The organism is Kluyvera sp. Awk 3 (genome assembly GCF_028069715.1).
GTDB lineage: Bacteria > Pseudomonadota > Gammaproteobacteria > Enterobacterales > Enterobacteriaceae > Kluyvera > Kluyvera georgiana_A.
Genome location: NZ_JANEWH010000019.1, coordinates 1 through 49539, shown reverse-complemented (window position 1 = coordinate 49539; position 49539 = coordinate 1). Strand labels below are relative to the sequence as shown.

45 protein-coding genes are annotated in these 49539 nt (G+C 57.2%); 19 read left to right on the top strand and 26 right to left on the bottom strand.

The genetic code is table 11. The annotated features are described in order from the left end of the window. Positions 1-288: 288 nt before the first annotated feature. The 7 genes from NNN71_RS06530 to bglB all read left to right on the top strand — a co-directional run bounded on the left by NNN71_RS06530 (position 289) and on the right by bglB (position 8790). Positions 289-627: a YebF family protein gene (locus tag NNN71_RS06530; protein WP_167576977.1), complete on the top strand. Its 339-nt coding sequence runs from the start codon at positions 289-291 to the stop codon at positions 625-627. A 95-nt stretch (positions 628-722) separates the two neighbouring features. Beyond that, positions 723-1190: a MarR family transcriptional regulator gene (locus NNN71_RS06525; RefSeq protein ID WP_163448860.1), complete on the top strand. Its 468-nt coding sequence runs from the start codon at positions 723-725 to the stop codon at positions 1188-1190. 4 nt (positions 1191-1194) lie between these two features. Further along, positions 1195-2262, top strand: coding sequence for an HlyD family secretion protein (locus tag NNN71_RS06520; RefSeq protein ID WP_064547065.1), 1068 nt, complete (start codon positions 1195-1197; stop codon positions 2260-2262). Beyond that, the gene (locus NNN71_RS06515; RefSeq protein ID WP_167576976.1) at positions 2252-3313 is read left to right on the top strand and encodes a DUF2955 domain-containing protein; all 1062 of its coding nucleotides are present in this window, start codon (positions 2252-2254) and stop codon (positions 3311-3313) included. Before NNN71_RS06520 ends, NNN71_RS06515 begins: the two co-directional genes overlap by 11 nt. An 80-nt stretch (positions 3314-3393) precedes the next feature. Beyond that, positions 3394-5064 carry a hypothetical protein gene (locus NNN71_RS06510; protein WP_271458132.1) on the top strand — a complete coding sequence of 557 codons (1671 nt, stop codon included), beginning with the start codon at positions 3394-3396 and terminating at the stop codon, positions 5062-5064. A gap of 238 nt (positions 5065-5302) precedes the next feature. Beyond that, on the top strand, positions 5303-7714 hold the full coding sequence (locus tag NNN71_RS06505; protein ID WP_271458131.1) for a hypothetical protein: 2412 nt from the start codon (positions 5303-5305) through the stop codon (positions 7712-7714). Beyond that, the gene (gene bglB / locus NNN71_RS06500) at positions 7711-8790 is read left to right on the top strand and encodes a beta-galactosidase BglB (RefSeq protein WP_271458130.1); all 1080 of its coding nucleotides are present in this window, start codon (positions 7711-7713) and stop codon (positions 8788-8790) included. Before NNN71_RS06505 ends, bglB begins: the two co-directional genes overlap by 4 nt. Positions 8791-8888: 98 nt before the next feature. On the opposite strand, the gene NNN71_RS06495 is transcribed toward bglB, so the two are convergent. The 4 genes from NNN71_RS06495 to NNN71_RS06480 all read right to left on the bottom strand — a co-directional run bounded on the left by NNN71_RS06495 (position 8889) and on the right by NNN71_RS06480 (position 11408). Then, positions 8889-9158: a DUF3343 domain-containing protein gene (locus tag NNN71_RS06495; RefSeq protein WP_271458129.1), complete on the bottom strand. Its 270-nt coding sequence runs from the start codon at positions 9156-9158 to the stop codon at positions 8889-8891. Beyond that, positions 9155-9916, bottom strand: a complete 762-nt coding sequence (yjiL, locus tag NNN71_RS06490; RefSeq protein WP_271458128.1) for a putative 2-hydroxyacyl-CoA dehydratase activator YjiL — start codon at positions 9914-9916, stop codon at positions 9155-9157. The genes NNN71_RS06495 and yjiL overlap by 4 nt, the downstream gene beginning before the upstream one ends. 8 nt (positions 9917-9924) lie before the next feature. After that, complete coding sequence (locus tag NNN71_RS06485; protein ID WP_271458127.1) at positions 9925-11076, bottom strand: double-cubane-cluster-containing anaerobic reductase; 1152 nt, start codon at positions 11074-11076, stop codon at positions 9925-9927. Positions 11077-11165: 89 nt separating this feature from the next. Next, entirely contained in the window at positions 11166-11408 is a 243-nt protein-coding gene (locus NNN71_RS06480) for a DUF2164 domain-containing protein (protein WP_064547081.1), read from the bottom strand. A 112-nt stretch (positions 11409-11520) separates the two neighbouring features. On the opposite strand from NNN71_RS06480, the gene NNN71_RS06475 reads away from it, so the two are divergent. After that, entirely contained in the window at positions 11521-12465 is a 945-nt protein-coding gene (locus tag NNN71_RS06475; protein ID WP_223803399.1) for a TauD/TfdA dioxygenase family protein, read from the top strand. A gap of 2 nt (positions 12466-12467) precedes the next feature. Here NNN71_RS06475 and NNN71_RS06470 read toward each other — a convergent pair whose 3' ends face one another. Next, a complete protein-coding gene (locus NNN71_RS06470; protein WP_163448851.1) occupies positions 12468-13904 on the bottom strand; it encodes an aminotransferase-like domain-containing protein in 1437 nt (478 codons plus the stop codon). A 178-nt stretch (positions 13905-14082) separates the two neighbouring features. Between NNN71_RS06470 and NNN71_RS06465 the strand changes: the two genes are divergently transcribed. Continuing rightward, on the top strand, positions 14083-14247 hold the full coding sequence (locus NNN71_RS06465) for a DUF1127 domain-containing protein (protein ID WP_163448850.1): 165 nt from the start codon (positions 14083-14085) through the stop codon (positions 14245-14247). Between the two features lie 40 nt (positions 14248-14287). Here NNN71_RS06465 and NNN71_RS06460 read toward each other — a convergent pair whose 3' ends face one another. Further along, on the bottom strand, positions 14288-14929 hold the full coding sequence (locus tag NNN71_RS06460; RefSeq protein WP_271458126.1) for a LysE family translocator: 642 nt from the start codon (positions 14927-14929) through the stop codon (positions 14288-14290). 47 nt (positions 14930-14976) lie between these two features. Then, on the bottom strand, positions 14977-15720 hold the full coding sequence (locus NNN71_RS06455; RefSeq protein WP_271458125.1) for an AraC family transcriptional regulator: 744 nt from the start codon (positions 15718-15720) through the stop codon (positions 14977-14979). A 222-nt stretch (positions 15721-15942) separates the two neighbouring features. Here NNN71_RS06455 and NNN71_RS06450 point away from each other — a divergent pair, with 222 nt between their 5' ends. Both NNN71_RS06450 and NNN71_RS06445 read left to right on the top strand, forming a co-directional pair. Then, complete coding sequence (locus NNN71_RS06450) at positions 15943-18483, top strand: penicillin G acylase (RefSeq protein WP_271458124.1); 2541 nt, start codon at positions 15943-15945, stop codon at positions 18481-18483. Between the two features lie 137 nt (positions 18484-18620). Then, positions 18621-19991 carry an NAD-dependent succinate-semialdehyde dehydrogenase gene (locus tag NNN71_RS06445; protein ID WP_271458123.1) on the top strand — a complete coding sequence of 457 codons (1371 nt, stop codon included), beginning with the start codon at positions 18621-18623 and terminating at the stop codon, positions 19989-19991. A gap of 46 nt (positions 19992-20037) precedes the next feature. On the opposite strand, the gene yjiA is transcribed toward NNN71_RS06445, so the two are convergent. From yjiA to btsT, 3 genes are all read right to left on the bottom strand, one after another. After that, entirely contained in the window at positions 20038-20991 is a 954-nt protein-coding gene (yjiA, locus tag NNN71_RS06440) for a GTPase (RefSeq protein ID WP_271458122.1), read from the bottom strand. Positions 20992-21002: 11 nt separating this feature from the next. Further along, a complete protein-coding gene (locus NNN71_RS06435; protein WP_035893372.1) occupies positions 21003-21206 on the bottom strand; it encodes a YbdD/YjiX family protein in 204 nt (67 codons plus the stop codon). 108 nt (positions 21207-21314) lie between these two features. After that, complete coding sequence (gene btsT, locus NNN71_RS06430; protein WP_065357081.1) at positions 21315-23465, bottom strand: pyruvate/proton symporter BtsT; 2151 nt, start codon at positions 23463-23465, stop codon at positions 21315-21317. 510 nt (positions 23466-23975) lie between these two features. Between btsT and NNN71_RS06425 the strand changes: the two genes are divergently transcribed. Genes NNN71_RS06425 through NNN71_RS06415 form a run of 3 tightly spaced genes read left to right on the top strand, consistent with a single transcriptional unit; the run spans position 23976 to position 28447 of the window. Next, the gene (locus tag NNN71_RS06425; protein ID WP_271458121.1) at positions 23976-25175 is read left to right on the top strand and encodes an ABC transporter substrate-binding protein; all 1200 of its coding nucleotides are present in this window, start codon (positions 23976-23978) and stop codon (positions 25173-25175) included. Positions 25176-25186: 11 nt separating this feature from the next. Next, positions 25187-26269: a glycoside hydrolase family 88/105 protein gene (locus NNN71_RS06420; protein ID WP_271458120.1), complete on the top strand. Its 1083-nt coding sequence runs from the start codon at positions 25187-25189 to the stop codon at positions 26267-26269. Between the two features lie 15 nt (positions 26270-26284). Continuing rightward, entirely contained in the window at positions 26285-28447 is a 2163-nt protein-coding gene (locus tag NNN71_RS06415; RefSeq protein ID WP_271458119.1) for a glycosyl hydrolase family 28 protein, read from the top strand. Positions 28448-28452: 5 nt separating this feature from the next. On the opposite strand, the gene NNN71_RS06410 is transcribed toward NNN71_RS06415, so the two are convergent. Beyond that, complete coding sequence (locus NNN71_RS06410; protein ID WP_163448841.1) at positions 28453-29361, bottom strand: GntR family transcriptional regulator; 909 nt, start codon at positions 29359-29361, stop codon at positions 28453-28455. Between the two features lie 146 nt (positions 29362-29507). Between NNN71_RS06410 and NNN71_RS06405 the strand changes: the two genes are divergently transcribed. From NNN71_RS06405 to tsr, 3 genes are all read left to right on the top strand, one after another. Continuing rightward, positions 29508-30551 (top strand): zinc-binding alcohol dehydrogenase family protein, encoded by a 1044-nt coding sequence (locus tag NNN71_RS06405; protein WP_271458133.1) that lies wholly within the window; start codon positions 29508-29510, stop codon positions 30549-30551. 86 nt (positions 30552-30637) lie between these two features. Beyond that, complete coding sequence (locus NNN71_RS06400) at positions 30638-31648, top strand: Ldh family oxidoreductase (RefSeq protein WP_163448839.1); 1011 nt, start codon at positions 30638-30640, stop codon at positions 31646-31648. A 238-nt stretch (positions 31649-31886) separates the two neighbouring features. Continuing rightward, entirely contained in the window at positions 31887-33554 is a 1668-nt protein-coding gene (gene tsr / locus NNN71_RS06395) for a methyl-accepting chemotaxis protein (RefSeq protein WP_223803389.1), read from the top strand. A gap of 26 nt (positions 33555-33580) precedes the next feature. Here the strand turns inward: tsr and NNN71_RS06390 are convergent, their stop codons facing one another. From NNN71_RS06390 to NNN71_RS06320, 15 genes are all read right to left on the bottom strand, one after another. Then, a complete protein-coding gene (locus tag NNN71_RS06390; protein WP_271458118.1) occupies positions 33581-34096 on the bottom strand; it encodes a GNAT family N-acetyltransferase in 516 nt (171 codons plus the stop codon). 39 nt (positions 34097-34135) lie between these two features. Further along, positions 34136-34612, bottom strand: coding sequence for a hypothetical protein (locus NNN71_RS06385; RefSeq protein WP_223803387.1), 477 nt, complete (start codon positions 34610-34612; stop codon positions 34136-34138). 3 nt (positions 34613-34615) lie between these two features. Then, positions 34616-35356: a winged helix-turn-helix domain-containing protein gene (locus NNN71_RS06380; RefSeq protein ID WP_249022375.1), complete on the bottom strand. Its 741-nt coding sequence runs from the start codon at positions 35354-35356 to the stop codon at positions 34616-34618. Between the two features lie 109 nt (positions 35357-35465). Then, positions 35466-36434, bottom strand: a complete 969-nt coding sequence (locus NNN71_RS06375) for a Csu type fimbrial protein (protein ID WP_271458117.1) — start codon at positions 36432-36434, stop codon at positions 35466-35468. Next, the gene (locus NNN71_RS06370) at positions 36425-38644 is read right to left on the bottom strand and encodes a fimbria/pilus outer membrane usher protein (protein WP_271458116.1); all 2220 of its coding nucleotides are present in this window, start codon (positions 38642-38644) and stop codon (positions 36425-36427) included. The genes NNN71_RS06375 and NNN71_RS06370 overlap by 10 nt, the downstream gene beginning before the upstream one ends. Beyond that, entirely contained in the window at positions 38628-39383 is a 756-nt protein-coding gene (locus NNN71_RS06365; protein WP_271458115.1) for a fimbrial biogenesis chaperone, read from the bottom strand. Before NNN71_RS06365 ends, NNN71_RS06370 begins: the two co-directional genes overlap by 17 nt. A 1-nt stretch (position 39384) precedes the next feature. Further along, the gene (locus tag NNN71_RS06360) at positions 39385-39879 is read right to left on the bottom strand and encodes a Csu type fimbrial protein (RefSeq protein WP_167576952.1); all 495 of its coding nucleotides are present in this window, start codon (positions 39877-39879) and stop codon (positions 39385-39387) included. A 231-nt stretch (positions 39880-40110) separates the two neighbouring features. Beyond that, a complete protein-coding gene (locus tag NNN71_RS06355; protein WP_271458114.1) occupies positions 40111-40644 on the bottom strand; it encodes a helix-turn-helix transcriptional regulator in 534 nt (177 codons plus the stop codon). A 5-nt stretch (positions 40645-40649) separates the two neighbouring features. After that, entirely contained in the window at positions 40650-41318 is a 669-nt protein-coding gene (locus NNN71_RS06350; RefSeq protein WP_271458113.1) for an EAL domain-containing protein, read from the bottom strand. A 161-nt stretch (positions 41319-41479) separates the two neighbouring features. Further along, positions 41480-43774, bottom strand: a complete 2295-nt coding sequence (opgB, locus tag NNN71_RS06345) for a phosphatidylglycerol--membrane-oligosaccharide glycerophosphotransferase (protein WP_271458112.1) — start codon at positions 43772-43774, stop codon at positions 41480-41482. 186 nt (positions 43775-43960) lie between these two features. After that, the gene (locus NNN71_RS06340; protein ID WP_271458111.1) at positions 43961-44452 is read right to left on the bottom strand and encodes a DUF2501 domain-containing protein; all 492 of its coding nucleotides are present in this window, start codon (positions 44450-44452) and stop codon (positions 43961-43963) included. A gap of 69 nt (positions 44453-44521) precedes the next feature. Beyond that, positions 44522-45259, bottom strand: a complete 738-nt coding sequence (gene dnaC / locus NNN71_RS06335; RefSeq protein ID WP_163448828.1) for a DNA replication protein DnaC — start codon at positions 45257-45259, stop codon at positions 44522-44524. 2 nt (positions 45260-45261) lie between these two features. Beyond that, positions 45262-45801, bottom strand: coding sequence for a primosomal protein DnaT (gene dnaT, locus NNN71_RS06330; RefSeq protein ID WP_271458110.1), 540 nt, complete (start codon positions 45799-45801; stop codon positions 45262-45264). 115 nt (positions 45802-45916) lie between these two features. Then, positions 45917-46390, bottom strand: coding sequence for a threonine/serine exporter (locus NNN71_RS06325; protein WP_163448826.1), 474 nt, complete (start codon positions 46388-46390; stop codon positions 45917-45919). Then, positions 46381-47157, bottom strand: coding sequence for a threonine/serine ThrE exporter family protein (locus NNN71_RS06320; RefSeq protein WP_163448825.1), 777 nt, complete (start codon positions 47155-47157; stop codon positions 46381-46383). The genes NNN71_RS06325 and NNN71_RS06320 overlap by 10 nt, the downstream gene beginning before the upstream one ends. Before the next feature lie 279 nt (positions 47158-47436). Between NNN71_RS06320 and pobA the strand changes: the two genes are divergently transcribed. After that, entirely contained in the window at positions 47437-48621 is a 1185-nt protein-coding gene (gene pobA, locus NNN71_RS06315) for a 4-hydroxybenzoate 3-monooxygenase (RefSeq protein ID WP_163448824.1), read from the top strand. 3 nt (positions 48622-48624) lie between these two features. Beyond that, positions 48625-49515 (top strand): helix-turn-helix domain-containing protein, encoded by an 891-nt coding sequence (locus tag NNN71_RS06310; RefSeq protein WP_271458109.1) that lies wholly within the window; start codon positions 48625-48627, stop codon positions 49513-49515. Positions 49516-49539: the final 24 nt, after the last annotated feature.

Genomic DNA, 49539 nt, shown 5'->3' with positions numbered 1-49539 from the left:
GCGAAAATAGCGAATTGTGTAGCATTATTTATTAGATCTAAACTACTGCGCCGTTGCAGCAAATAAGCCGTTACTTCGTTGTTGTATAACAAAATAAACACCATGCATTAACAATGAAGTACTCGTAATGGAGGAGGTTTAATCCTTTTTATTGAGTTGTTTGTTCGATATTTACGAAACAATACCAATGCATTGCTTTACATGTTTTTATTTATTTTTAGAATAATCTCAGATGCCATAATTATTTAACTCAACATACCTACCTTCAGCATGAGAAAGACATTATTAGTGACCGCACTATTTTGTAGCCTGCTGACTGCGGGCATCGCCACCATATTTGTTGTTCATGAGATGTATCCTGATACCACCTCTGTGTGTCGTATTGATTTTTCCCGTAAAGCGCTGCTGCGCGTCAAAGATGATTATCTACGCGGCCGCTTCCCCCACTGGTATCGCGAAAAGCGCACGTTAGGCACCCTGACGCCAGAACTCACCTTCGGTGAAGTCTCGATTGAAGAAGATGAGTATCGCGTGCCGTTCGTGGCGAAAGGGCCATCGGCCAGGCTCGCACGTATTGGCTTTGTTGATTGCGAAACCATGGACGTTGAATACATCGCCGGTCAGTAGGGCCATTTTACAATCCATGCTGTTTAGGCAGTTCGTTCCTTGATAGTTATCATGGTAAGTATTATCGTAATCGTACGACACGATCGGAGATTGCCATGACTGAAGATGAACTGTTTGCCCGTCGCCCGATGGGGATGCGTATGGCCATGGTCGTGCGCCAATGGCGTTCTATCATCGATCATGCGATTACCGACACCGGCTTGACCCAGTCCAGCTGGACGGTGCTGATGCAGCTGCATCAGCTGGGTGATAACGTCTCAGTCAGCGAGCTGGCGGAAATGCAGGGGATCGAACTGCCGCCGCTCATGCGTACGCTCACCCTGCTTGAACAGCAGGGCTACCTGCTGCGTACGGTATCGCCGTACGATAAACGAATTCGCCTGCTGACGCTGACCGACGAAGGTCGGGCGGTGCTCCAGACGCTAAACCAGGTGATTGAAGCCTTACAGGCGCGCGTATCCACCGGCATTCCCGCCGCTGACATGGCGAAGTTTAGCGACACCCTGAATCAAATAGCCTGCAATCTGCGGAATATCCGCGAAGAAAATAATAAAACCGAATAACACCATGATGACGCCAGAACAGAAATTTGCCCGCTGGGTAAGGGTGAGTATTGCCTCTTTCCTGCTGATGTTTGCCTATTTTATCGTTGCCGATATCTGGATCCCGCTCACGCCGGACTCCACGGTGATGCGCGTGGTGACGCCGATTTCGTCCCGCGTTTCCGGCTACGTCTCGCAGGTATACGTGCACAACAACAGCACGGTGAAAAAGGGGGACCTGCTGTATGAGCTGGACCCAACGCCGTTCCAGAATAAGGTCGATGCTGCGACGCTGGCGCTGGCCCAGGCAAAGCTGAGCAATCAACAGCTGGACGCGCAGATTGCCGCCGCCGAGGCCAACCTCAAAACTGCCCAGCTTACCGCGCGTAACGATCGCGTGACCTACGATCGCTATCAAAGCCTGAGCCGGATGCAAAACGTCTCGCAGGCCGATCTCGATAAGGTGCGCACCACCTGGCAGACCAGCGAGCAGTCGGTGAGTGCATTGCGCGCCTCGATTCACAATCTGCAAATTCAGCGCGGCGAGCGCGATGACCGTCGCAACGTCACGCTCCAGCAGTATCAGACCACATTGCGAGAAGCGCAGCTCAATCTCGAGTGGACGAAAATTCGCGCTGAAGCTGACGGCACCGTCAGTAATTTGCAGCTGAGTCCCGGCCTGTACGCCTCGGCGGGCAGCCCGGTGATGGCAGTGGTTAATCAGCAGACCGACATCGTCGCCGATTTCCGCGAAAAAAGCCTGCGCCACACGCGTCAGGGAACCGACGCGGCGGTGGTATTTGATGCTATGCCGGGTAAAGTCTTCGCCGCGCGAGTGACCAGCAGCGACGCTGGGATCCTTGCCGGTCAGGAAGAGGTGAATGGCGAGCTATCGCAGCCGGAGCAGTCCACCCGTTGGGTACGCGACGCGCAGCGTATGCGCATTCACGTGGCGCTGGACGAACCGCTGGAGAAAACCTTGCCGACCGGCGCACGTGCTACCGTTCAGCTGTATAACAGCGAAGGCGCGTTTGCCCGCTTCTTCTCCGGTCTGCAAATCCACCTGATAAGCTGGTTGCACTATGTCTATTAACACCCTCGCGCAGGTCTTTACCCCTCACGGCAATATCGTCTACACGGCGAACGATTTCCGTCAGACCCTGCGCATCTCTTTTGCCGGTATGCTGGCGTTGAGTATTTCGAGCTTTTTCGATACCCAGTACGGCGTTTTCTACGTGGTTTACCCGCTGCTGCTCACCGCGCTGGTGCCGGTGTTTAATCGCCATGTGGCGAAACAGTTTATCTTTAGCGCCTCGCTAAACTGCCTGGAAATGGTGCTGATCATCGGCTATTTGAGCCAATGGCCGGTGATGATGACGGTAGTGGTATTCGCGCTGTACGTCATGCGTTTTCGCTTTATGAGCAAAGGGCCGCTGTTCCTGTTTGGCTCGATGGGCGTGGTGTGCCAGAGCGTGATGCTCAACTTTATGAGCTACCCGACGGCCAACTGGCATACGCTGCTGTTTTCAAATATCGAAGCCAGCGTTCTGGCGGTGGCGCTCAGCGCGCTGATGCACTACCTGATTCCGGACGCTGAGCCGCGCAAGCCGCCGCCGCTGATTGAAAAAGACGCTGCCCGCGTGCGCCATGAATCGCTGCTCTCCGGCAGCGTAGCGACGATTATCTTTATCGTCTTTCAGATTAGCGATCTTAGTGACTCGCTGTCGGCGCTGATGGCGGGGATCCTGATCCTGTTCCCCATGCACTACCGTGGCGCGGTGATCAGCTCCATCTGGCGCGTCGCTGGCGTGGTGCTGGCCTGCTTGTACATCCTGGTGGTGCAACTGATCCTCTACGATCACAGCAGTCACATGCTGTTGATGATGCCGTTAATTGGCCTGGGGCTGGCCTTTAGCGCGCGGCTGCATGTGATGGAAAAAGTGGGGGCGGGCGTTGGCTTTGCCAGCATCACCACCATCGGCATTATGTTCGGCCAGAATCTGCAGCCGGACGGCGACCTGGTGTTCAGCGATCTCTACCGCGCCACCTCGGTCACGATTTCGCTGCTGGCCACGCTGACGATGGTGTTTATTCTGCACCGCCTGCTCAACTGCTTTGCGCCAACGCGCTTTATTGTGAAGTAGCGCACTTCAGGACGCTGATTGTTCTCTACCATCTGTGTTTACAATAGCCGCTCGCCGCGGTGGCGTGATGGAGAGAGACAATGTGGAAGACGCGTGCGCTGGAACTGAATAACCAGGAGTTCTGGAACTGGGACAAAGCCTGCCAGCTGGTGCAGTGGGCGGCCCGCCATGAGTTTACGACCGTGGTGGTGGGGCAAACGGACCTGTTTGATAAGCTCGTTTCGCCGAAAGGCTACACCCCGCATCAGTACAACGATCGCCTCTCCAGCCAGCAGCGCGCGCGCTGCGTGTACCTCAACCGGCTGGCCGGTTACTGCCAGCAGCATGGGCTGAAATTTTATCTTCAGGCCAAAGAGCTCAGTTTTCCCGCAGACCTGCTGGCGGCGCACCCGCAGCTGATTGATAAAGACGGCAGCATCCGCTTCGACGTCGAATTCTGGTGTCAGTATCTGGCGGATAAACTCACCTTACTATGCCAGCAGATCCCGGCGATCAGCGGTCTGCTGGTGGCGCTTTCCAATACCGACGGCCTGCTGCCGATCTCCCGCCCCAACTGGGAGCTGACCGGCCAGGACGACCCGTCGCCGCATATCGATCCCCGCAGTCTCTCCCGCTATACCCAGTGCTTCAGCGCTATGGCTCGCGCAGTGATGCGTGAAAATAAGCACCTGGTGCTGCGCGCTTTTCCGGCGGGTAACCACGATATCAGCAACGTGATGGAGGCCATCCGCACGTTGCCGGAATGCGTTTCGGTGTCCATTAAGCTGACGCCGGAGCGCTTCTGGCCAACCTTCCCCAACAACCCGGCGCTGCTGGATGTCGAGGACCGCGACGTATGGGTGGAGCTGGATCTGGTGGGCGAAGAGGTGGGCTGGGGCGTGTTCCCCTTCCCGCGTATCGATGAGCTTCAGGGCCGCTTGCTGTGGTGCCGGGGCAACCCCACGATTACCGGCGCGGTGTGCAAAACCAGCTGGGAAGGGGTCGATAACCACTGGGTGATGGGCACGCTGAGCGAATGCAACCTGGTGGCCTGCAGCCAGATTCTGGCGCGGGAAAACGAGCATCTGACCCGCGCGGCGCTGCTGACCCACTGGCTGGATGAGTGCTACGGCTGGCGTCCCGATGAGGCGACCTTCGACGAGTTTCAGTCGCTGATGGGCCAGGCCGGGCAGGTGCTGTATCAGGCTATCTACGTGCGCGACCACGTCTTCCATCGCCACAGCCAGGTGCCTGCGAGCTATGGTCAGGCGGTGTGGAGTCTGTACGGTCAGCTTAACCGCAACCACTGGCTACCCGGCTCGGAGCGCGATATTTTCTTTAGCGCCAGCGACGTCGAGAGCTCCGCGCGTAACCTGTCGCTGATTGCGGAAGAGAAAGACAGCGCCTGGCAGGCGGCGGTAACCCTACGTGAACAGGCGCTGGCCTTTGCCGACCGCGCGGCGTTTCCCTTCTCGTTGCTCCTGCGCTGGCAGGAAGAGTGGCAGGGATTTGATCTCTACTGTCTGCTGTTCCGTCACGCGCAAAAAGCCTTTTTCACGCTGCACTTCGCGCGGCTGGTCGAGAACAGCTGGAGCATGCGCGAGATTTGCCAGGTGAATATTCAGGAGCTCTACCGCTGCGCGGCGGAAATGGACAGCTTCTGCGCCCGGCATACCGAGGCCTCTCCGGGGCTGCATGTGATGTTCGATCCCACCCGTGTGCGCATGCTGGCCGATAGTCTGAGTCATGAACTGACCCAGCTGAAGGGGTAAAATGTGATTTATCTCACGAATCATTAAGTGTATTTCGCCGGGGAACGTGAGTTTTCCCGGCATTCATCGTCACACAGACTCTGCTGGTGTGACTCTTATCACGTTTTATCCTTCCGGCGGCAAGAGATTGTGAATGACTAGGCAGTTCCGCGAAGGCGCGCGCTCCTGCGCGTAGCATGCTTCCCATCCTTTCCAGAAAATAGCGCTTAATTATTTAGCGGTTATTGAGGAAACAACGATGAGGCTGATTGCGGGCGAGGCGCTGACGCGCTTTACGGTGTCACTGCCGCACAATGAACGGTTTGCCGAATTCTTTACCGGTGAATCGGTAGATGAGCCGATGGACTATCAGTTCGCCAACGGCAAAGGCCCGGCGCAGGAATCATTCTGCCGACGCATCTTCCGTCGCGACACGGCCTTGCGCACGGTGTCGCCAGCGCGTGCCTTACCGGCGGCTGCTGTCACCTGGACCGGGGCCAGCAATACCGTCACCTTCTCCGGCGTACAAAACGTAGCCACCCACTGCCAGCGCTGGCTGCGCGTCACGCTGCATGCGCCGCAGGCAGGCGATTATCCCTTCGAGATTGCCACCTGCGGCGGCGTGCGTATCTGGCGTGATGACCAACAGGCCGTGTGCTTTACGCCGTTCACCCGCAACACGCTGCAAACGCAGGTTGTTGATATTGCGCTTCAGCAGGGGGAAAACGCGCTGCTGATTCATCTCGATGAGCTATTTGAGCGCGACACGATCTTTGCTTTGCGCATGATCTACCTGGGCGACACGCCGCTGGACGCGACGCTCCCGGGCGTGAATAACACTGACGTCGACACGCTTCAGGCCGTGCTGGACTCGCTGCCCGCCACGGTGACCGCGCAGCATCAGCAGTTGAATCTGCCCTGCCAGGCAGAGCGTGCGCTGCGTCTGCGTGGCGCTATCCATAGCCTGGGTAACGACGTCATTGCGACCAGTCCGCTGGATTTCGGCTCGGTCATGACTGGCCAAACGGGGCTAACGCTACCCCTCCCGGCAAGCGTTGAAATGGGGCACTACCGTCTTGAACTGACCGCCCGTTTGGGCGACGTCACCATGAGCCGCAACCTGAGTCTCACCGTACTGACCGACGACGTCCTGCCCGGCGGTGAAGGCGTGCTGGAGACCCGCAAGCGCGTGGCGCTAAGCTATATCGCCGAACACGGCGTGCCGCGCACCGGCCGCCTGCTGGCAATGCTGCACGTTGGCGACAGCGGCCCGCTGGCGCAGGAACTGCTGATTAGCACGCTCCAGCGCATCAGCGCTCGCCAGGACTGCTCGGATTTCTCCATGGTGCCGCTGCTGTGGATCTGGCATGACTTCCACGGCGAACACTTCCCGGCGGTGCTCTGGAAACGCGTGCGTTCCGCCATTGTCGGCTATCGCTACTGGTATGACGAACTGGGCAACGACGTGATGTGGTACTGGAGCGAGAATCACGCGCTCTGTTTCCACACCGCTCAGTACCTCGCCGGGCAGATGTTCCCTGATGATCTGTTTACCGCTTCGGGGCGTCGCGGTCGCGAACAGCAAGCGATCGCCACCCAGCGTCTGCATGCCTGGTTTGATGCGGTTGAGCAGCAGGGTTTTGTTGAGTGGAATTCGGCCCCGTATTACCCGGTAGACTACATCGGCCTGTTTGCGCTCTATCAGTTGGCCGATGATGCCACGCTGCGCCAGCGCGCGCGCCATCTGATTGACCGTCTGATGATGACCAGCGCGCTGCACTACCAGTCCGGCATTGCCGCGGGCACCATGGGGCGTGTCTATGAGAAAGAGCTGCTGGCAAGCCAGATGAGCGAGCTTTCTGCCTTTGGTCACGTCGCCTGGGGCGGCGGCCGCGTCAACCGTAAGTGCGCCTCGCTGCCGTTCTTTTGTCTGAGCGACTATGTGCCGCCCCTGGAATCTGCCCGCTATGCGCGTCTGAATCACGGCACGCTGAGCGCCCACTACCAGTGCGGCGGCGGCAATATTGTGGCGTGGAAGCAGCCGGCGGTGAGCCTCTCCAGCTGTGTCGATCATCATACCGGTGCGCGTGGGCATCAGCAGCATCTGGTTGATGTGCAGTTTGCTACGCGACCGGACGCTCGCCTGTGGATTAACCACCCCGGCGACGTTGCGCCGGGCAGCGAAGCGCGTCCTTCCTTCTGGGCCGGTAACAGCGTGCTGCCGCGACTGATGCAGGTAGAAAACCGGGCGCTGATGTTGTGGCAGTTCGACGAACATGACGTGCTGGGTTGGACGCATCTCCACCTGTGCAGCGAAGCCTATGACGAGGTTCGCCCGCTGACGCAAGGCTACGCGGTGCGCGCGGGGCAGGCTTTTGCCGCCGCGCTCTGTTCGCAACTGCTGACGGTTAACGGTGACGAAGTTCGCGCTGAAGGCCGCCGCGTTGCGTGGTGGCTGGAAGTGGGCGAGGGCGATTTTGAAGCCTTCTGCCAGCGTGTTCAGGGGCTACGCATTGTGCTGCAGGATAAGAGCGCGCGCGTCCACGACGACCGACAAACGCTGATGCAACTGAGCTGGCAGGGTGAATGCCAGCACAACGGCGCAACCGCCGCGTTCCCGACGCTGGTGGGCAATGAACTTCAGATTACGCTGTCAGGAGACGCGCAATGAACAATGCAACATTAAGCCGTCTGCTGGAGCAGGTGGTTCAGGGCTTCTGCCGCCTGAAAAACATGGGTGAAGTTGACACCAGCGGCGGCGAGGGGTTTGCCATCCACTTTGAAGAGTGGGAATGGGAAGTGGGCGTTGGTCTGTACGGTTTCTGGCAGTACGCCCGCCAGCAGAACGATGCCAACCTGCAACAGTCGATCCTCACCTGGTATGAAGATCAGCTGACGAAGGGGCTGCCGGAGATCCAGATCAACACCACCGCGCCGATGATCACGCTCGCACTGGTGGCCGGGCATACCGGACGTGACGATCTGCTGAAAGTGGTTAACGACTGGGCCGATTCCCTGCTGCGCACGCTGCCAAAAACCGAAGAGGGCGGGTTCCAGCACGTGGTGAAAGAGCAGCCGAACACCGGCCATCTGTGGGACGACACGCTGTTTATGACCTGCCTGTTCCTCGGTACGGCGGGCGTGGTGCTCAAGCGTAAAGATCTGATCGATGAAGCGTCTTATCAGTTCCTGCTGCACACCCGCTACCTGTGCGAACCGGCGAGCGGCCTGTGGTATCACGGCTGGACGTTTGTCGGCAAACACCACTTCTCCGAAGCCTTCTGGGCGCGCGGCAACGCGTGGATCACCGTGGCAATCCCGGAGTTTATCGCCCTGCTTGGCGACAGCCTCGACGCCAGCGTGAAGCGCTATCTCTCGGTGGTGGTGGCGCGGCAGGTCAATACGCTGTGCGAACTACAGGCTGAGAATGGGATGTGGCATACGTTGCTCGACGATCCGCTGTCGCCGCAGGAATCCTCCGCCACCGCCGGGATCGCCTACGGCATGCTGCGCGGCGTGCGCATGGGGATCCTCGACGAGAAAGTGGCGGAACATGCGATGCGAGCCTGGCACGCGCTGCACGACAGGATCGACGAAGGCGGGATCGTGCTGGAAGCCTCAAAAGGGACGATGGTTGGCCCGGATCTGCAATACTACTGCGATATCGCTATGGCCCCGGTGCCATATGCCCAGGCGCTGATGATGCTGCTGCTGCTGGAGTTGCAGCAGGAGAAGTGGAGCCATTAAGCTGCGGGGCGTGCCGGATGGCGCTGCGCTTATCCGGCCTACGGGCGATTCTGTAGGCCGGGTAAGGCGAAGCCGCCACCCGGCAAAACCGTGGGCGGTTATGCTTCGCCCGGGTTGTGTGATGGTGCAGGGAATGTGTGCAACAGTTGAAAACCCTCGTCGCAGCGGTAAATACTCTCCGTCGCGCCGGGGATCACCCAGCGCAGTTCGTCACCCTGCGGGCAATGCAGATAAATGCACAGCCCGCAGCCGCCGCGCAGCTGGCGCGGAATATCCGCCACCCGAAAGGTGATGCCCGCCGCCTGTAGCGCTTTGCGGGTTTGCACCACCCCGAGCGTGGAGTGAAACAAAAACAGATACTCCGTCATTTTTTCACCCGTTGCCCGATTATCGCCGCGCCGATCGCCCCGGCAAACTGCGCGTCCGGGTGCGTCTGCACCGGCATATTCACATGCGCCGACAGCATTCTGCTAAATGCCGCGCAGTGGCTGACACCGCCGGTAAACAGCAACGGCCCCTGCGCCGACAGCCTGCCGATAAAGTTGGCGCTGCGCCGCGCCATAGCGTTGACGACGCCCGCCAGAATCGCCTCTGGCGGCACGCCCGCCGAGCGCAGACTGATCACTTCGGACTCGGCAAACACCGTGCACATGCTGGTAATGGCGTGGGGTTCAACGCCTTCCGTCAGCGCATCCAGTTGCTCGACGCTGGCGCCCAGCGTGCGGGAAATCACTTCCAGAAAGCGCCCGGTGCCCGCCGCGCATTTGTCATTCATCAGGAAATCGGTGAGATTGCCCTCTTCATCCAACTGAATCACCTTGCTGTCCTGGCCGCCAATATCAATCACCGTGCGGGTTTCAGGTAGCAGCAGCCGCGCGCCGCGCCCGTGGCAGGAGATCTCCGTCACCTGCTTGTCGGCAAAATCTACCAGCTGGCGGCCATAGCCGGTGAGCGTCAGGAATGGCCGCGCTTCCAGCCCGGCGCGCAGCGTCTCCCACGCCTCAACGATCGCGTCAGCGGGGCGAAACGGCGTAGGGGTGAGGAAACGACGGCGGATAACGCCGTCTTCCAGCAGGATGCCTTTGGTGGCGGTTGACCCTGAATCAATGCCTATTGATAACGTCACGCGCGCTCCTACAGCATTTCAATAAAGGCCGCGACGCGGGTGCTAAGCTGGCCGATATCGGCGGTGGAGTAGTCGGTTTCAATGGCAATGTAGGGAAGGTTATGTCGCTGGCGCACGTGGCGCTTAATCGCCATTGATTCAACGGCATAGGTATGGCAGGCCTGCAAAATCACGTCGACCACACCATCGGCCTGATACTCGTCCACCATCTGGCTGAGCAACGTTAAGCGCTGGTCGTTCGGTGAGATGCACGAGCAGCCGATGGCGAGGTACTTGTCGGTGAGCGCGTCGTACACGTCGCCGTCCTCGTCAACGCAGCGCTCGGTGGCTTTAGCGCCGGTGCAGTTTTCAAAACCGACCACCCAGCCGCCGTTATCCTCAATGGCTTTCACCACTTTCTCCGCCGCACCGCCGATCGGGCAGCCGGTAATCAGAATGCGCGGGCGGGCGTCCAGCCGCTTGCCGTTTTCCCACTCCTGACGCACGCGCTCGGCCATGCCGTTCAGCTCGTCAATCAGCGTCTCTTTATCGAAGCGGAAGGTTGCGCCGTACACCACTTTCAAAATGTCGCTGCCGCTGAGCGCCGGAGGATTGAGCTGCCCGACGCGGTAGAAGTTAGCCAGCGCCCGGCGCTCGCGGTTTTTGAGGGCGATGGCCTCGCGCAGGGAGGCTTCGGTAATCGCCGTGCCGAAGCGTTTTTCAACCGCCTGCTGGAGGCGCAGAATCTCCGCTTTCCACAGCGCGCGGGAGGCGGCATCGGCGGCGCTGTTCGGCAACTGCATCACGTGTACCGGCTTAAACTCGGCCATGTACTCGTACATCTTCTTCTTGCCATCGCAGGTGGTTTCACCGACCACCAGATCGGAGAAATAAAAGTAGGGGCATTTATCGGTTTTGCCGAAGCCGTAGCTGCTTTTGATCAGCGGACAGAGGTTGCGTGGCAGGTCTTTCTCCGCCTCTTCAATGGTTTCATCAGAGGTGGAGCACAGCGAGACCACCACCGCGCCCGCCGCCATCGGAATTTCCTGCGGCATAAAGGTGCAGTAGGTGCCGACCAGCGGCGTGCCTTGCTCTTTGAGATCCATCACGGTAAGAAAGCCATTCTGGCGGGCTTCGGAGAACTGATCGAAAATGGCGGGTAGATCGGTGATAAGCGACATGATTTTCCTTCCCCGTAACACGGGAGACGATAAAATGAGCCGCTATTATAGCCATAGATAATTTATGGTTATATTGATCCGCGATCCGCTTAGAGAATTTTCTTCAGATCCATCTCTTCCTGAATGCGTTCGCTCCACGCGAAGTGGGTACGAATCGCTTCATCAATCCCGGCGTTATAAAAGGCTGGCCCCAGCTTCTCGATAATAAAATCGATAAAGAACTCGGCGTCGAACTGCTCCAGCTCGAGGTCGAACTGTTTTTCGCAGTAGTCGGTCAACTGGTCGCGCAGCTTCTCGCGTTCGGCAGGGGTAAGGGTGATTTCCGTGGTCATAGTGGCTCCTGTGTATTGCCGTCTGGCAGCTATCAATATCACAAACTCGACTTTGTCACCCGCCTGGATATTTCTATATTCGGGTTTCTGACGATTTTAAAGGGGCGCAATCATGACTGCTGTGAATACTGCTGATACCGATTTTCCTTTATTAAATTTACGCCGCGTGGCGGGCAATATCGGCGCGGAGATCCGCGATATCCGTCTTTCCGCCGAGCTGGATGCTGAGACTTTCGCCCAGCTCGACGCGGCGCTGGTCAAATACAAAGTGCTGTTCTTCCGCCAGCAAAGCCATCTTACCGATGCCGAACATCAGGCCTTCGGCGCGCGTTTTGGCAAAGTTGTCGCCCACCCGACGGTCCCTTCCCCGGAAGGCACCAAACTGTTTGAACTCGACGCCTCCAAAGGCGGCGGCCGCGCCGACTCGTGGCACACCGACGTCACCTTCGTTGACGCCTTCCCGAAAATCTCCATCCTGCGCGGCGTCACCATCCCGGAATACGGCGGCGACACCGTGTGGGCCAACACCGCCCGTGCCTACGAACAATTGCCGGAGACGCTCAAGCGCTTCGTCGACACCCTGCACGCGGTGCACAGCAACGACTATGACTACGGTGCCGAGCGCACCATCGTCGAAGCGCACCGCCTGGCGCATCACCAGAAGGTATTTGTCTCATCGCTGTGGGAAGCCGAGCACCCGGTGGTGCATGTCCACCCGGTCAGCGGCGAACGTGCGCTGTTACTCGGCCATTTCGTGAAGCGTCTGGTGGGCTTTAGCTCGCGGGAATCCGCGCAGCTGTTCGAATTGCTGCAAAACCGCATCACCCGCCTCGACAACACCGTGCGCTGGCAGTGGCAGCAGGACGACGTGGTGATTTGGGATAACCGCAGCACCCAGCACTACGCGGTCAACGACTACGGCACCCAGCCGCGCGTGGTGCGCCGGGTGACGGTGGAAGGGGAGATTGCGATTGGGGTGGATGGGAGCCGCAGCCGCACGGTTTCAAAACCGCAGGATGCGGCGAATGGGGAAAGTGCGGTGAGTGCGGCGTCGTAATACTAGCGTTGGGCGGTGGATTCATCCCACTCCATCGCCACCTTCACCGCCATCCCCAACTGCACCATCACCTCCCGATGCTTCTCAATCGGCGGCAGGGCGCAGTTGATCCTTAAGCAGTTCCGGTATTTCCCCGACGCCGAAAACAGCGATCCCGGCGCGACCTGGATCTTCATCCGGCACAGTTGCTGAGCGACGCACACCATATCGACCTGCTCCGGCAGCTCTACCCACAGCATAAAGCCGCCGGTCGGGCGGGTCACGCAGATCCCGCAGGGGAAAAACTCGCGCAGCCAGCAGGTGTAGATCTCCAGGTTGCGCTGGTAGATCTGGCGCATGCGGCGCACATGGCGGTGGTAGTGACCTTCGCGGATAAAGTTGGACGCCGCCAGCTGCGTGGAGGGGACGTTGGTGCCGCTGGCGGCATACTTCATCTGCAACAGCTTATCGTAATAGCGACCGGGGGCTATCCAGCCGATGCGCAGGCCAGGCGCGATGGTTTTGGTAAACGAGCTACACAGCATCACCCGGCCGTCGATATCCCACGAGTGGATGGTGCGCGGGCGCGGGTAGTCGGTGGCCAGTTCGCCGTAGATGTCATCCTCGAAAATCACAATATCGTAGCGCTGCGCCAGGTTTAGCACCGCGCGTTTGCGGGCGTCGGGCATGATAAAGCCCTGCGGGTTGTTGCAGTTGGGGACGAGGATCACTCCTTTGATCGGCCACTGATCGAGCGCCAACTCCAGCGCTTCGACGCTGATCCCGGTATTGGGATCGGTCGGGATCTCGATCGCCTTCAGGCCCAAACCGCGCAGTAGCTGCATGGTGCCGTAATAGGTGGGGGATTCCACGGCGATAATATCGCCCGGCTGGCATACCGACAGCAGCGCCAGCGACAGCGCGTTGTGGCAGCCGCTGGTGATAACCAGATCGTCGGCGTTGACGACCGAGCCGCCGTCAAGCATCAGGCGAGCGATCTGTTCGCGTAGCTCACGACGTCCGGCCAGCTCATCGTAGTTCAGCACTTCACTGATATTATGCTGCACCACGCGGCTCATCTCGCGCCATAGCGGTTTGAGGGTGGACTGGGTGACGTCCGGCGAGCCGCCGCCGAAGGGAATGATGGATTTATCGCTGCGAGCCTCCAGCATATTTAGTACCTGATCCCACTGGGTGATCTCCACCGGACGCTGCACCGGGCGCGACATATGAGGCACCGGCGGCTGTGCCTTCTGCGGCGCGACGAAGTAGCCGGAGCGCGGCTGCGGCGTAATGAGCTGGCGCTGCTCCAGCATCTGATAGGCCTGCTGCACGGTGCTGATACTCACGCCGTGTTCCTGGCTCAGGCTGCGTACGGAGGGAAGCTTTTCGCCGTGGCGATACAGCCCTTGTTCAATTCGCTCGGCCAGCAGGTTGGCCAGATGTTGGTAACGCGTCATTGCTGTATCCCCGTTTGTCGCCATACAGATGAAAAAACCAGTACAGTCAGGCGAAAAAAACCGCACGCAGGTATCGTTTTAGCGAATCTGTATGTTAAAGAAAAGTGTTTTTTGAATCTGTATTGCAACAGCAGAAATCCGCGAAGATAAAGCCTCTGGCAAGGTGAGGAGGCGAAGTATGGAATTTCATGAGAACAGGGCAAGACAGCCATTTATCGGCTTTGTACTGGTGTGGCGTTTTATCAAAACATGGTGGCGCGTGCAGCAAACGCGCCGCATATTGCAGCGAATGAGCGACGAACAGCTGAGAGATGTGGGCTTACGGCGAGATGAACTGCGTTAATATTTGGGCGGCGTCGCCGAACACGCCGCCCATTCTCGTTTTAGCCCAGGATAAATTGCCACAGGATCCAGCCGCCAAAGCCGATCAGGATACCGCCCGCGGTGCGCTCGATTTTCCAGATCAGATTTCCCAGACGCCGCTGAACCTGCGGCAGCGCGAGCAGTATCACCAGCAGTAAATCCCACAGCAGCACCACGCTGGTCATCCAGATACCGCAGGCCGCCTGTTGCGCCACGGTGACGTTCGGCCCAAGCAGCGCGGTCATCAGCGCCAGATAAAACAGCGCGTTTTTCGGGTTCAGTAGCGAAGAGCCGAGCCCTAAAAGCAGCTGTTTCGCGAGCGAGGGGCAGATTTGTGCGCAATGGCGCCATTCGAGCGGTGCGGCGCGGCTTTTCAGCAACGCGTAGCCTATCCACAGCAGATAGGCGGCGCCCAGTAGCTCAATGATGTCAAAGAGCAGCGGCGCCTGGCGCAGCAGCCCGGAGCCAATTACCACCAGCAGGATATACAACCCGTTGCCCGCCGCGATGCCCAGGCACAGCCCGACGCTGCCGCGCAGGCGATAACGGACGGCATAGCCCACCAGTAAAAAGAAATCCGGCCCGGGGCTGAGCAGCGCCATAAAATGCGCCAGCGCCAGCGCGGGAAACGCCGGGGGAAGTAACGTTGTGACCTGTTCCATAGCGACCTCAGTGAAAATACTGAAGGCAGCTTATGTCGGCTTACGCGCTAATTATTGTCGGATATTGATCGGCCAAGCGCGTACTGACGCGGCGTGGCGGCGGTGTAGCTGACGAAGGTTTTATGGAAATGACTCTGGTCGGCAAAGCCGCTTTGGTAGGCGACATCGGCGATATCGTCCCCGGCGCGCAGCCTCGCTTTGGCGTACTCCACGCGGGAATTATTGAGAAAGCTGCCGGGGGTCAGGCCCGTATCCTGCTTGAACGTCCGGATTAGGGTCTCTTTGCGCAGCGAAAAGCGCGTGGCGAACTCATCAAGAGAGGGCGGAGAGACGGGGTTAGCCAACAGCGCCTGCTGCAATTGCTGGCTGGTGGCGCGCAGCGTTTCTTCACTGTTCGCGCTCAGTGAAAGGGCGGATAACAGCGCGGTCAGCGCGTCGGTGGACATCTGCTCGACCACGTTGAGATACAGACGGAACAGCGCGCCGTGGCGAATCACCTGTCGGGCTAATGGCAGTGGCGTGTCGATGTAGAGCATATGGTAGCTGCGCGGTTTCCCCTGTATCGGGTTGCAGCTATGCGGAGCGTGGGCGGGGATAACGATAAGGTCACCGGGGGATAAAAGGTACTCCAGCCCGTCACAGACGCAGCGCGTGCCGCCTTCGAGAATCGCCCCTATCGAGAGCTGCGGGTGGCTGTGGCGCTTGTAGGCCTGCGTGCTCTGCCAGGTGCTGCGCCGCTCAAGCCCAGGCAGTCGGGTGAAGGTCTGATGAATATCGCGTGGTGTGGTCATTCGTTCGTCCCGGCGGTTTTTTATTTTTATACCACATCAGGAAAAAGCGGGCAGGGGTGTGTGAAAATTAAACGATTCGCTTTAGATCACATTAACAGATTTAATGTATCAAATAACTGCTATCAGACTCACAGTTCGCGCTGAAACTATTCGCCTCATATAGATAAGTGCTGCTTCGCAGCTAGTATCAACTCGCTAATCATACACCTGCAAGAGGATACAATGAAAAATACAAATCGTATGATCGTGAACTGTGTTGCTGCTTCGCTGATGTGTTCCTGGAGCCTTACCGCCCTGGCGGCAGGTACCCAGACCGAGGTCAAGATTGTTCGCGATGAATACGGCATGCCGCATATTTACGCTGATGATACCTATCGGCTGTTTTACGGCTATGGCTACGTGGTGGCGCAGGATCGCCTGTTCCAGATGGAGATGGCGCGACGCAGCACGCAGGGCACGGTCTCTGAAGTGCTTGGTAAGTCGTTTGTGCGTTTTGATAAGGACATTCGTCAGAACTATTGGCCGGACTCTATTCGCGCGCAGATAGCCGCGCTTTCTGCGGAAGATAAATCTATCCTGCAAGGCTATGCCGACGGTATGAACGCCTGGATTGATAAGGTGAACGCCAACCCCGGCAAGCTGCTGCCAAAACAGTTTGCCACCTTCGGTTTCGCCCCGCAGCACTGGCAGCCTTTTGATGTAGCGATGGTTTTTGTCGGCACCATGGCGAACCGCTTTTCTGACAGCACCAGCGAAATTGATAACCTGGCGCTGCTGACCGCTCTCAAAGACAAGTACGGCAAACAGCAGGGGATGGCGGTCTTTAACCAGCTGAAATGGTTGGTTAACCCGTCCGCGCCGACCACCATTTCCCCTGAGGAGAGCCACTACCCGCTCACCTTCGACCTTCAGAACACGCAAACGGCAGCGCTGCTGCCGCGCTATGATCGCCCGGCACCGATGCTCGACCGGCCAGCAAAAGGCGCCGATGGCGCACTGCTGGCGCTGACGGCGGCACAAAACCGGGAAATCATCGCCGCGCAGTTTGCGCAGAGCGGGGCCAACGGGCTGGCGGGCTACCCGACAACCAGCAACATGTGGGTGATTGGCAAAAGCAAAGCGCAGAATGCGAAGGCCATTATGGTCAACGGCCCGCAGTTTGGCTGGTACGCGCCTGCGTATACCTACGGCATTGGCCTGCACGGCGCGGGCTATGATGTCACCGGGAATACGCCGTTCGCTTATCCAGGGCTGGTGTTTGGTCACAACGGTACGATTTCATGGGGATCTACCGCCGGTTTCGGCGATGATGTCGACATTTTTGCCGAAAAATTATCGAAGGATAAACCAGGCTATTACCAACATAACGGCCAGTGGGTGAAGATGCTGAGCCGCGAAGAGACCATTAAGGTCAAAGACGGCCAGCCGGAGACCTTTACCGTCTGGCGCACTCTGCACGGCAACGTGATTCAAACCGACCCCGCAACCGAAACGGCCTACGCCAAAGCGCGCGCGTGGGACGGCAAAGAGGTGGCCTCGCTGCTGGCGTGGACTCATCAGATGAAGGCCAAAAACTGGCAGGCGTGGACGCAGCAGGCGGCAAAACAGGCGCTGACCATCAACTGGTACTACGCCGACGTTAACGGCAATATCGGCTACGTGCATACTGGCGCGTACCCTGACCGCCAGCCGGGCCACGACCCGCGCCTGCCGGTGCCCGGCACCGGCAAGTGGGACTGGAAAGGGCTACTCTCGTTCGATTTGAACCCGAAAGTGTATAACCCGCAGTCGGGCTATATCGCCAACTGGAACAACTCACCGCAAAAAGATTACCCGGCGTCCGATCTGTTTGCCTTCCTGTGGGGCGGCGCGGATCGCGTGACCGAGATTGACCGCATTCTTGATAAGCAGCCGCGCTTTACCGCCGATGAGGCCTGGGACGTGATCCGCAAAACCAGCCGTCAGGACCTGAACCTGCGGCTGTTCCTGCCCACGCTGAAAGACGCGACGGCTAGCCTTCCGGTGAGCGACCCGCGTCGTCAACTGGTGGATACGCTGGCGGTCTGGGATGGCAGCAACCTGCTGAATGAAGGCGGTAAAACCTATCAGCAGCCGGGTTCGGCGATTCTGAATGCGTGGCTGACTAGCATGCTGAAGCGAACGGTGGTCGCGGCGGTGCCGGAGCCGTTCGGCGACTGGTACAGCGCCAGCGGCTATGAGACGACGCAGGACGGGCCCACCGGCTCGCTGAACATCAGCGTGGGGGCGAAGATCCTTTATGAGGCGCTGCAGGGGGAGAAGTCGCCAGTTCCACAGGCGGTCGATCTGTTTGGCGGAAAACCGCAGCAAGAGGTGGTGCTGGCGGCGCTGGACGATGCCTGGCGGACGCTGTCAACACGCTACGGTAATGACCTGAACGGCTGGAAAACCCCGGCGATGGCGCTGACCTTCCGGGCCAACAACTTCTTCGGCGTGCCGCAGGCGGCAGCGGAAGAGGCGCGTCATCAGGCGGAATACCAGAACCGTGGCACGGAAAACGACATGATCGTGTTCTCACCGTCATCCAGCAAAAGCCCGGTGCTTGCCTGGGACGTGGTCGCGCCGGGTCAAAGCGGGTTTATTGCCCCGGACGGCAAGGCGGATAAACACTATGACGATCAGCTGAAAATGTACGAGACCTTCGGGCGAAAATCGCTGTGGTTAACGCCGCAGGAAGTCGACGCGCACAAGGAATCGCAGGAAGTATTGCAGGTGAAGCGGTAATCGATGAGCTGTCATTCCCCGTCTTGTCCGGCGGGGGATGTTAATTCGGAAACCTCCGTTTATACCCAACTTTACGCCCATATCCAGTCATCTTGACTACGCTTAATACCCTAAGCGGTAAAACAAGGAGACACAATATGGCTTACCAGACAGTTAATCCTGCCACTAACCAGCTTATTAAGGAATATCCCTCGCATAGCGATGCGGACGTTGAAGCGGCGCTGAAGGCCGCCGATGCGCTCTATCACTCCGACTGGGCGAAAGGTGATATAGACCAACGCTTGCCGGTGCTGCATAAGCTTGCCGATCTGATTGACGAGCGCGCGGAGGAGCTGGCTAAAATCGCCAGCCAGGAGATGGGCAAACTGATTGAACAGAGCCGTGGCGAAGTGAAACTCTGTGCGCAAATTGCCCGCTACTACGCTGATAACGCAAAGCAGTTTTTAGCGCCGGTGAAGTACAAATCTGAACTGGGCGAGGCGTGGGTAGAGCATCACCCGATTGGCGTGCTGATGGCCGTTGAGCCGTGGAATTTCCCGTATTACCAACTGATGCGCGTGCTGGCGCCGAATCTTGCGGCGGGTAACCCGGTACTGGCCAAGCACGCCAGCATTGTGCCGCACTGCGCAGAGACCTTTGCGCACCTGGTCCGTGAAGCGGGCGCGCCGGAAGGGGCGTGGACTAACCTCTATATCTCACAGGATCAGGTGGCGAAGATTATCGCCGACGATCGCGTACAGGGGGCGGCGCTCACCGGCTCGGAAAAAGCGGGGAGTGTGGTGGCTGCACAGGCGGCGAAGCACATTAAAAAATCGACCCTGGAGCTGGGCGGTAACGATGTGTTTGTGGTGCTGGACGATGCCGACCTGCAAAAGGCGGTGAAAATTGGCGTTAATGCGCGCTTGAACAATGCCGGGCAGGTCTGTACCGCGGCGAAGCGCTTTATTTTGCATGAGAAAATCGCCGATGCCTTCCTGGAAAAATTCACCGACGCCTTTAAGCAGGTGAAGATTGGCGATCCGCTGGATGAAAGCACCACGCTGGGGCCGTTGTCCTCGAAGGATGCGCTGGACACGCTGACTAAACAGGTGAACGCGGCGGTGAAAAACGGTGCGAAGCTGCACTTAGGCGGTAAGCCGGTGCAGCGCGACGGCAGCTTCTTCGAACCGACCATTCTGACCCATATCACCCGTGATAACCCGGCGTACTTTGAAGAGTTCTTTGGCCCGGTGGCGCAGATTTATGTCGTGAAGAGTGACGACGAGGCGGTGGCGCTGGCCAACGACTCCCACTACGGTCTGGGCGGCGCGGTGTTCAGCCAGGATATTGAGCGGGCGAAGAAAATGGCCTCGCGCATCGAGACCGGTATGGTCTACATCAACTGGCTGACCGATACCGCGGCCGAGCTGCCGTTTGGCGGCGTGAAGCGTTCCGGCTACGGGCGCGAGCTGTCGGATCTGGGGATTAAAGAGTTTGTGAACCAGAAGCTGGTGGTGGTGCGGAAATAGCGGCGCGTTGATGCCCTCCTGGCTGGGAGGGCATCAGGTTTTGCGGCTATTGGCGTAAACCGGCAAACGCCGCGCGAATCTCTTCTTCCGGCAGTTGGATGCCAATAAACACCAGCGTGCTGTGCGGCGTTTCATCCCCCCACGGGCGGTCCCAGTCGGCGCTGTACAGGCGCTGTACGCCCTGGAACAGCAGGCGGTTCGGCTCGCCGTCAATCCACAGCATTCCCTTGTAGCGCAGCAGCTTGTCGGCGAAGTCCAGCAGCAGGTTCTCCATCACGCGGGAGACGTCGCTGATATCCACCGGGTAATCCAGCTCCACCACAATCGACGACACGTCGTTTTGCTTGTCGGCCATAAAGTGGAAGCGTGGTGTTGAGGTGATGTTCTCTTCCAGCATAAAGCCGTTGGTGTTGAACAGCAGGCCGAGGTCGATATCGCCGTGGGTGACGGTGTAAATCGGCGCGCGGGCGTTGATGCGCGCCAGGCGTTCGCGCAGCTTTTCGCTTTCGCCGGCGACGTCGGTTTTGGTGAGTAGAATGCGATCGGCGTAGCCTACCTGCGACTGGGCGATGGTGAACTGGTTCATCTGATCGTTAGCATGTACCGCGTCAACCAGCGCAATCACGCCGTCCAGCAGGTAGCGTTCGCACAGCACGTCGTGGGAGAAAAAGGTCTGAATGATCGGGCCGGGGTCGGCCATGCCGGTGCATTCAATCACCAGGCGGTCAAAGTGGATGTTGCCGTTGTCGAGGTTATCAAGCAGGTCGAGCAGCGCGTCTTCCAGCTCGTTAGAGCGGGTGCAGCAAATGCAGCCGTTGGTCAGGGTTTTGATCTGCGTGGCGCGGTCGCCAATCAGCTGGTCGTCGACCGAGACCTCGCCGAATTCGTTTTCAATCACGGCAATTTTGAAGCCGTGCTGCTCGTTGAGAATGTGGCGCAGCAGGGTGGTTTTGCCCGCGCCGAGGAAACCGGTAAGTAGGGTGACTGCAATCGGTGCCATGTTGTCTCCTTTTAGCAGCAGCGCATGCCGCCTTTTCCGTCGCCGCCGTAGCGTGCCTGCTGGCGCTCGCGGAAGAACTCTTCGTAGGTCATGTACGGCTTATCCGGATGGTTGGTCTGCATATGCTCGACGTAGTTGTCGTAATCCGGAATGCCAATCAGCATTTTCGCCGCCTGACCGAGGTATTTTTTTGCTTGTCCTAAGTTACCAAACATAGACCATCCTGATAAGACAAAGCCCGACGAGGTTATCTCTATCGGGCTGGGGAACACGTTTTCCCTCACCCCGGCCCTCTCCCGGCGGGAGAGGGAGGGTTCGGTGGATTAGTGGTGCGAAGAAGTCTTCACGCCGCCTTCCGGTACCGGCACGTACGGTGTCTCTTTGTCGGTACGTTTATCGCTATTGCGCACCTGCATCCAGGTTTTGAAACCGTAGAAGATGATGCTGTACACCACCACCAGGAACAGAATGCTCAGGCCCGCGTTGGTGTAGTTGTTGATAACGATATGGTTCATGTTGGCAATCTGCTGTGCGGTCAGCTCGCCACCGGCGGCAATCTTCTCTTTGTACTGATTAGCCATGTAGAAGAAGCCTTCCATCTGCGGGTTGGAGCTGAACAGCTTCAGGCCCAGCGCCCAGGTGGTGCAGATCAGCAGCCATACTGCCGGGATGGTAGTCACCCAGATGTATTTGGTGCGCTTCATCTTAATCAGGATAACAGTGCCCAGGACCAGCGCCACGGCGGCCAGCATCTGGTTAGAGATGCCGAACAGCGGCCACAGGCTCTTCACGCCGCCCAGCGGGTCAACCACGCCTTGATACAGCAGGTAGCCCCACAGACCGACACAGCCCGCGGTAGCGACCACGCCAGCCACCAGAGAGTCGGTTTTCTTCAGGAACGGCACGAAGTTACCGAGCAAATCCTGCAGCATAAAGCGGCCCGCACGGGTACCGGCGTCCAGCGCGGTGAGGATAAACAGCGCTTCGAACAGAATACCGAAGTGGTACCAGAAGCCCATGTCAGCCATCGGCAGGACTTTGTGGAACACGTGAGCAATACCGACGGCAAGCGTAGGTGCGCCGCCCGCACGGTTCAGAACCGACGGTTCGCCGATGTCTTTCGCGGTTTGCAGGATCTGCTCTGGCGAAATCACGAAGCCCCAGGAGCTGACGGTTGCCGCCGCATGCGCGGTCACATCTTTCAACTGCGCAGCAATCAGCGCCGCGTTCTCACCGCCCATCTCGTGCAGGTTCGGCATCGTGATGCCAAGGCCCGCTGGCGGGGTGTTCATCGCAAAGTACAGGCCAGGCTCGATAATGGAGGCCGCAACCAGCGCCATAATCGCCACGAAGGACTCCATCAACATCGCGCCGTAACCGATAAAGCGCGCGTCGGTTTCATTCGCCAGCAGCTTCGGCGTGGTACCGGAGGAGATCAGCGCGTGGAAGCCTGAAACGGCGCCACAGGCGATGGTGATAAACAGGAACGGGAACAGCGCGCCTTTCCACAGCGGGCCGGTACCGTCGATGTACTGAGTTACCGCCGGCATTTTCAGGTCCGGGTTGAGGATCACGATGCCCAGCGCCAGGCCGACGATAACGCCGATTTTCAGGAAAGTGGCGAGGTAGTCGCGCGGTGCCAGAATCAGCCATACCGGCAGCAGAGCGGAGATAAAGGCGTAGCCAATCAGCGCGAAGGTGATGGTGGTGTCTTTAAAGGTCAGCGCCGGGCCCCAGTACGGGTCGTGGGCAATCACGCCGCCGAAGTAGATGGAAGCCACCAGCAGCACGATACCAATTACCGACACTTCACCGACGCGGCCCGGGCGGATAAAGCGCATGTAGATACCCATAAACAGCGCAATCGGCACGGTCGAGCAGACGGTGAACACGCCCCACGGGCTTTCCGCCAGCGCTTTCACCACGATCAGCGCCAGCACGGCGAGGATGATGATCATAATCAGGAAGCAGCCGAACAGGGCAATCGAACCCGGCACGCGGCCCATCTCTTCTTTGACCATTTCACCCAGCGAGGAACCGTTACGGCGCGTGGAGATAAACAGCACCATAAAGTCCTGCACCGCGCCCGCGAGCACCACGCCCGCCAGCAGCCACAGCGTACCCGGCAGGTAGCCCATCTGCGCGGCCAGTACCGGCCCCACCAGCGGACCTGCGCCGGCAATCGCGGCGAAGTGGTGGCCGAACAGCACGTAGCGGTTGGTCGGCACGTAGTTCAGGCCATCGTTGTTAATGACCGCCGGCGTCGCGCGCGTCGGGTCGAGCTTCATCACCTTCTGGGCGATGTACAGGCTGTAGTAGCGATAGGCCACCAGATAAACGGAAACCGACGCCACGACGATCCACAGGGCACTGACGTGCTCACCGCGGCGCAGAGCGACGACCGAGAGGCAAAACGCACCGATGATTCCGAGAATCACCCAGGGTATGTGCTTGAATAGCTTTTTCGTATCCATAGTAAAACCTGGTTTTTAAGATTAATAATCAGCCGAAGCTGCCGTTGTTTTTTGGGTTTGGGGGTTGAGGAGGTCTTGATTCTGCTGATGAGTTTGCCAGACCTACGCGCGCGTAAAGTTGGGTAAATGGGTGAGCGGTTAAAAGCGGAGGCTAAGCGGTCACTTTTCGCGGTAAGCGGTTGGGCAACCTTTGTCCTACGCGGAAATATGTGATTGAGATCGCAAGTTTTTTTCCCGTCGCCGTTTCCCTACGCGCAACTACGTATGATTAAAAACCAATAAAAAACACTATTGTCACTAATTGATCACAACTCAGGGGGATGACCGTCTCCACGCCGCCGCTTTTTCCCGACTATTGGCTCAACCCGGCCGGTGAGCCATTCAGCCCGCTGGCCTGTACCCCTAAAAAGGATTAACACAATGAATAATAAGCGGCTAAAAGCACTTTGTTGGGTTCTGGGCGCGGGAATCTTGTGGCCAGCGGTAGGGCACTCCGCCACGGAATTACGCATGTCGTGGTGGGGCGGCAACCAGCGCCATCAGGCGACCACCGAGGCGATTAAAGCCTTCGAAGCACAGAACCCTGACGTCAAAATCAATACCGAACCGAGCGGCTGGGATGGTTACTTATCGCGTTTGAGTACCCAACTGGCAGGGAACACCGAACCGGACGTGATGCAGATTAACTGGAACTGGCTGGTGATGTTCTCAAAAAACGGCGACGGGTTTTACGATATTAACCGCCAGTCGTCGATTATCGACCTTAGCCAGTTCTCCAGTCAGGGCAAACAGCTGGTGACGATGAACGGCAAGCTGAACGGCGTGCCGGTGGCCATGACCGGTCGCTCGATGTACTACAACCCCGAACTGTGGAAAAAAGCGGGCGTTGCCTATCCGCAAACCTGGGAGCAGATGATTGCCGCGGGGCCGGTGTTTAAAACCAAGCTGGGAGACGACTACTACCCGTTTATCCTCGCCAATCACGACACCACCATCATGACGTTTCTGAACTCCTATATGGTACAGAAATACAATATCCCGATGATTGACCCGCAGAAGAAAGACTTCACCTACACCCGTGAGCAGTGGCTGGACTATTTCGGCATGTATAAGAAGCTGGTGGACAATCATGTTATTCCGTCGATGAAGTACCTTTCGTCCTTTGGTAAAGCCAACGCCTGGGAAATTAAACCGTGGCTGGACGGCAAAATTGGCGGCGTGCACACCTGGAGCACCGACGGCACCTTTGCCGGTAGCCTGCGCGCGCCTGCGCATCTGGAAGTGGGGCCTTATCCAATGCTGCCCGGCGCGACCGATGCCGGCATCTTCTTTAAACCGGCGATGATGTTCTCCATCGGTAAAAACAGCAAACACCCGGAGCTGGCGGCGAAGCTGATTAACTTCCTGCTTAATGACCCACAGGGCATTAAAGCGATGGGCCTCCAGCGCGGCGTACCGCTGAGCGCCGAGGCGGTCAAGGTCTTGCAGCAGGAAGGCGTGTTGGATGACAGCCAGATTCAGGTGCAGGGGCTGGCACAGGTGGATCAACTGATGGGCAAAATCGAACCGTCACCGTGGTTTGAAAACCCGCAACTGCTGTCCTACTTCCTTGATGCCGTTCAACGCTATGACTACGGGCAGCTCACCCTCGAACAACTGGCCGATGAATTCCCTCAGCGCGCGCAGCGTGTGCTGAAAAAGATCATGTAATTGAGGTGGTTATGTCGCAATTATTAAAAGAGTCCATTTTAAGCAAGCTGGATACCCTGTTTAATGAAGTGATTGTGGTGCGCACCGATGACGCCGAGCTGAAAAAACAGAAAGTTATCGCTTCTGACCTGTCGATTGAAAACTGGGACTGGTCGCAGGGGGTGGGGATTTACGGTATCTGGCGTCTCTATCAGATTACCCGCGAGCCGCGCTACCTTGACTATCTGAAGGGCTGGTTCTCACGGCGCATGGCCGAAGGGCTGCCGGAGAAAAATATCAACCGGATGGCGCCGATGCTGACCGCCACCTGTATGGCGTCGGAACTCGGCGAAATGGGCTGGCTGGCGGATATCGCCGAGTACGCCGACTGGATCGACACGCGCCTGCTGCGCACGCAGGAAAACGGCTATACCCACTGTACCAGCGACCATCTCAACGAAGAGCAGCTGTGGGTCGACACGCTGTTTATGAGCGGCCTGTTCCACGCCAGAGCGTCGCAGCTGCTCAATAAACCGCACTACATGGACGATGTGGCGTATCAGTTCTTACTGCACATCAAATACCTCGTCGACCGTCGCAGCGGGCTGTGGATGCACGGCTGGAGCTTTATCGAGCGCAATAACTACGGCGCGGCGCTGTGGGGGCGCGGTAACGGCTGGGCGGCGGTCGGCAGCGTCGATTTTCTGGAGATGGCGAACGCGGATACCGCCAACACGCGGTTTATCCGCGAGGCGTTTCTCCGCCAGATGCAGGCGGCGGTGCACTACCAGCATAACAACGGGATGTGGTCGACGTTAATCGATCACCCTGAAAGCTATCAGGAGGCGTCGGGGACCGCGGGGCTGACCTATGCGTTGCTGAAAGGCGCGCGGCTGGGTCTTTTGGATAACCGCTGCCGCGACGCGGGTTGGGCGGGCATCCAGGCGCTGATTGCACGGATTAACGATCAAGGGGAAGTGGCTGACGTGTCGGCGGGCACATCGGTGGGGCGCGATCTCCAGCACTATCTGGATATTCGCGTTCGTCAGCGCGCCTACGGGCAGTCGCTGGCCATGCTGGCGCTAGGGGAAGCGCTTGCCCATTTAAACGGATAACTTAAGGACAAGGTCATGACGACAAACCCTTGCGCGGTGCTGAGCGTCGAGGAAGAGCAAAACATTCTGGCGCGGATCCACGATCCGCGCATTCCTTCAGCCGAGGTGAACGTGCGCGATTTTGGCGCCGTCGGCGACGGCGTCACGCTGGACACGCAGGCGATTCAGCGGGCTATCGCTTATCTCCACCGCCAGGGCGGCGGCAGGGTGATTGTGCCCGCCGGGCGCTATCTTACCGGCTCTCTGGCGCTGCTCAGTCATATAAATCTGCATCTGGACAGCCCGCAGAGCGTGCTGTTGTTCACGACCGAGACCACCGAAGCGCACTACCCGCTGGCCTTCGGCCACTGGGAGTGCTCGCCGCTGTGGAACTACCGGGCGCTGATTTACGCCTGCGATGCGCAAAATATTGCGCTCACCGGGCGAGGCGTGCTGGACGGTCAGGCCAGCGACAGCGTCTGGTGGCACTGGACGCATCAGATTGAGCACGCCTGGTCGACCTCCGCCCGCAACCTGCAGCGCCCCGCCAGCCTGCGGCTGCGTGAAATGAACCTCAACGGCGTGCCGGTGGCGGAGCGGCGCTTTGGCGACGGGCACTACCTGCGGCCCATGTTTATCCAGACGCTGCGCTGCCAGAACGTGCTGCTGGAAGGCGTCACGCTACGCAATTCGCCGATGTGGCAGGTGAATCCGGTCATGTGTCGCAACGTCACCATCCGACGCATGACGCTACGCTCCCATGGACACAATAACGACGGCGTCGATCCCGAAAGCTGCTGCGATGTGCTGATTGAAGACAACCTGTTCGACTCCGGCGATGACTGCATCGCCATTAAATCCGGGCGCGATCGCGACGGGCGTGAAGCCAACATTCCCTGTGAAAACATCATCATCCGTAATAACCGTTTTGCCGACGGTCACGGCGGTATTGCGCTGGGCAGCGAGATGAGCGGCGGCATCCGCAACGTGTTTGCCGTGGGGAATGAATTTGACAGTCCGGCGCTAACTTACCCGCTACGTCTCAAAGCTAACGCCTTGCGCGGCGGCGTAATCGAAAACATCTGGCTACGCCACTCACGGGTCAAGCGGGTGCGTGACGCGGTGGTTCACGCCACCATGAACTATGCCGAGGGCGTCTACGGTAGCCATCTACCGCGTTTTCGCAATATCGTGATTGAAGACCTGGAAGCGAGCGGCGGTGAATACGGTCTGTTTATTGAAGGTCTGGCGCAGTCGCCGATTGAAGGTCTGGTGCTGAAGGATATTCGCATCACCGACGTCGACCATCCGCTGCATGCCGCCCACTGGGGCAGCGGCGTGAAGATGGAAAACGTCACCATTAACGGGCTGGCGTACCCTCGACCGGTGCAGCTTTTCATTCGCGGACTGCCGCAGGTGGGCGATTATCTGCGGGCGATTGCGCAGTTGCCGGGTGATGATGAAGCGGTCCTGCATTATTCGTGGTGGCTGGGAAAAACGGCGGAAGGGCCAATGACGCCGCTGGGCGAGGGCGATATTCTGGCGCTGACGCCGACCATGGCCGGGCGCTTCGTGCGCTGCCGGGTCAACCACGGTGAGATGAGCTTGCTGAGTAAACCGTGGCTGATTCAGCCGGAAGGCAGCATCGATCTGGCGAGCGGTAATTCGGTTAATGCCGGTATTTTGCGCGCGCGCGGAGTGATCGAAGAGGAAAGCGGCGCGGAGTGTATTACCCGCTTTGAACTGGCGCAGATGATCATTCGCCTGTGGGGATTGCAGTATCAGCCGTCGAATGGCGTCGTCATCCAGGATATTGCCCCGGACTCCGTCTGGTATCCGGGCATTGCCGCGCTGATTCAGCGCGGCATGATGGCGCTGGTGCAGGGCAAGTTCCTGCCCGACAGGCCGATCCGCCGTGAAGAAGCGGCCACGGTGGCGATGATGAGCTGCGGCGTATCGTACCGTAACGCGTCAACGATGCTGCAATCAACCTTCACAGATGGACGTATCCTGCGCGATATCTACCTGACTAACGCCCAGCGCGCGGTGGCTTTTGGCTTTATGCGCTGCGATGAAGAAGGGCGCTTCCGTCCGCGCCGCTATCTGCGCCGCCATGAGGCGCTGGAGATGCTGTTGGCGATTGGTCACTTCATGGGCGATCAGGATGCGCCGCAGCGGCAGGTGAAGCCGCTGCGCTAGCGAAATCAACGGCGAGCGGTTTGATCGATCGAACGGATCATCGACTGTTTCGCCGTCATTAAATGGTTGCGCAGCGCCAGGGTGGCGTCGATCTCGTTACGGCAGATCAGCGCGATCAGGATCATCATATGTTCATCAATGGCGATAATATTACGCTGCTTAAGATCGCTTTCATCCCACTGATAGTGGAAGTGGAAAATAACCGAGATAATCTCCAGTGATTGATTGAAAAATATATTATCAGCAGCCGAAAGTAATAATGCATGAAAATCCCGATCGAGCTGGGAGAATGTTTTTACGTTATCGCCAATGCGATCTCTTAATTGGCGATGATGTTCCAGTAATGTTTTCGCCTGCAGCCAGTGAGGATCGCCATCGGGCAAATTAAGGAAGCGCTGAAGGGCGTGTAATTCCAGCATTTCGCGTAATTCAAAAAGCTGCTCGGCGTAGGCTCGGTCAAATTCTTTCATGCGCCAGAAGCCGCGTTTTTCGCTGACAATCAGATTATAGCGACCAAATTTGAGCAAATATTCCCTGGCGGCCACCGGGCTGACCCCGGCCATTTTTGCCAGCGCTATTTCGCTCATCACTTCCCCGGCCTTCAGCTGCCGCTGGTTAATCATCGAAAAGAACGCCTGTTCAAAAATCTGCGTCTGCTCTTCGAGCGGCGCCTGGGTGCACTCGAAGCCGTCCAGCGCATCGGGTTTACGTAGCACGATGTAATCATTGCCAATTTTTTCCAGCACGCCGCGCTGCTGCAGATGAGTGAGAATGTGCCTGACGGTGGTGCGGCTAATGTTGTACATCTCGGCCAGCGCCGATTGTACCGGCAGCGGAGAGGGGATATGGCCGCGGGCGATACCTTCAATAATCTGGTTCACCACGCTACGGCGTAAATTCTGCGAACGGCTCATGCTGACATCCTCCTGATAATCATTAAAAACGAATTTAAAACCTATTTCTGCGTTGGCATTCACAAGAATTTGTGGCGTGACTGCTGAATTATTACGAAATCCACAATAACAAGGAGAACAAAAAAGGAGAAGTTCAAATGAATATTATGAAAGCGTTAGTTTGTCAGCAACCGGGTGAATGGGCATGGCAATCAAGAAATATTCCAAAGCCACAAAAAGATGAGGTGTTAATAAAAATAAAAACGGTAGGGATATGTGGCACCGATATCCATGCATGGGGCGGTAAACAGCCTTTTTTCAGCTACCCACGGGTATTAGGGCATGAAATTTGCGGTGATATTGTTGAGGTCGGCAGCGAGGCGCAACAATGGCAGATTGGGCAGCAGGTGGCGGTGATCCCCTATGTGGGTTGCAATACCTGTAGCGCCTGTCGCGAGGGGCGCGGCAACTGCTGCGAGAATATCGCGGTGATCGGCGTGCATCGCGACGGCGGCTTTAGCGAATATCTTTGCGTACCGCAGCAGAACGTACTGCTGGCGGAAGGGATTGCGCCGGAAGCCGTTGCGCTCATTGAACCGTTCGCCATCAGCGCCCATGCGGTGCGGCGCGCGGCGGTACGGGCGGGGGATGAGGTGCTGGTAGTTGGCGCGGGACCAATCGGTCTGGGCGCGGCGGCCATTGCCAAAGCGGAAGGCGCGCGGGTCGTGGTGGCGGATGTCAGCGATGAACGACGTGCGCATGTGACGGATCAGCTGGATCTTCCAGCGCTGGATCCGCTGGCGGCGGATTTCGACGCCCGGCTGCGCAGCCTGTTTGGCGGCAATCTGGCGCAAAAGATCGTGGATGCGACCGGCAATCCGCAGTCAATGAACCGTGCGGTGGATCTGATCCGTCACGCTGGCAGCATCGTGTTTGTTGGTTTGTTTAAGGGCGATCTGCAGTTTTCCGATCCGGAGTTTCATAAAAAAGAGACCACCCTGATGGGCAGCCGCAACGCCACCGCCGAGGATTTTGCCCGCGTCGGCGAACTGATGCGCAGCGGCGAGCTGAGTGCCGGAATGCTACTGACCCACCGGTTGCGCTTTAGTGAACTGGGTAGCACCTTTGAGCGCGACGTCATCAATAATCCACGGTTGATTAAAGGCGTGATAGAGTTTGCAGAGAACATCGACGGCGCCTCCGGGAATTAATGTGATTTAAATCACTGCGTTAACCAAGTAAAACCTGCGCCTCCGTCTACGCTTTATGCCAGTACAACAATAATACGGAGAACTACATGACAACGGTCAACATCGCACTCAACGACGCTTACACGCTGGCCTTCGAGGTCCTGCGTGCCAACGGTTTTTCACAACCTCATGCCGACGCCATCGCGCGTAACGTAACGGCGGGTGAACGCGACGGCTGCGCATCGCACGGCCTGTGGCGTCTGCTCGGCATTGTGGAAACCCTGCGCAAAGGCAAAGTTTCGCCGGACGCCGAACCGACGATCGTCGATCAGGCTCCGGCGATCGTCAAAGCTGATGCGCATGGCGCGTACTCGCTGTGCGCGTATGAACAGGCGCTGCCGCTACTGATTGAAAAGGCGCGCCACTGCGGCATTGCGGCGTTGGCGATCAACCGTTGCGTGCATTTCTCCGCGCTGTTTGCCGATGTTGAGCCGTTGACCGAGGTTGGGTTGGTGGGCTACGCCTGCACACCGAGCCACGCATGGGTGGCGCCAGCCGGCGGAACCCAGCCGCTGTTTGGCACCAACCCGATTGCGTTTGGTTGGCCGCGCGGTGACAAGCCGCCGTTTATCTTCGATATGGCGACCAGCGCGGCGGCGCGCGGTGAAATTCAGCTCCATCAGCGGGCCGGTAAAGCGATTCCGGAGGGCTGGGGAATTGATAGCGACGGTCAGCCGACCACCGATCCGCAGGCGGTACTCGACGGCGCGATGCTGACGTTCGGCGGACATAAAGGATCGGCATTGGCCGCCATGGTGGAGCTGTTCGCCGGGCCGCTGATTGGCGATATGACCAGCGCCGAATCGCTGGCGTGGGATAACGGCGCGGGTGGCCTGCCTTACGGCGGTGAGCTGATTCTGGCGCTTGACCCAGCACGCTTCCTCGGCGATGACGCCGCATCCCATCTGGCGCGCGCCGAGACGCTGTTTAGCGGCATGCAGGCGCAGGGGGCGCGACTGCCGGGTGAGCGTCGCTACCAGGCGCGCCAGCAGAGTGAACAGCAGGGGTTGAATCTTTCGCGTAGCCTGTATGAGGAAATCTGCGCGCTGCGTAAATAGCATCTTTGAGTAGGCCGGATAAGGCGGAGCCGCCATCCGGCAATTTGTGCAGCTCTGCCTGGTGGCGCTACGCTTATCAGGCCTACATCCACTCTGGACGCGACGACAATGCCATGGTCTCGCGTCAATCCATAACGTCCGAATATTCCACCTTCCCCGCGTATTAATAGTCACATTTTCTATAAAGTTTTTCCTTTCGCCGCCGAAAATTCGTTATTCGTCTGGAGGAAAGAGAAACATGTTAAAGCGTATTAAAATCGTCACCAGCCTTGTGCTGGTTTTGGTGTTGTTTGGCTTGTTGCAAATGGTCTCAGGGGGCCTGTTCTTTAACTCACTGAAGCATGACAAAGAAAACTTCACTATCTTACAAACCGTGCGTCAGCAGCAGTCCGGGCTGAACGGCAGCTGGGTTGCCCTGCTGCAAACCCGCAACACGCTTAACCGCGCCGGGATCCGCTACATGATGGATCAGAACAACATCGGTAGCGGCGCCACCGTTGCCGAGCTGATGCAGATTGCCACGAAATCGCTGGCTGAAGCGGAAAAACGCTGGGCCGAGTATGAAGCGATGCCGCGCGACCCGCGGCAAAGTGAAGCCGCGGCGCTGGAAATTAAGCGTAACTACGATATCTATCACGGCGCGCTGGCGGAGCTGATTCAGCTGCTGGGGGCCGGCAAGATTAACGACTTCTTCGACCAGCCGACCCAGGGTTATCAGGATGGTTTTGAGAAAGCGTACGTCAACTATCTGCAACAGAACGACAGCCTCTACGAGCTGGCGGTAAAGGACAGCAATGCCTCTTATACCCAGGCGATGTGGATCCTGTTCGGCGTGATGATTGCCGTGCTGGCGGTGATCGTCACCGTCTGGCTGGGCGTACGTAAGACGCTGATTGCGCCGCTCAATCGTCTCATTGACAGCATTCGTCATATTGCCGGTGGCGATCTAGTAAAACGCATTGATGTGGAAAGCGATAACGAAATGGGCCAACTGGCGCATTCGCTGCGTCATATGCAGGGAGAGCTGGCGCGCACCGTCGGGGAAGTGCGTCAGGGCGCCGATGCCATTTACAGCGGCGCGAGTGAAATCGCGATGGGTAATAACGATCTTTCCTCGCGTACCGAGCAGCAGGCGGCTTCGCTGGAAGAGACCGCCGCCAGCATGGAAGAGCTGACCGCAACCGTGAAGCAAAACGCCGAAAACGCGCGCCAGGCCAGCCATCTGGCGCTGAGTGCGTCGGAAACCGCGCAGAAGGGCGGTAAAGTGGTCGATAATGTTGTGCAGACGATGCGCGATATTACCGCCAGTTCGCAGAAAATTGCCGATATTATTAGCGTTATTGACGGAATTGCCTTCCAGACCAATATCCTGGCGCTGAACGCTGCGGTCGAAGCCGCCCGTGCGGGCGAACAGGGCCGAGGTTTTGCGGTGGTGGCCGGTGAAGTGCGTAATCTGGCGCAGCGCAGTGCCCAGGCGGCGCGTGAGATTAAGAGTCTGATTGAAGATTCGGTTAATCGTGTCGATCTCGGCTCCACGCTGGTGGAAAGCGCCGGGGAAACCATGGATGAGATCGTGAATGCGGTGACCCGAGTGACCGACATCATGGGGGAAATCGCCTCTGCATCGGATGAGCAGAGCCGTGGTATCGATCAGGTGGGTCTGGCGGTGGCCGAGATGGATCGCGTGACCCAGCAGAACGCCTCGCTGGTGGAAGAGTCCGCCGCCGCCGCCGCTGCGCTGGAAGAGCAGGCCAGCCGCTTGACGCAGGCCGTTGCGGTATTCCGCATCCAGCAAAATCAGACCAACAGCGGGCGCGAAACGGTGAGCGCTGCGCCGATGCCTGCGCCGACCCTGCTGCGTAAAGCGGCAGCAACCGACGGTGGGGAAAACTGGGAAACCTTCTGACCCGGATGCGCCCTGTAACGGGCGCGTTAACGTAGTGCCAGGCGCATGGCGCAGCGAGACTCCGCTGCCAGGCCGTGCGCCGCTTCTTCACGCAGTTTTTGCCGCAGCGCGTCGCTAAGTAATGCCTCAGGCACGATTTCAAACCCCATCCGCGCATACCACGGCGCATTCCACGGCACCTCGCGAAACGTTGTGAGCGTGAGAGCACTGAAGCCTTTTTCTCGCGCCTGTTCGATCGCATAAGCCATCAGGCGACGGCCAAGACCGCGCCCCTGCCAGTCAAGGTGGAGCGAAAACTCGACGATAAAGAGCGAAGCGTCGTGCGCTTCCGCCAGCAGAAAACCCACGGGACGATCGTCTGCCAGCGCTAACCAACTCATGGCCTGGCTGACGAAGTGCTGATGACGTTCGGCGCAGATCACCGGGCCGGCGGCGAGCCAGCTGAATTCAGGCAATAGCGCGAAGCGCTGCGCGGCGGCGCGTTCAATCGCCGGTAGGGCGGAAATATCCGCCGGGGATGTCGGACGAAAGGTGTAGATCATGCGCTGAGTATAACCTGATGCCTGATACCCGTGTGACCGTTATCCGGCGCAGAGCAGAATCGGCGAGTAAAAATTGCTGATAACCACGGCTTTATCCGGCGTTGTGCGGATGCTCAGCAACCTTTTCTGACCTGCGGTAATGCCCAGTGCGTACTGTTCAAACACCCCTGCAGGCACGTTATCGTGGCCAAATTTTTCTACCTGGGTGATGTACAGCTGATAGAACGATTCATGCACGTACTGCCAGTTAAAGCTCTCCTGACGTGAGACCTTCATGTTCTGGCCGTTATTCATTACATCGCCGTTGATATTGAAATAGCCCGTACCGTTCGGCGTAAAGTGCATCACGACCATCCCTTCAAAGGTGAAATGGTTATCCAGGCGGCTATCTTTGTAGGTCAGGCTGCCCTGGCAGGTCATGGAAAGGCGCGTGCTTTGGTGTATCCACAGCAATGTACCGAGGATCAGCAGCGCATTGAGTGCGATGATGCAAAAAAGTTTTTTCTTCTGTTTCACTCTCTACCACTCGTAAAAGTACAGCGTCTGGCAGGTGCTGGCCTTGCTGCGAAACTGGGAACACTGCGACAGGACCAGGCGGCCTTCTTCGCCATAGAGAACGGGATCCTGAATATGTATGTAAAAAATTGAGCTTGGCAGACAGGAGAAAGCGCCTTCATTTTTGATCTGTCCGAGCAGCGTCTGGGCTTGCTTTTGGAATACGTCAGAGAGCGGGGCCAGCGTATAGACCGGACAACTGTCGATGTGAGCCAGCAGATATGGCTCAATTTGCTGGCGCTGGGCATTCCAGATGAGCGCGGTGGCGCACAGGAGCGTCACGGTGGCGGTCACGATACTATAAAGCCAGTTTCGTCTTTTGGGGACCGCGCGTTTGCTGCTTACCGGCGCGGGCGCAGAGACGGGCGCATTGAGCGGCACGACGCTGATATCCGCGCTGAGCATAAACCCGACTTTGGGAACGGTGACGATAAACAGGTTGTCCGGCACCATCCCTGCCAGCATTTTGCGCAGGATGCTGATGTACTGATTCAAGGAGTTGCTCGACCCACGCAGGCCGCGATCGTCCCACACCTGCTGGAGAAAAACCTCGCGTTCGACCACCATCCCGTGATGGGCAATCAGCAGGTTCAGGATGGTTTGCGCCGTACAGGTCAGCGTCTGACTCTCGGCGTCAGCGCTTTGTAAGGTCAGTGAACCATCCTCGTTGTCATACACGATGGCATCGGCAAGCAGGTATTTCATGAAATTGTCAGCGATCCGCCTAAGAGAAAAAAGAGTGACCCGGTGCGGGAAGGAAACTGTATCGTGAATTGTTATCGGTAACATTGATCCAGGCCGCGCATTATTTAGATTAATAAGTGAGCGTCACCACGACATTATCGCTAAACAGGCCCGTGCCGGTGAGGGGTTGCGTTGGCACCGTGCCATACACGGTGACCGTCTGCACACTCCCGTCGTGATGACTCATTTCCATCGTATTGTTTCCCGGTGTTTCGCCCCATGGGCGGGTGGCGGTGGCATCCTGCCAGAGGGCGTATTGCAGACACTGCTGGCGATCGTTACACATCTGGCGCTGAGTACCCGAGGCATGCTCACCACGGCTGATGCCCAGTGAATAAGTGGTTCCGACCGGGCAGCGCGCGCGAATGCTGGCCGTCGAGGCCAGACGTGACGTCAGCGCCGTGCTGCCCACGGTGCCAAAGCTGAGCGACGTGACGCTCTGAATAAAGCAGCTATCGGAGAGCGTGGCGCTGGCGTTGGATGAGGCATCCGTCGCTACCCCCTGCCACTTACCATCCTGACAACTGGCAAGCGCCTCTTTTCGGGTGGCGCTGTTCCACGTCAGTTTCAGCCCCAAAGTATAGTTGAAGTAGCTACGCACCGGCAGGTTGCTTTGCCCGGCGGGAATGGTGGCGAGCAGTGGAAAGCTGCCGCTGGAGGTCTGATTGCCGCCTATCGTTAGCGTGGTTTGCAGCGCGCGTCCCGCGCCGCCAGAGGTCAGTTCCAGGCTGTTATCCAGCGTGCTGTAGAGACGAAACAACATCGTGTACTGCTTACCTTCTTCATCTGCGTTGGAGGTCATTTTAAACGGTGCCGATTCCAGGCTGTTCAGACAGATGTTGAAGTAGCGCGTTTCGCCGTAATCGGCGTAGCAGGTGAACTTTACGCTTGACTGCGCCGAGCCGGGATTGCCCGCGACCAGCGTGCCGAACGCGGTGGAGGCGCCCTGAGTTATCCAGCAGTTAGCGGCTTGTGCGCGGCTTGAAAGCAGCGCGAGCGTCAACAGTAGCAGTAAGGTGAGGGGCAATTTTAATGACACAACAAGGTTCCCAGATTGAGCATCGTGGCAGAGGAGGGCGCGGCGGGAAACGTTACGTTGCAGTAGCCAATAGGCGTATGAATACGTAATGAACCCGGCATTGGCGGGTTTTCCAGCCAGATATAGCCGTCACGCCCGACAACAGACTCCACGCCGGGATAGCTGACGCTGCTGCCGACCGGGATCGGTTGGTGCTGGTGGTCGAAAAGTTGGGCCGACACCAGGCGTGCGCGATGCACCTGAAAATCGACCTTCACTGCTGTGGTCATCCCGGGCCGGGCATGAATTTCGGTTAACGGTGTAACGATCTCCGGCGGTAGACTGAGTGGGTCGAGCGAGATTTTGGCGTTATGGTAGAGCGGTAAATCCGTCAGCAGCAGATAGCCGTTTTTATCGGTTTTGCCCGCTTGACGGTTTTCGACGGCGATGGGCACATCGCCAATACCGTTCGTGGAGATCAACGCGATTCCCTGCCGGTTGTAGCGCAGCGCATAGGGGTGATTTTCCAGCAGCATCATCGAACCTTCTCCGCTGAGATAGCGGTTGGCGCTGCTCTGGTCACGGTCCAGTCCCGCATGCCACTCGCCGTATTGGCCAAGGTAGCCGATATCCGCATGCGCCTGGCGCGACGCGCTGCCCATGTTCTGGCTTACCTGCCACGACCAGCCGCCCAATTGGCTATCCGGCTGGTGGCGATAATCCCAGCGAGACGAGGGATTTCCCGCCAGGAGTGAGAGTGAGTCGCGGTTGCCCAGCGGAACGGAGAGCATGAGCTGGAAGGTTTTATCACCGCTGTTCAGCGCATGGGTAAACCCCAGCGTGGCTGACACCCGGTTATGAAAGGATTTTGACCAGCTGGCGTTGAGGTAGCGGGCGCTATCCTGACGTACCCAGCCAACGCCCAGCGTTCCCCAGTCGGGGACGGTTTGACTCATCCACACGTTATCGCTGTGCTGTACCGGCAGGCTACCGCTAACGCGGGCGATATCTGCCCAGGCGTTGCTGCTGCGGCTGGTATTCGCGGAGAGCCCGAGTCCTTGAGCATTCCACTGGTAACCGATACCCCATTTGTTCCCTTCTCCTTGCGGACTTTGGCTGACGGCCGTGTGACCGCTGATAATTCCGGCCAGCGGTGAGATCAACCAGTCGCTGGCGATGCCGATGTTGTGTGCGTCGCGATGTTGCTCAGTGTGGCCGCTGACCGTCAGGCGATTGCTTACGCCGTAGCGCCAACCCGCGTCGAGCAGCGGTGAGGTGGCGTAATCGTTAGAGCGCGTGGCATAGTTTTTTCGTAGCCAGCCGACGTCCAGCGAACTGCTGCTCACGCCTTGCGCCAGCATATCCGGCGCGCCGTACAGATCGAGCGTGACTTCGCGGCGCTGGCCGTTGATGTCGGTGATGACAACCTGCGCCTGCCCACTGCCGGAAAAGGTGGGCAAGGTATCGAGAATGTAGCTGCCAGGCGTGACCTGCTGGTGGCTTTGCTGCAGCCCATCAATGTACAAGTCGACGGTAGACGGCAGCACCACGCTATCGCTGAACTGCGCGCGTGGCGCGGTGTTCAACTGTGGATCGAGCTGGAAATTACGCGCCAGATGCAGGCCTGCGAAACGTACCTGACGGCTCCAGCTAACACCGGTAGTCACGTTGTCACCAAGCGCAACGCTGGTGAGCCACTGCGGGAAGTCGTGCTGCCAGGTGGTCATCAACCGGGTCTGCGTGGTGCCCTCGTCGTGTTGCCCGTGTGGAAACCGGCTGTTCATACTGCTGCTGAGCTGCCCCGGTAGCCAGCCGGAGGTTTGTAGCTGGCTTTGCAGGCTGGTTTGCTGTTGGCTGGCGGTCTCGCTGGAATAAAGGGAATAGTCGAGCGTGAGGTTGCCCAGCGGCTGGGCCTGTTGGGCGTATGTGAAAGCGGAATGTGGCTGACTTTCCAGATGCTGGACGTGTGTTAGCGCCTGCTCTGGAAGGGTAAGCGACAGCTGCTGTTGCAGACTGTCGAAGTTGACCTGAATGCCTGGCAGAGTGGACAGATTGAGCCACCCCGCGTTCGTCTGCTCAGATGCAATACCCAACTTGACCGCATCGTGAGTGGCTATCCACAGCGCATTATCCAACACACGCACGGCCCACAGTCCATCGTAAGCGTAGTGGTTAACGGTGACGGAAAGGTATTGGGTGTTGGCGGTGGGAGGTTCAGCGTGAAGGGGCATCGACAGAAGCCACAGCAGCAGAATGCACGTTAAGCAGGCTGGCTTGGGTATGTTCATTCAGATACGCGCGCAGGGAAGAAGGCGGATGGCGATGAAGCTGTTTAAACGGCAGCACGAATCGTTGACCGGGTAGGACGTAACCTGCCAGCCCGGAGAGCGTTTCCGCCACCTGTCCCTGCGCGTCGATCGCCTCGACGTGACTCAGGCGTATATGCACAGTACCCTTGTTCTGACAGCTGATGCTGGCGTCCTGTCGCGTACAGGTGAGCTGAGTATCTTCAGCTTTGCTCTCCGTTTGCTCGCTGGCGATAAACAAGGGAATGGAGTAGCGCAGCAGAAAATGGACGCCGTTCTGCTCCGTGCCAGCCTGATGCCCGCCGGGTAGCTCATCAACCAGCAGTCGGAAGCTCTGTTCCTGTGGGTGGACCATGGGGTTGAGCACCACAATGCGCACCAACTGCTGCTGCCCCGGTTTCAATGCGGTCACTGCCGGACTGCTGACGATGTCGTCGGTCAGCGTCAGCACGTCTTTGCCCTGTGACTGCGACCAGTCATACACGCGAATCTGCGCATGGATTGGTTCACTGCCGGTGTTGGTCAAATACAACGCCGTCGCCCGCTGGGTAGCATTAAGATTCAGCATTACCGGTGCAACCTGGAGCGTGGCGCTGATGGCATAGCGAGCGAAAACCACGATCACGGCCAGCCAGCAAAGGGCAAAGAGGGTGATTCTGCGCATCTTAGTACACCAGATTTAGCGTGACGTTATCGCTGTACAGGCCCGCTTTGGCGTTGGTCAGCGCGCCTGCTTCGATAACGCCAACAATCGTTTCTGACTGCGGCTGCCCAGTTCCGGTGCCTTCAATGCCGCCGCTAGCGTTCACCGGCGTTTTCTTGCTTTCATCCGCATAGAGCCGATAAGCGATGTTCTGCGCATTGATACTGCTGTCCTCGGGCTTAAGCCAGAAGGTTCCGTCGCTTTCGCCGTCACTGCTGGCCGCTGACAGGGTAAACGGCGTGCCGTTGGTACACAGAACACTTAGCTGGGTCATCGCGTTGATTTCGCTGGCTTCATCGGAGCCATGGCTGGCGAAGTTGAGATCGTTGGCCTGCAGCGTGCAGGATTTCAGCACCTCAAGCGAGACATGCATCGTTGCTGTCGCTGAGCTATTGGCTAGCGCAGTTTGATAAATTGCACACAATAAGCTGAAAATGACGAGGGGCATCCTTTTCATGGTGAACTCCGATAAATGAAATCACTCAGTGGTTTAATAAGCCTATTTTTTCGGCATGATGAATGCGCAGAGAATAAATTCGACGATGCGATTAAAGATATCTTTATCTGCTAAATCTAAGCTTATTCCTGATAATGTAATAAAAATGTTCAGTGTAAGTTTCTGAGGTATTTCCTTCCGGAAACACTCGCGTAATTCTTGCTTCGCAACAGATATGATTTCCCTGGTTTATTACTGATGAAGCGAATGGTTTTCTATCGTTCTTATTTTTCGGTGTAATTCCGCTAGCGTATTGCAATGGAATTTCGCCATCGCATTTCGTCGATGTGTATAGATCGTTTTAGGGGATTTATGCAGCATACGGGCAATGGTATTAGGGGAAAAACCCATAATTATCAGCAAGCAGATATGAATCTCTGAGTGTGTTAACGGTGATTCTTTACGCATGCAGCGGCGAAATTCAGGGTGCTTAAGCTGCTGGGTGAACTGCTTTATCGACAGTTTGTCGCTGAGTACGCAAACGCGCCCTGGCGGCAGAAACTGCTGGATTTCCTGCGTCCGGTTCTCTTCGGTAATGATCAGCCATTTTGTTTCGCTATTATCACAGAGGATCTTTTCGCGCAGTTCAAAGACGCAGTTGTCATTGTCTTTATTAAACCACTGTAGTGTGGGGGCGGGGTTAACCATATAAGGAAGTGCATGTTTCACTCCCTGCCACAGAAAATAATTTTTACTCAGGATTACCAGCTGATAAGGTGCAAACATATTGATTACTTATTCCACAGAAAACCTTGACCATAATTAGCGTGAGAATCACAGGCTAATTGATAGTCAGCGAGCGTTTCGATGCCTTCCACAAGGACTTCATCGGCAATCTTTTGGCAACAACGGGCCAGCTTAAAAAATGGTTCTTTGCATTTGCGTGCCGTCCAGAACGCGTGTTTATCAATTTTGGCCCCGGAAAAGTGATAATTCTGTTCAACCAGGCAGGGCAGAATGTCGTCATGAACGTCGTCAGCCCAGACGGCAATCCCCATTCCTCTTACGGCGTTGATACACGCACGTAGCTGCTGACTCTTCGCCGGGGTCAGCGCCATCAGTTGATCCAGATCGGTCAGCTCAACGGCAATGCGTTCGGGCGCGACAATCTGCTCTTCAAGCTGCTGCAAAAAGTGAGGTGTCAGCATGACGTCCGCGCTGGCGTTCAGGTAATACTTGCCGGAGCCTGCGGTGTTGATCACATGCGCAAGCTGGGCGAAGAAAAGTTCGACTCTGGCATCGAGGGCCAGGTTGCTGAAAAAATGCTCGAGGTTTATCTGATCTGCTGCGGTTGAGAGAACTTCCCAGGCAACGATACGTTCATTATGTAAGACGCGGATGGATTCGAATTTATAACCTGTGAGCATGATTACGCAGCAATGTTGACCAATGTTTTTCAATATTGGTAAATGCTATTTAATTTGCTTTTGTTGGTATATTTATAAATATGAATTCGATTTATATGGTTTTTATGACTTATTTATAAGATGTTTATAGGTTTTTATTTTTACGAAAGTAGGTGGGGAAAGGGGGGCGTTATGCCCCCCACGCGCTTCATGTATTAGCCTTGCGCATCGATCACTTTGATTTCCACCATTCCTATACCTAGCTGGCGCGGAGAGTGGCCGAGGATATTGCCCTCGTTAGTTGACTGCGGGTCTGGCGGCACAATGACCAGCGTGCTGGCAGCCGACGGGTTGTCGAAGTGCAGCGTAGTGGTGGTCACATCGTGGCTAAGCGTGATTGTCTGTTCGCTGTTGCCCACGCGAACCGGGATCGGTTTATCCGCGTTTGGCCCAAAGGCTTTGGCAGTGATCACCAGATCGAAGCGCTTCGGCAGCGGGTGCTGATACTCAATTTTTACCTCCTCGCCAAGCTGGGCGTTGGACCAGCGGCCCCAGGCTTCCGGGCGAGAGATGCCGCTAAAGCTTTTCACTTCTTCCGGCGCGCCCGCGACGTTAAAGATAAAGCTATCGGCTTTGTAGCGGATATCGTTGTCGACGGTTTTCAATGAATCGACATTGCCTTTGTAGCGCACCATATCGATCACCGTGTCTTTAAACTCGGTTTTACCGTTCCACTGCGTTTTGTCGACGTGCTGTACTTTTTGCTCGCCGCCAAGCTGGCCCTGCGACACGCACCAGTCGGTAGACAACGCCAGATTTGGTGACCACTGTTGCGCCATTTTGTAGCAGCGATCGACCCAAACGAAGTTATCACGTGGGGCAAAATCGGCCAGCTGGTAGCGCAGCGGCGCGGAGTATTCGCTTTCCGGCAGCGGCTCAACGCGGTTATCTGACACGCGCAGTAGCAGCGGTAGGCGGAAGTGGCTCCCGGAAAAAGCAATCATGTTTTTCTGGGTGTCGATAGAGAAGTTTTTGATCTCTTTCGGGAAGTTCCACAGGCGAATAATGTCCGGTTTCCACGCCAGCACCTTCTCTTTCATGTTCAGGAACACTTCAGACAGCGACTGCCCGGACAGGCTGCTGCGGCCCAGGCCGATAAAGTTGTCGCCGCCGAGCATATCCAATACCGTTGCGCCGTTATCCATGGTGTTACGTTTTACCGCCAGCACGTCCTGCTCGTCGGGTTTATCACCGCGAATCACAAAGAACAGATTGCTGCGGTCTTGTTTATTCAGGTAGTCCCAGGCGGTGTTTTTCATCGCCAGATGGTCGGAAGAAACCACGATAATCGTATTTTTAAACCAGGGGGACGCTTTGATTTTATTAATAAATTCCGCAATATTTTCCTGGCTACAGGTCACTGCGCTGAACGACTGGTTGGCTTTACCGTTGATATCGTATTTTTTGCGATTGCAGGTACGTGAGATAAAACCGTCGGGGTGGTGGGTATCGACGGTTAAGGTGAACAGCGAGAAGCGCTTGCCCTCACGGGACAGTGTTTCAAACTTCTTCCACGCTTCGTCGAGGACCGTGTCGTCGTAGTAGCCCCAGTCATTCTTGTAGGCCGGGTCCGCAACGGTGGTTTTCAGCTCTTCCGCGCCGAACAGATTGTCGAAGCCGTGCGATTTCAGGAACACGTCTTTGCCGGCGAAACGCAGGTTGGCGCCCTGCACGAAATAGTTTTCGTAGCCGGAGTTTTTCAGGATATCGCCAAGGCAGATATTTTGCGGGAAAAAGCTCGACAGCGATGCGGAGGCGTTGCCTTCGAACGGCGCGAATAGCGGGATGCCGCACTGGGAGGCAACCATGCCGGCAATGGTGTAATCGGTACCCGGCAACTGCATGGTATGGCTGAAATCCAGGCTCTGGTTTTTCAGCTCGCCCAGCTCTGGCGTCAGGTTGGGGAAGGCATCGTTGTCAAAGTAGGTGCGTTCCAGGCTCTCGCCATAAATATAGACGAGGTTCAGCCTGGGGGTCGGGATCGTTTTCGACGGCTCTTTATAGTACGCCGAGAAATCAGGATCGCCGTCGCGCGACTGGGATTTTACCAGTTCGCTAATCTGGCGGAACGCCGGGCTGGCGTCGACCGAGCCGACGGCCAGAATCAGCGCCAGCAGGCTGTAGCCAAAATGATGAGGATGATGACGGCGTCGGCGCAGTAGCCAGCCTAGCGCGCTAAAAACGGCGACCAGCGCGACGACGAGGCCGACTCCAGGAAGAATGTATTTGCTGACGCCCGCGCCTGTCAGGCTGTTGGTCAGCGTATAGAGCACCGCATCGTTGATACCGTCACCGGTAAAGTAGTCGCTGGCATACAGGGTAATATTCAGGACCACAAACAGGCCCAGTACCGTTAACGTGGCGGCAAACCACCATTTATTGCGCCCTGCCTTCCAGGCGTATATCGCAATGGAAGCCAGAAACAGAACGAGGGATAACAACTCTGACACTACACGTCCTCAACCGCGCCAGGTTTTCTGGCTACACAGAAAGTAACTTCACAATGTAATTGTGCCGTCATCTGTCTGCAATTCTAACGTAGTGAAAGTGTGCTGTTATTCGGAATTGGTTTAGAAATGAACGTTATTTGAGCGATTTCGGGCGGCGAGCGTGAGTCCCGCCACTCAAATTGACTATCAGGAAATGAAGCTAACACCTTGTTTCAGGACGAAATCACAGGCTTTTGCTTTCACTTTTTTACCCAGTTCGGTATTCCCAAGGCTGTCGAGATCGAGTTTCTGACCGTCTTTGGCGTTCAGCAGCCCCTCAAGGCCTTCCATGTAGCCGGTATCTTTCTTCTGCTCAGTCGCGGTGTTGAGGCCCAGTTTATCCAGTACCTGATTTTTTACGTTATCCACGTTGGCGACGGAAGTCAGTTTTTCTTTCGCGCAGTACCCCATGATGCCGGCGGCATTGTTCATGCTGCTGGCGCTCAGCGACTGACTGCCACCGTTAAGCAGACTGGTCAGCGTTGAGATGGACGTTCCGCCGCTCTGTGACGAGCTGCTGCTGCCGGCGAGGGAGCTGGCTGCGCTACTCAGATCATTCAACGATACGGCGCTCGCAGCGGTAGAAACAAACGCGCTGGCAATGATTACGCGGCAAAGCATCGATTTTACAGATTTCATGGGGTCTACTCGTGTGTGCAATTATAAATGGACGTGATAAGTATACGCCTGTCATTCATCAGATATATCTTAATACTCTTTCCCGGTCACACGGCTGCGGTAACTTTCCCAATTGAAGATGACCCACAGGCTGTTACCGAGGCGCATGCGGTCCATCACTCGCTCACCCAGCAGTTTGTTCATTTCGTCGAGATTGCTGTTGGTGAGCATGCCGGTCGGGCGCTTGGACGACGAGCGGCGATCGACAATCTGGTTGATGATCACCTTCTCATAGCGCGATTCGGTCTGCATGCCGATCTCATCGATGACCAGCAGGTCAACGTTGCTTAAGTCGCTTAACAGCTGTTCTTCGCTGGTTTCACGGTTGCTGAAGGTCTCTTTCATTGCCGACATAATATCGGCGACGGTGATAATCAGCACTGATTTCCCACGCAGCAGCAGTTCGTTGCAGATGGCGGCGGCAAGATGGTTTTTACCGGTGCCTGGCTTGCCGGAGAAGATAAAGCTCGCGATATTGCCGTCGAATTCGTCAACGTACTGCCGCGCTTTCGCCAGCGCGTTCATCTGGCCTTCGTTTTCCACGCGATAGTTATCGAACGAGCAGTTCTGGTGCAGCGGACGAATGCCGGAGCGGTTAAAGGTACGCTGCATTTTCATCGCGCGGTTTTCACGCGCCAGCGCCGCCGCGCGGATCTCGCCCTGTTCTTTCTGCCAGGCCAGCAGCTCTTCGCCCGTTTTAAAGGCGGGTTCAATATGCGCCGGCATCATCTTTTGCAGGCGTTTCATTAATTCGCCAACGTTTTTCATGCTCAACCTCTGAAACCCGGTGGAATCTGACGGTCAGGTTCGCTGACCGCGTTAACGTCGCGCCGCATCTGGCCACTATTATTCGCCCGGCCTATCTGTACGCTGCGCGCTAATTTTTGCTGCCATTGCACGTGGTGGAAGACTTTGCCTTCCGCCTGCCAGTAGGCGACGAAGGAGGCCAGCTCTTCCGGCGTGACCGGCTCGCTTAAGGCGATCCCCCACAGCGCGGAAAGACGCAGAAACTCGGCATCGGGCTGCCATCCTGCGTACATGGCAAATTTTCCCATCGGTACGGAGACCGGTGCCGCCGTGGGTTCTTCAAAGAACTGGGCGTCCAGCGTCACGTCGCTGCCCGGACGGGCAAGCTTTTCTTCCAGCGCCAGCAATTGCGCCAATCGCTCCGGCGTGACGGCATAGAACGCCGGCGCATTATTGGCAAACACGGCGACCGCGCCGCCCTGGGTTTGCGCAAGAATGGCTGCCGGATCGGCCACGAAAGCGTCAATACCAATCACGTTTGGCGTTAAAATACGAGAAGACATAACACACTATCTCAATACTGAAAAATACGGGAAGGGTGCGGGAAATCCGCACGAATACTGCACATAGTAGCACAAGCTGGGGGAAGGGCGGCACTCTCCAGCACCGCCCCCAGGATCACACCCGTGGGCGCTTGCGATACAGCCACAGCCCGGGAATCGACAGGCCGATGGAGAGCGCGCCAACGATGGACGACGCCTTCAGGAAGTTACTTAGCAGGGTGATCATCAGCTCTTCGGAATAGCCAAAATGGCTGATTTTGACCGCCGAGATCATGGCCGTGTAGGCCGAAATACCCGGGAACATCGGGATCACGGCGGCCACGGTGAAAATTTTCGGATGCGCCAGATACCAGCGCGACCACTGGATGCCGATGCTGCCCACCAGCATGGCGGCCAGGAAGGTGGCCCATTCGATATTGAAGCCCGCGGTCATCATGCAAAAGCGCGAAGCATGGCCGATGGCCCCCAGCAGGGCGCACCATGGCAGCGCGCGGTGCGGCACGTTAAAGACCATGGCGAAACCAACCGCTGGAATGGCCGACAGCACCATGTCCTGCGCCAGCAGCAGTACAAAATCGATTACACCCATCCGCGCAGCCCCCATAAGGTCATGGCCATCACCACGCCGACGCAGGTGGCAAGGGTTAACAGACTGGCAATCGCCCAGCGCGCCAGGCCGGTGTTGATATGCCCTTTGAACATGTCGGCGACGGCATTAATTAGCGGGAAGCCCGGCACCAGCAGCAGGACGCTGGCCGCCATGGCGACGGTCGAAGTCTGATGAAAGGCGGGCAGCTGTAGCATCAGACCGGAGACGGTGGTCGCCACGAAGGCGGTCAGCCCAAAGTTAATCTGCGGATGCATGGAACGGTGCGTGAGCAACTGGCGGATGTACATGGCAATAGTACTGGCGCAGAAGGTGACCAGCGCGCCGTCCCAGCCGCCGTTGTTCAGTTTACAGAAGCAGGCGCACGACAGCCCGACCATCAGCACGACCAGCCAGCGCGGATAGCGAAGCGGTTTTATCTGCGCAAAACGTTTACCGACATCTTTATAGTCCAGCAGCTTGTGCTCGGCCATGATGACGATGTGCTGTACTTCGGTGACCACGTGCATGTTAATGCCGCGATCGCTGTTTTTACGCGTGGACGTCAGGCAGAGACCATCCTTGATGGTGGTTAGCACGATGGCGTTCGATGAGATGGCGCTTTCGACGCTGTCCATCCCCAGCGCCCGGCCCAGCCGCGTTGACAACTCCTCCACCAGGGCGCTCTCCGCCCCGTGCTGCAATAAAAAAAGCCCGCACTGAATACATAGCCGCGTAACGATGCGTTGTTCTGACTGATCGACTTCCATAAGCACCCTGGTACCCAAAACGCCTGTGTAATGACCTACTTGTACCCGAAGAGTTGGTCTGTACTCTCCGCGCCGGATCAAACAATGTGCAAAAATTCAGCGTTGGTCACCAGAGGGCGAAGAGTTGATATCGCCCACACTTTTGCAAAACTGTTCGAAAGTGCAAATTTTGAACGGATTCTGGCCTTCTTTTTCGTTACTGACTTATCAAAAATGCATTCTGAAACTTTATGTATACACAAAACAAACAAATAATTAACCAGAATGTGAGGTCACCCTATGAACACGCAAGTCGCCATTATCGGTGCCGGGCCTTCGGGGCTGCTGTTAGGCCAGCTGCTGCATAACGCCGGGATTAAAACCGTTATCCTTGAGCGCCAGACGCCGGAGTATGTACTGGGGCGCATTCGCGCGGGCATTCTGGAAAACGGTACCGTTGAGTTGCTGCGTGAAGCGGGAGTTTCTCGCCGCATGGACGCCGAAGGGCTGATTCACCACGGCGTGGAGTTTCTGTTTGCCAACCAGCGCATTCCCGTGCCGCTGAGCGAGCTCACGGGGGGGAAAACGGTGATGGTTTACGGCCAGACCGAAGTGACGCGCGATTTAATGGAGGCGCGACAGGCGTGCGGCGCCCAGACCATTTATGGCGTAGAACAGGTCGAGCTGCACGATCTCAAGAGTGATAAACCTTGTGTGACGTTTGTGAAAAATGGCGAAACGTGTCGGCTGGAATGTGATTTTGTCGCGGGTTGTGACGGGTTCCACGGTGTTTCGCGACAGAGCATTCCCCGCGAGATTCTGCGCGAGTACGAAAGTATCTGGCCGTTCGGCTGGCTGGGGCTGCTCGCGGATACGCCGCCGGTAAATCACGAACTTATCTATGCACACCATGAACGTGGGTTTGTATTGTGTAGTCAGCGCTCACTAACAAGAAGCCGCTACTATCTCCAGGTCCCGCTCAGCGATAAGGTCGAGCAGTGGTCTGATGAACGCTTCTGGGGTGAGCTCAAGCGGCGCCTCCCGGAGGAGTTGAGTCAAAAGTTAGTGACTGGTCACTCACTTGAGAAGAGCATCGCGCCGCTGCGCAGCTACGTGGTGGAGCCAATGCAGTATGGCCGAATGTTCCTTGTCGGTGATGCGGCGCACATTGTCCCACCGACGGGCGCCAAAGGGTTGAACCTGGCGGTGTCGGATGTGAATTATCTGTGGCGTATTTTGCGTCAGTACTACCGCCATGGCCGCGAAGATTTGCTTAGCCACTATTCGCAGCTGGCGCTGAATCGGGTGTGGAAAGGCGAACGCTTTAGCTGGTTTATGACGCATCTGCTACACGATTTCCAGGACAAGAGCGCGTTCGACAGAAAAATGCAGGAGGCGGATCGCCAGTACTATCTGGGATCGCGCGCCGGGCTGACCACCATTGCGGAGAACTATGTTGGGTTGCCTTATGAAACAGTGGAATAGAACATGAAGCGTGCGGGCGTGGCGACACCACAGTCGGATATCGTGCCGGTCTTTAAGCTCTATGGTGAGCAGATAGGCTGGCCCACGCCTGACCTGTTGCACTGTGAGTCGATACTCCAGCGCAGCAGCCTGTATGAGTGGCATATCCGCGTGCATCAGCATGCGGAACTGGTGCAGTTGCTCTATTTGCACAAGGGGCAGGCGGAAATTGAAGTGGAGGGCGAGCGCTACGTGGTCAACGACTCCAGTATCCAGGTTGTGCCGTCGCTGTGCGTGCACGGTTTTCGCTTTTCACCCGGTACCCAGGGCTACGTGCTGTCGCTAGCGCTTCCATTGCTGAGCAAGCTGGAGGCGCAGTTCGGTGGCCAGCTTGATGTGCTTAGCCAGCCAGGATGTATTCCGGTTAAGCGTTCAAGTCGTCATATTCGGTCGGTGTTTACGACGCTGCTTGAGGAGTATACGCACGAGAACGATGCGCGCGAGATGATGCTCTATTCACTACTGGGCGTGTTACTGGTTTGGCTAAATCGGCAGGGCACGCCGTCAAAGGTGATTGAAGACAAAAGCGAGCGCAAGCGCGGCGTGCTTCGGCAGTTTGCGCGGCTGGTTGAAAGCCATTATCGCGAGCATTTGTCGCTGGCGGAATATGCACAGCGGCTCGGGGTATCGACAACCCATTTAAACTGCCTGTGCCGCGAATTCCATGGGGCCAGCGCGCTGAGCGTACTGCACCAGAGACTGTTGCTGGAGGCCAAAAGAAGCCTACAGTACACCAGTATGACCATCACCCAGGTGTCTGACTATCTTGGATTTAGTGATGTCACCTATTTTTCCCGTTTTTTCAGAAAACGGGGGGGCATGACGCCCAAAGAATTCAAAATGAAAATGCAATAACGAGGAAAAAATACAGGGCGCGAA

Coding starts and splice junctions, on each gene's coding strand:
- NNN71_RS06360 (WP_167576952.1), bottom strand. CDS start 39,879: ATGAAAAGGATGCCCCTCGTCATTTTCAGCTTATTGTGTGCAATTTAT.
- NNN71_RS06400 (WP_163448839.1), top strand. CDS start 30,638: ATGACAACGGTCAACATCGCACTCAACGACGCTTACACGCTGGCCTTC.
- bglB (WP_271458130.1), top strand. CDS start 7,711: ATGAACAATGCAACATTAAGCCGTCTGCTGGAGCAGGTGGTTCAGGGC.
- NNN71_RS06455 (WP_271458125.1), bottom strand. CDS start 15,720: ATGACCACACCACGCGATATTCATCAGACCTTCACCCGACTGCCTGGG.
- NNN71_RS06420 (WP_271458120.1), top strand. CDS start 25,187: ATGTCGCAATTATTAAAAGAGTCCATTTTAAGCAAGCTGGATACCCTG.
- NNN71_RS06415 (WP_271458119.1), top strand. CDS start 26,285: ATGACGACAAACCCTTGCGCGGTGCTGAGCGTCGAGGAAGAGCAAAAC.
- NNN71_RS06450 (WP_271458124.1), top strand. CDS start 15,943: ATGAAAAATACAAATCGTATGATCGTGAACTGTGTTGCTGCTTCGCTG.
- NNN71_RS06470 (WP_163448851.1), bottom strand. CDS start 13,904: ATGACGCGTTACCAACATCTGGCCAACCTGCTGGCCGAGCGAATTGAA.
- NNN71_RS06355 (WP_271458114.1), bottom strand. CDS start 40,644: ATGTTTGCACCTTATCAGCTGGTAATCCTGAGTAAAAATTATTTTCTG.
- NNN71_RS06445 (WP_271458123.1), top strand. CDS start 18,621: ATGGCTTACCAGACAGTTAATCCTGCCACTAACCAGCTTATTAAGGAA.
- NNN71_RS06435 (WP_035893372.1), bottom strand. CDS start 21,206: ATGTTTGGTAACTTAGGACAAGCAAAAAAATACCTCGGTCAGGCGGCG.
- NNN71_RS06310 (WP_271458109.1), top strand. CDS start 48,625: ATGAAGCGTGCGGGCGTGGCGACACCACAGTCGGATATCGTGCCGGTC.
- NNN71_RS06320 (WP_163448825.1), bottom strand. CDS start 47,157: ATGGAAGTCGATCAGTCAGAACAACGCATCGTTACGCGGCTATGTATT.
- NNN71_RS06505 (WP_271458131.1), top strand. CDS start 5,303: ATGAGGCTGATTGCGGGCGAGGCGCTGACGCGCTTTACGGTGTCACTG.
- NNN71_RS06410 (WP_163448841.1), bottom strand. CDS start 29,361: ATGAGCCGTTCGCAGAATTTACGCCGTAGCGTGGTGAACCAGATTATT.
- btsT (WP_065357081.1), bottom strand. CDS start 23,465: ATGGATACGAAAAAGCTATTCAAGCACATACCCTGGGTGATTCTCGGA.
- NNN71_RS06340 (WP_271458111.1), bottom strand. CDS start 44,452: ATGAAATCTGTAAAATCGATGCTTTGCCGCGTAATCATTGCCAGCGCG.
- NNN71_RS06380 (WP_249022375.1), bottom strand. CDS start 35,356: ATGAAATACCTGCTTGCCGATGCCATCGTGTATGACAACGAGGATGGT.
- NNN71_RS06480 (WP_064547081.1), bottom strand. CDS start 11,408: ATGACCACGGAAATCACCCTTACCCCTGCCGAACGCGAGAAGCTGCGC.
- yjiA (WP_271458122.1), bottom strand. CDS start 20,991: ATGGCACCGATTGCAGTCACCCTACTTACCGGTTTCCTCGGCGCGGGC.
- NNN71_RS06365 (WP_271458115.1), bottom strand. CDS start 39,383: ATGCGCAGAATCACCCTCTTTGCCCTTTGCTGGCTGGCCGTGATCGTG.
- NNN71_RS06475 (WP_223803399.1), top strand. CDS start 11,521: ATGACTGCTGTGAATACTGCTGATACCGATTTTCCTTTATTAAATTTA.
- NNN71_RS06370 (WP_271458116.1), bottom strand. CDS start 38,644: ATGCCCCTTCACGCTGAACCTCCCACCGCCAACACCCAATACCTTTCC.
- tsr (WP_223803389.1), top strand. CDS start 31,887: ATGTTAAAGCGTATTAAAATCGTCACCAGCCTTGTGCTGGTTTTGGTG.
- dnaC (WP_163448828.1), bottom strand. CDS start 45,259: ATGAAAAACGTTGGCGAATTAATGAAACGCCTGCAAAAGATGATGCCG.
- NNN71_RS06325 (WP_163448826.1), bottom strand. CDS start 46,390: ATGGGTGTAATCGATTTTGTACTGCTGCTGGCGCAGGACATGGTGCTG.
- NNN71_RS06465 (WP_163448850.1), top strand. CDS start 14,083: ATGGAATTTCATGAGAACAGGGCAAGACAGCCATTTATCGGCTTTGTA.
- NNN71_RS06405 (WP_271458133.1), top strand. CDS start 29,508: ATGAAAGCGTTAGTTTGTCAGCAACCGGGTGAATGGGCATGGCAATCA.
- NNN71_RS06520 (WP_064547065.1), top strand. CDS start 1,195: ATGATGACGCCAGAACAGAAATTTGCCCGCTGGGTAAGGGTGAGTATT.
- NNN71_RS06515 (WP_167576976.1), top strand. CDS start 2,252: ATGTCTATTAACACCCTCGCGCAGGTCTTTACCCCTCACGGCAATATC.
- NNN71_RS06495 (WP_271458129.1), bottom strand. CDS start 9,158: ATGACGGAGTATCTGTTTTTGTTTCACTCCACGCTCGGGGTGGTGCAA.
- NNN71_RS06425 (WP_271458121.1), top strand. CDS start 23,976: ATGTCGTGGTGGGGCGGCAACCAGCGCCATCAGGCGACCACCGAGGCG.
- NNN71_RS06525 (WP_163448860.1), top strand. CDS start 723: ATGACTGAAGATGAACTGTTTGCCCGTCGCCCGATGGGGATGCGTATG.
- NNN71_RS06390 (WP_271458118.1), bottom strand. CDS start 34,096: ATGATCTACACCTTTCGTCCGACATCCCCGGCGGATATTTCCGCCCTA.
- NNN71_RS06510 (WP_271458132.1), top strand. CDS start 3,394: ATGTGGAAGACGCGTGCGCTGGAACTGAATAACCAGGAGTTCTGGAAC.
- NNN71_RS06485 (WP_271458127.1), bottom strand. CDS start 11,076: ATGTCGCTTATCACCGATCTACCCGCCATTTTCGATCAGTTCTCCGAA.
- NNN71_RS06460 (WP_271458126.1), bottom strand. CDS start 14,929: ATGGAACAGGTCACAACGTTACTTCCCCCGGCGTTTCCCGCGCTGGCG.
- dnaT (WP_271458110.1), bottom strand. CDS start 45,801: ATGTCTTCTCGTATTTTAACGCCAAACGTGATTGGTATTGACGCTTTC.
- pobA (WP_163448824.1), top strand. CDS start 47,437: ATGAACACGCAAGTCGCCATTATCGGTGCCGGGCCTTCGGGGCTGCTG.